We start from the raw sequence: 42,138 nt of genomic DNA, 5'->3' as shown, positions 1-42,138 counted from the left end.
CTCGGGTGAGCCGGCGGCGGGAACGGGCTGATCAGGAACGGGCTGATCAGAAGCGGGCCGCCGTCAGGGGCCTTCCGGCCGCAACGGCTTCGGCGTCACAGCGGCATCGGCGCGATGTCGCACTCGATCCGCTGGTACAGCCGGGCCGCCGTCGGACGGGGGTGGTCGTCGCCGAGCAGGCGGGTGAGCCCTTCGACCGCCTTGGCGTTCAGCTCGTCCGCCTCCGCCACCCGGCCCAGTCCGCGCAGGTCCAGCGCGAGATTGGCCGTGCAGGACAGGGTCAGCGGATGGTCGGGCCCCGCGCTGCGCGTCAGCGGGCCCAGCGTCGCCTCGTCCACCTCCAGGGCGCGGGCGAAGTCCAGCCGGGCGTAGTGGTCGTTGGCGAGACCCATGGCCGCGGTGAGTGTGGACACGTGCCGTTCGCCGAGGGTGGCCCGGAACCGCTCGGTCGCTTCCCTGTCGAGCGCCTCGGCCTTGTCGAGCTCGCCCAGGGCGCGCAGGGTGGCGGCGAAGTTCACCATCGTGCCGAGCGTGTACGCGTGGGTGTCGCCGAGCGTCGCCCGGTAGCGCGCCAGGGTCTTCTCCCCCACGTCGCGCGACGCGGCGAGATCACCGCCGAGCCTGCGGTCGACGATCGCGTTCATGGCGGTGGCGAGGGTGTCGGGATAGTCGGTGCCGTAGCGGGTGGTGAACCGGAGCAGGGTCGCCTCGGTCAGCTCCCCCGCCTGGCTGAGCACCCCGGCCCTGCGCCGGCAGACGGCCAGGTTCCGCGCCGCGCGGATGGTGGCCGCGTTGTCCTCGCCGAAGTGGGTCACATACGTCTGGTAGGTGGACTCCTGGAGGATGTGCGCCGCCCGGTAGTCGCCCGCCTCACGCACGTCGATGGCCAGCGCGTTCAGGGTGTTGAGCGTGAGGCCGTTGGTCGGGCCGAGCAGCAGCTCCCACTGGTGCGCCGTCTCCTCGTCCAGCCGCCTGGCCTCGGCGAACTCACCGCACATCCGCATCGAGATGCCGTAGTCGTGGGCGGCCCGCAGCGTCTCCGGGTCCTCGGGGCCGAACAGGTCGCGGGCCCGCTCGTCCGCTTCCTCGTCCAGCGCGCGCGCCTCGTAGAACTTGCCCTCGTAACGCAGCGCGCTCGCCATCTGGCACATGGAGTCGATGAGTTCCTCGTCGGGAACCTGCGCGGTGCGGGAGATGGCCAGCGCCGACTCGTTGAGGGTGAGCGCCTCCGCACCCCGGCCGAGGACCCGCAGATAGAAGCCGAGGAGCTTGGTCATCCGGACGACCTGGAGCTCCTCGGCGCCCGACTGGGCGCTCCAGGCCAGCCACGCCTGCCTCGCCAGGCTCTCGCCGGCGTCGTGCGCCCCCCAGTAGTAGAGGAAGAGCACGACGTCGGAGACCAGACCACGGACCCAGGGGTCGGAACTCTCCACCGCTTCGGAGGCGATGACATGGGGCAGCAACGCCTGGTAGGCGGGCCAGTGTTCGGGGGACTCGGGCGATCCCGGCTTCGCCGTCGACAGCAGCAGGTGCGCCGCGCGGCGCATCCGTTCCTGCTCGTCGGAGGCGATCCCTGAGGCGAGGACGTTCTGCATCAGTCGGTGCATCTGCAGGGTGCCCGACTTGTGGTCGAGTTTGATGAGCGACAGTTTGCTGAGGTCACGGGTGGCCCGCGCCAGCAGCAGCGGGTCGCGCAGGACCGGGTCCAGTTCGGGGGTGATCTCGACCTTGTGGCCGCCCCTGAGCATGCTCAGCGGAATGGGCTCGGGCGCCATGCCGGCGCAGATCTCCAGCAGTTGCCGGGCGGCCGGGTTGTTCTGCGCCAGCCGTTCCAGCGAGATGTTCCAGGCGGCGGCGACCGTCACGGGGTAGTCGGGTGACGGGTCGAGTTCCAGGATCTCCGGGCGGCGCGCGGCGAGCAGTTCGAGGTATTCGGCCACCGGCATGCCGGTTGCGGCGTGCCAGGCGCCCGCCTGCTCGATCGCGAGCGGGAGGTCGCCGAGGGCCTCCGCCAGCCGGTCGGCGTCCTCGGCGCCCAGCCCGCGGGCGCGGCGCTGGAGCAGGGTGATGCTCTCGTCCCGTTCGAACACATTGACGCTGAGCGGGGTGGCGACCCGCTCCCATTCGCGGTTGCGTGAAGTCACGATGATCTTTCCGGAGCCGCCGCTGGGGAAGTACGCGCGCACGGCGTCGATGTTCTCCGCGTTGTCGAAGACCAGCAGCCAGTTCTCGTACGGCTTGCCGGTGCGCAGCGCCTCCCGTACGGCGGGGACCGCCGTGTTGGCCTGCGGGCCCACGTCGAGGCCGAGGCTGCGGGCCAGTTCGGCGAGCGCGGCGAGGATCAGGCTGTCGTGCTCGGCGGGGATCCACCAGATGACGCTGTACTCGTGGCTGTGCCGGTAGATGTACTCGATGGCGATCTGCGACTTGCCGACGCCGCCCATCCCGTGCAGGGCGTGCGGCAGGACCGCTGCCGTCTTGTCCTCGCGCAACTGCTGTTCCACCGCTGCCAGCAGACTCTCCCGCCCGGTGAAGTTCGGGTTCTTGGGAGGGACGTTGCCCATGACCTTCGGCTGGCCCGTACGGACGAAGCTGTGCTCTTGCGCTCTGAGGTCCATCGTGTGGTCAGCCTTCCCGGCATTCTCGTCAACAACTGTCTCGGGCGGTGTGGGCGGCACTGTGCCTCCTGGCGGGTCGGTGGTCTGTTCCGCCCCCAGCCCTTCCCGCAAAGATCCACTTTTATCGGGGGATGCGCCCGCACCACCCCTGGTCACGCCGGATGCGCCCGGCACGCCCGCCAGCTCAGCCGCCACCCGCGACGCCCGGCGCGCGTACGGGCCCGACAGCGCCTTGAGCACCGCGAGTTCGATCCGCAGCCAGGGCCGGTTGGCCGGCGCCGGGTCGGGCAGCGGGGCGTGCTCGGGGTCGCGCAGCACGGCGCGCAGCAGCGCGCCGGCGCCCCGTCCCGACCGCAGCTCGGAGAGCAGGGTGACCAGCTGCGCCAGCTGGGTGCGGGTTCCGGTGGCGAGCAGGGCCTCCCGGACCCCGTCCGCGAAGTCGACAGCGCGCTCGCCTTCGCCGTCCTGGCCGTTCCAGTTGATGAGCCCGCCCATCAGCACCTCGGCGAGATGGTCGGGGCCCGCCTCGGGCACGGCCCGGTCGCGCAGTTCCTCTATGAGGTCGAAGTCCAGCGGGACGACGGCCAGCAGCAGCGCCAGCTGCCGGGCGAGCGGGCTCGCGAGGCCCAGGAAGCGGCGTACGGCGGCCGAGGCGGCGCGCGGCCCGTCGATGCGCGGGGCGCGCAGTCCGGGGGCCGAAGCGCCCTTCGCCAGCGCGCCGGCCAGCACCACGGGCAGCGTCGCGGACACCCCGCGCTCGCCGGTGACGAGGTCGGCCCAGGCCCGGAAGGACTCGGGGCGCAGGCTCAGCACGGGCACCGGGACCGTCCCGTCGTCGGGCTCGGGCAGCGGCCGTACCGGGTCGGGCAGGCTGTGCGGCGGCCGACAGCCCAGGTACCGGTTGAGTGCGCCGAATCCGGCGGCTTCGAGGGAGGCGCGGAAAGGGTAGAGCGAGGACCGGTGCCGCAGGTACGGCGGCAGCAGGTGCACCAGCGCGGTCGGCCCGCCGGCGGCGAGCCGTGCGAGTAACGTGTCGGCCGCTCCGCCGGCCCAGCCCGCCCCGAGTCCGTCGGTGACCACCAGGAAGAGCCGGGAGCCGCGGCCGTCGAGCAGTTCGGCCGGGTCGGCCTGCTGGCCGCCCGGCCTGCGCAGGACCGGAGGTCCTGCGGCCGGGACGGAGACGGACACGGACCGGACGTCGCGGAAGGAGCCGCTGCGGGCGGCCTCGACGGCGAGCTGACGCGCCGTACGCTCCCAGCCGCGCATGGTGGGCGCGTCGTCGACGAGCAGCACCAGATCGAAGGCGTTCTCCCGGGTCGGCAGCAGATAGGGGATCCATAACCCGTCGTTGATGCCGTGCTCGGCGGTACGCGTCTCGTCGAGCTCCGTCAGGGTCCGCGAGTCCACCCGGCGGCCGAGCCGGCGCATGGCCTTGGCCAGCGGCAGGGGCCGCGCGGCCGGCCGCGTCCGACCCGCGGATACGGCGGTGTACGTACCGGGCGCCTCGCCGCCCGTCCCGGCGGTCGCGGTGAGGTGGGTCGGCGCGCCGGGCACCGCGCCGTTGGACCCCGGTACGGAGAAGTCCCAGGGCTCGCTGTCCGGCACGGCGGGAGGCACGGCAGGGGGCAGGTCCGCATCCGCTTCGGGGACGGCGGGTGCGGGTGCGGCGGTCCGTCCGGCTGCCAGCCGGCGGGACGCCAGCCACAGGGAGTCGGCGATGTCCTGCCAGCTCGGCCCGTCGCCTGCGGCACCGGGGACCGCGGAACTCCCGGTGTCGTCGGGGCCGGGTGCGCGCTCCCTGGGCAAGCCGTTCATCAGCGGCCTTTCGAGAGGTCGCGGAGGAGCATCTCGATGAGTTTACGCCCGTCGCTGTCGCCCTGGAAACCGTATGTCGCCGTCAACTGCACCGCGTTGAGGAGCTGGTCGACCGACTGGGTACCGCCGTCCTGCAGCCTCCTCTCGAACTCGTCGACCAGCGCCGACACACCCTCCGGCTGGCGCCGCAGATGACCGGCCACGATGGAGAGCAGCTGCTCACGGCTGGGCGGGCGCATTTCGAGCGGCAGGCAGCGCCGCCGGAAAGCGGCGGGGAACTCCCGCTCGCCGTTGCTGGTGATGACCACGATCGGGAACTCGGCGCACTCCACCCGGCCGCCCTCGATGGTGGCGCGGCTGTGCGGGTCGTCCGAGAAGACCTTCACCGAGTCCAGGTCGCTGCGGACCAGCTCGGGGATCTCGAAGCTGCCGTTCTCCAGGACGTGCAGCAGGTCGTTGGGCAGGTCGATGTCGCTCTTGTCGAGTTCGTCCACGAGCAGGACGCGCGGCCTGCGGTACGGCAGCAGGGCGGTGCCGAGCGGACCGAGCGTCATGAAGTCGCCGAGGTACGGCGGTTCGGCGACGGCCGGCTGCTCCGGCGCCGCGTCGCGCGCGGGGCCCGGCTCGCCGCCGGCCCGCCAGGCGGCGATGGCCTGGGCGCGGCCGATCGAGTCGTACTCGTACAGACCGCCGCGCAGGGTCGTGCGGCTGACGATGCTCCACTGGAGCACCCGGCCGAGGCCGAGTTCGCGCGCGATGAGGTAGGCGAGCGTCGACTTGCCGACCCCGGGCGGCCCGGTCACGAGGACGGGGCGGCGCAGCAGCACGGCCGCGTTGACGGTGTCGATCTCCTCGTCGCGCAGCTGAGGGTCCGTCCGGGTCGCGCCGAGTCTGCGCAGCGCCGCCCGGTCGTCGTCGGGGGGATCGTCCTGCACGGGGCTGCCGTTGAACTCGCGCCAGGGCGGCGCCGCGGGCAGTTCGGGCGGCTCGGACCGCGGGCTCTGTCCGGTCGCGTGGAACACCCGCCAGGAGGGCGGGACGGCGGTCTCCGCCGCAGAACTCTGCTCCGTCACGCAGACAACTCCTCACAGTCGACCAGTCGGTTCGGATCATCCCAGAAGAACGCGATATGTCTGCCCATCATCCGGGGTCCCTCATCCTCTGCCTCCGCATCGAGACGCAGCTGGCTCACCTTCGCCGGGATTTGCCCGGGTGGGTGGCCGAAAAGCACCCGGATGAGCTCCCGCGACTGGGGGGAGTCCTCTTCCCTGCGGTCCCAGCCGGCCACGCCGATGCCCTCGCTGATGGCCGCCGCCAGTGGCTCAAGACCGCGCCCGGGTACGGCGGGGCCGTGCAGGATGACCGCTGTCACGGCGCGCTCCCGGGTGAGGCCGGCCCGCCAGAGCTTGAGGTCCGTCCCGCTCCAGTGGGGCGTCTGCGCCGCCGCCGCCGCACGGAACACGCCCCAGCGGTCCCGCCATCTGCGCAGCTGTCCCGGGTCCCCGGCGCGCATCCGGTCGAGGCTGCGCAGGTGGACGAGGTAGCGCTGGCTGATCGGCACCTCGCCGATGGCCCGGTCCCCCAGCGGCAGCCTGGCGACGTCGTGGTTGAGCATGGCGTACGGCAGGACGAACTCGACGTGGACCGGGTCGCCGCCGCGCCCCTCGGCCTCGGCGGTGTGTTCCCCCCAGTACCGCTCGGCGCGGGCCACGGCGCGTTCGACCGCGCCGGCGAAGGATGCGGGGGTGGCCCGTTCGGTCTCCCCCGCCAGGGGTTCCCAGTGGCCTGCGGCGACGTTCACCCAGTGGCGTACGTAGAGGTCGGGCGACCCGTCGTCGGCAGGGGCGACCATCACGACGAGGCAGCGCGGCACATCGGGGTCGGGGGGCGGTTCCTCGGCGATCCGGCGCCGGCGTGCTTCCAGCGCCTCCGAGGTGCCGGGCGCCGACCGCGCGGCCCAGCCGGCCGACCACGCGCGCAGCGCATCGGCGCGCGGCGGGGAGTGCAGGGCGGCCACCTCCATCAGCACCACGGCGGGCGGCAGTCCGTCGGACGCCTGGGCGTTGGCGTCCAGCAGCCGTTCGAAGAGCTGGGCGCGGGTGAGGCCGACCGGCAGGTCGATCTGCAGTTCGTGGGCGAGGGCCGCGTGCAGCCGTCGGGGATCGGTGTCCCGGTCGGGGACGAGCAGGTCGTGGCCTTTGCGTATCTCGTCCTCGGTGAAGACGGGCAGCAGCGCGGGCGCGGGACGGCTGCGCACCCGCTCCTCGACGGACTTGGCCGGCTGCGGACCCGCCAGCATCTCGATCGCGTAGACGAGGGCGTCCCGCCCGTCGGCGAGCCCGAGCACCTTGCCGACCAGGGCCGCCATGTCCAGCCGGGGGGTCTGCCCGGGTACGTTGATCTCGACGTTCAGGTATTCGGCGACGAGATGCACGAACAGCGGACGCTGCGCGGCGTCGGTCACGCATTCCAGCGCGCTCAGTTCGTGCACCCACGCCATCTTCAGACGTCGGTAGGCGGCGCTTGGCGCCCCTAACGCGTCCGGTGAGTCCCTCTCCACCGACCATCCCCCGCTGAGCCGGTCACCCGCAGAATCGTGGGTGAAACTATCACGCCGCCCGGACCCCAACCAGGACTTGTCCGATCTTCCTGGCACCGGCCGGGGCCCACTGTTCCGCTACGGAGGACGATGAACGACGACGCGCGGTTCTGCCAGCTCATTCCCGGCGCCGACGACTCTCCCGTACTGCTGCACGTCCCGCACTCGGCGCGCACCGTGCCCGGTCCGGTGCGGGCGGACATCGTGCTCGACGACGCGGCGCTGGAGCGGGAACTCGACCATCTCACCGACGCGCACACCGCCCGCATCGCGGAGCTGGCCGCAGCCGCGGCTCCCCTGCGGCCGTGGCGGTTCGTCAACGGGCTGTCCCGGCTGGTCGTGGACCCCGAGCGGTTCCCCGACGAGCGGGAGGAGATGCGGGCGGTCGGCATGGGCGCCGTCTACACGCACACCGCGCACCGCGAGCGGCTGCGCGGGCCCGAGGTGCCGCACGGGCCGCTGATCGAGCGCTACTTCCGGCCGTACGCCGCAGCGATGGAGGCGGCCGTGGCCGGCCGGCTGGCGGCCACCGGACGGGCCGTCGTCATCGACGTCCACTCGTACCCGACCGCGCCGCTCCCCTACGAGCTGCACGGCGCGGGACCCCGGCCCCCGGTCTGTCTGGGGACGGACGGCTTCCACACCCCGGCCACGCTGCTGGGCCACGCCGAGCGGGTGTTCGCCCGGTTCGGCGGGACGGGCATCGACCGTCCCTTCGCCGGCACATATGTGCCGCTGGCGTACTACGGCGTGAGCCCGGAGGTCAGCGCGCTGATGATCGAGATCCGGCGGGATCTGTACATGACCGAGCCGGGCGGCCCTGCGGGGCCAGGACTGGACGCGCTCGCGGCAGCGCTGGCCGAACTCGTCGCGGCCGTCGGGTGATTCGCGGGCGGCTCCCTGACGCGCGGTGGCAGGGGGCCGGTTGACAGGCCGGGCGGCGCCGCGCCAGAGTCCCGGCCAATGGAGATCCCCCATCTGACGCCGGCCGAGCGGCGTGTGTGGCGCGCCTTCCCGAGCGGCGCGGCCGTCGACTTCCGTACCTCACCGGACGACGACCCGGCGTCCGGGGGCAGTTGGGGCCCCGAGCGGTCGTTGCGGGGCGACGTCCTGCGGGCCCTGCTGCTGGACGACCGCCGGGCGGACGGCGAGGTCGCCGCGCTGCGGATCACCGGCGCGCGGATCACCGGGACCTGGGCGCCGCGCTACGCGGCGGCCACCTGCGCGATCCGGCTCATGGAGTGCTTCTTCGACGCCGCGCCCCAGCTGTACGGCGCCGAGGTCCGCCAGCTCAATCTCAGCGGTTCGGTGCTCCCCGGGCTCACCGCCGCCACCCTGCGCGTGGACGGTGTGCTGCGGCTGACGGGCTGCCGGATCAGCGGCCCGGTCCGGCTCGGCGGGGCGCGTGTGTCGGGTGCGATCTTCCTCGACGGCGCCGTACTGACCCGGCCCGCGCCGCCGGAGGGCGACAGCAGCGGGCCGGACAGCGGGGCGAGCGGGCAGGACGAGCCGCTGCTGGCGCTCAACCAGGCGAGCTGCGGGGACGATCTGTGGGCGCCGGGGCTCAAGGCGTCCGGCGAGGTGCGGCTGGACGGCGCGGTCGTGGCCGGTTCGGTGCGGCTCGACGACGCGGAGCTGGCGGAGCCGTCCGGTACCGCGCTGAGCGCCGAGACGCTCCAGGTGGGGGCCGATGTGCGCGCCATGCGGATACGGGTGCGGGGCCGGGTGAATCTGCGCGGGGCCAGGATCCCCGGCCAGCTCAACCTGGCCCACGCCCACCTGGCCAACCCGGGCGCGGTGGCGCTGCGGGCGAGCAGTTGCGTCATCGGCGAGCTGTGGCTGCGCGCGGCGGCCCCCGTCGAGGGCCTGGTCAATCTGCGCCGCTCCCAGCTCGACCTGCTGCACATCGCGCCGGACGTCTGGCCGGAGCGGGTCAGTCTGGACGGCCTCAGCTACGGCACCCTCGCCCCGCACGAGCCGGCGGCCCGCAGGCTGCCGGTGCTCGAACGCGATCTCGACGGCTATGTCCCCTACGCGTACGAGCAGTTGACCGCCTCGTACCGCAAGGTCGGCGACGACGCGGGGGCCCGTACGGTCCAGCTCGCCAAGCAGCGCAGACAGCGCGCCGGGCTCGCCTGGTACGCCGCGCTCTGGGGGCGGCTGCAGGACGTCACCGTCGGCTACGGCTTCCGTCCGATGCGCGCGGCGGCCTGGCTCGCCTCGCTGCTGCTCGTCGGGTCCGTGGTCTACGCGGTGCACCGTCCGCCGGCCCTGAAGCCGGCGGAGGCCCCGCACTTCAACCCGGTCTTCTACACGCTGGACCTGCTCCTGCCCGTCGTCGACTTCGGTCAGGAGCAGGCCTACGCGCCGGCCGGCTGGTACCAGGGCCTGTCGTACCTGCTCATCATCACCGGCTGGATCCTGGCCACCACGATCGCGGCCGGTGTGACGCGCTCGATCAGCCGGCCTTCTTGACGAATTCCGTGGTGAAGGTCTTCGAGACGTCCACGTCGAAGTTCTGCAGGTTCGGGTCGAACGCCTTCAGTACCCGCTTGACCGTCTCGGGGCCCTCGGCCGGCATCACGCCGTCCTTGGTGAACATCGGCAGGCTGTTCTTGATCGACTGCGCGTAGAGTGCCTTGCCGCCGCCCTGCGCGTAGTCGGCCGGCATCTTGGCCGCGATCTCCTCCGGGCTGTGGGAGGACATCCACGTGAGGGTCTTGACGAAGGCGTTGGCGAGCTTCTGCACCGTCTCCTTGTGGCCCTCGACCCAGTCGGTGTTCATGTAGAGGCTGGACGAGGGGTAGAGACCGCCGAGCGCGGCCTTGGAGCCCTCGGGGGTGCGCATGTCGATCAGCACCTTGCCGAGCTTCTTGTCGAGGATCGTCGAGACGGTGGGCTCCGTCGTCATCCCGCCCTGGATCGAGCCCTGTTGGAGCGCCGATATGAAGGTCTGTCCCGCGCCGACGGCGACGGGGGTGAACTCACTGACCTTCACGTCGCTGTTGACGGCCAGATACTTCGTCAGGAAGTCGGTCGAGGAGCCGAGTCCGGTCACCCCGAGCTTCTTGCCCTTGAAGTCCTTGGCCGAAGTGAGGTCGCCCGCCGCTTGGTTGGAGACGATCTCGACCTCGCCCGGGGCCTGGGAGAGCTGGACGACCGACTCCACCGCCTTGCCCTTGGCCTGGAGGTCCAGGGTGTGGTCGTAGAAGCCGACGGTGCCCTGTACGTCACCGGAGATCAGCGCGGTCTCGGCCTGCACACCGGCCGGTTCGGTCAGCAGCTCGACGTTGACGCCTTCGGACTTGAAGTACCCCAGCTGCTGGGTGAGCATCGCGGGCAGATAGATGACCTTGTCGAGACCGCCGACCATGATCTTGACCTTGCCGCCGTCGCCGCCGGAGCCCGAGTCACCGCCGCACGCGGTGAGGGTGGACAGGGCGAGTACGCCGGAGACGGCGAGCGCCGCGATCTTCGTTGTTCGCATGTGGTTCACGTCCTTGTGAGAGTGCGATGTGCGCGGGGAGGGGTCAGCGTTCGGCGCCGGCTTCGACCGGCTTCCAGCGGAAGAGGCGCTTCTCCAGGAAGGTCAGCAGGCCTTCGGCGAGCAGCGCGACGATCGCGAGGATCACCATGGCGGCGTACACACCGGCCGCGTTGAAGGTGCCCTGGGAGGCGGAGACCAGCAGGCCGAGGCCCTTGGTCGCGCCGATGTACTCCCCGACGATGGCGCCGATGAGGGCGAAGCCGAAGCTGACGTGGAGGCTGGTGAAGATCCATGAGGTGGCCGAGGGGATGACCACCTGGAGGGTGACCTGGCGGTTGCTCGCGCCGAGGATGCGGGAGTTGGCGACGAGGTTGCGGTCGACCTCCCTGGCGCCCTGGAAGGCGTTGAAGAAGACCGGGAAGAAGACGAGGACGACCGCCGACGCGACCTTCGACGCGGGGCCGAGGCCGAACCAGATCAGGAAGATCGGCGCGAGCACGATGCGCGGCAGCGCGTTGAGCACCTTGATGTAGGGGCCCATCACATCGGCGAGGAACCGGACCCGGCCGAGCGCGATGCCGAGCAGCACACCGGCGATCACACCGATGACCCAGCCGAGCAGCGCCTCGTAGAGCGTGTACCAGATCTGCTCCCACAGCGATCCCTGGGCGGTACCGTCGGTGGCCCAGGTGCTCATCTGCTGCCAGATCTTCGACGGCATCGAGAAGTTGAACGGGTCGATGACGGCGGTCCTGGCGAACCACTCCCACAGGCCGAGTACGGCGACGAGGAGCAGCACCCGGCTGCCCAGCACCAGATAGGAGCGGCGGCGGGCCGCCTGCGCCCTGGCCCGGGCGCGTTCGTTCTTCGGCGCCTGTTCGGCCGGCTGCGCGAGGGTGGTGGTCTCAGGCGACATCGGCGGCGCCCCTTTCCCTGGTGATGCGTACCTCTTCGCCGAGCGAGGACCAGATCTCCCGGTAGATCTCCAGGAACCTGGGCTCCATCCGGACCTCTTCGACCTTGCGCGGGCGCGGCAGGTCGATCTCGAAGACCTCCTTGACGGTCGCGGGGCCCGCCGTCATGATCACGACCTTGTCGGCGAGCGCGATGGACTCCTCCAGGTCGTGGGTGACGAAGACGACGGAGGCGCCGGTGCCGGCCCACAGCTCCAGCAGTTCGTCCGACATCAGGGCGCGGGTCTGCACGTCGAGGGCCGAGAACGGCTCGTCCATCAGCAGGATCTCGGGGTCGTTGACGAAGGTCGCGGCGAGTGCGACGCGTTTGCGCTGGCCGCCGGAGAGCTGGTGGGGGTAGCGGTCCTCAAAGGTGCTGAGCCCGACCCGGTCGAGCCAGGCGCGGGCCCGTTCCTTCGCCTCCGCCTTGGGCACGCCGCGGAAGCGCGGTCCCGCCATCACGTTGGACAGGACGGTGCGCCAGGGGAAGACGGCGTCCTGCTGAAAGACGAAGCCGACCTTGTCGCCGATGCCGGTGACGGACTCGCCGCCGACCAGCACTTCGCCCTCCGTGGGCTCGTCGAGGCCGCTGACCAGGGTCAGGGTCGTCGACTTGCCGCATCCGGTGGGGCCGACGACGGCGACGAACTCACCGCGGCCGACCGTCAGGTCCAGATCCCGTACGGCGGTGTGGAGCGCACCTGACGGGGTCCGGAACGCTTTGCTCGCCCCCCGCAGCTCGATGGCGGGGCTCGTTTGGCTGTTCATGGGCCGGGACGCTAGGTGTGGTCCCCGCCACAGCGGCAGCCTTGTGGTCACAACTCCGGTTTCTGCTCACAAGCCGCTGTTCTGCTCGTTGCGCTCCTGTTCTGCTCGTTCTGCTCGCGTTGTCACAACGAAACCGCTACGAGGGGTGGGCAGTGGGGCCGTGGGCGCTTACGGTGCGTTCGCGACGTAGTTAACCGGATGAATCTGTTCCGCAAAGGCGCGGAAGACCGGCGGAAGGCGGGAGAGCCGTATGCGCATCCGTTGGCCCCGCCGGGTCTTCGCCCAGGTGCTCCTGGTGCAGCTGGCCATCACCACCGGTGTGATCATGCTCGCCATCGGTCTGTTCTTCGCCCCGCTCTCCTCCCAGCTGGACGACCAGTCGATGCGCCAGGCGCTGTCCATCGCCCAGACCACGGCGGCCGAGCCGGGTCTCGCCCGGCTGCTGACCACCACACCGCCCAGTGCGAGCGGACCCGTCCAGGCGGAGGCCGACCGGATCAGACGGGCCACCGGCGCCCTCTACATCGTGGTGATGGACAACCGCGGTGTCCGCTGGTCGCACACCGAGACCGGGCGGATCGGCGAACATGTGTCGACCGACCCGGGTGGCGCCCTGGCGGGCGACGAGGTGATGGGCATCGACCGCGGCACCCTCGGCCGCTCGGCCCGTGGCAAGGTGCCGCTGCGCGACGACCACGGCAGGATCGTGGGCGCCGTGTCGGTCGGCATCGCCTACGACAGTGTGCGCGACCGGCTGATGAGCGCCGTGCGGGGGCTGCTGCTGTACGCGGGCGCCGCGCTCGCGGTCGGCGCGCTCGCCGCTTACGGGGTGTCGCGCCGGCTCCAACGGCGCACCCACGGGCTGGCCTTCGCCGACATCTCCGCGCTGCTGGACGAGCGTGAGGCGATGCTGCACGGGATCAGGGAGGGGGTGGTCGCCCTCGACCGGCACGGCAGGATCCGGCTGGTAAACGACGAGGCGCAGCGGCTGCTCGGGCTCGGTCCGGACGCTGCGGGGCGCGGTGTGGACGAGGTGCTGCTGCCGGGCCGTACCACCGACGTACTGGCGGGCCGGGTCGACGGCGCCGATCTGCTGACGGTGAGCGGCGGGCGCGTCCTGGTGGCCAACCGGATGCCGACCGGCGACGGGGGCGCGGTGGCGACGCTGCGGGACCGTACCGAACTGGAGCAGCTGGGCCGCGAGCTGGACAGTACGCACGGGCTCCTCGACGCGCTGCGGGCGCAGGACCACGAGCACGCGAACCGGCTGCACACCCTGCTGGGCCTGCTGGAGCTGGGGATGCACGACGAGGCGGCCGAGTTCGTCGCCGAGGTCGCCGAGGCGCACCGCTCGTCGGCCGAGCAGTTCTCGGAGCGGGTCCACGACCCGCTGCTGGCGGCGCTGTTGGTGGGCAAGGCCGCCATCGCCGCCGAGCGCGGGGTCTCGCTGCGGATCTCCGCCGCCACGCTCCTGCCCGACGAGGTGGTCGACCCGCGCGATGTGGTGACGGTGCTGGGCAATCTCGTCGACAACGCGCTGGACGCGGCGACCTCCGTCGAGGTGGAGCTGCGGGCCGAGGGCACCACGGTGGTGCTGCGGGTCAGCGACAACGGGCCCGGCGTGCCGCCCGCGATGCGGGAGCAGATCTTCACCGAGGGCTGGTCGACCAAACAGTCCCCCGCCCACCGCGGCCGCGGTCTGGGGCTGGCGCTGGTGCGCAGGCTCGCCGAGCGGTACGGCGGGATGGCCCGGGTCACCGCGCGGGCCGGCGGCGGCGCGGTGTTCACCGTCGTACTGCCGGAGGCGCTGGCAGCGCCGCTCACCGCATCAGCCGCCGGCCTGGGGGCCGGCGCCGGCTCAGGAGTGTCACGATGATCGACGTACTGGTCGTGGACGACGACTTCCGGGTGGCGGAGATCAACGCCGCCTATGTGGCGAAGATCCCCGGCTTCCGGGTCGCGGCCCGCGCGCACACGGCGGCCCAGGCGCTGGCGACGCTGGAGCGCCACCACATCGATCTCGTCCTGCTCGACCACTATCTGCCCGACGAGACGGGGCTGACCGTGGTGCGCAGGATGCGCCAGCTCGGCCATCACGCGGACGTGATCATGGTGACGGCGGCGCGCGACGTCGCGACCGTACAGGCGGCGATGCGCTACGGGGCCGTGCAGTACCTGGTCAAGCCGTTCAGCTTCGGCGGTCTGCGGGCGAAGCTCGACGGCTACGCGGCGCTGCGCCGCACCCTGGAGGCGGTGGGGGGCCGCGGTGAGGCCGGGCAGGAGCAGGTCGACCGGATTTTTGGGGCGCTGAGACCCGCCGACGCGTCACCCGCCGGGCTGCCCAAGGGGCATTCGGCGCCGACCAGTGAACTCGTCCGCAAGGTGCTGACCGAGGCGGCGGCGCCGCTCTCCGCCCACGAGGTCGCCGAGCGGGCCGGCATCAGCCGCTCAACGGCACAGCGCTATCTGAAGTATCTGGAGCAGGCGGGACGGATCCGCCTCACCCTCAAGTACGGGGACACGGGCCGGCCCGAGCACCGCTACGCGTGGGCGGCCGCGCACTGAGCGCACGGCCCAACGGACCTGCGGGCGAGCCGTGTTGAGGCCGTCGCCTGCTGTGGCAGACTGCCGTGACGCCGACCGATCGGAGCCGCCATGACCACCGGTACGCCCAAGCCCCAGGTCGACACGAGCAGGCCGCACCCGGCCCGTGTCTACGACTACCTGCTGGGCGGCAAGGACAACTACCAGGTCGACAGGGTCGTGGGCGAGCAGCTTCCCGAACTCGGCAAGGACAGTGCCCGGCAGAACCGCGCGTTCATGCACCGGGCCGTGGGCTGGCTCGCCGCCAACGGCGTCGACCAGTTCCTGGACATCGGTACCGGCATCCCGACCGAGCCCAATCTCCATCAGGTGGTGCAGCGGACGGTCCCGCGGGCCCGGGTCGTCTACACGGACAACGACCCGATCGTGCTGCGGCACGCGGAGGCGCTGCTCGTCGGTACGGCCGAGGGCGCGACCGACTACATCGAGGCCGATGTGCGCGACCCGGCGAAGATCCTCGACCACGCCCGCAAACTGCTGGACTTCGACCGGCCGATCGCGCTGTCCCTGATCGCGCTGATGCACTTCATCCCCGACGAGGACGACCCGTACGGCCTGGCAGGGACGCTGCTCGAGGCGCTGCCCTCGGGCAGCTATCTCGCCCTCTCGCACGGGACGTTCGACTTCAGCCCGGAGCTGAAGGAGAGCATCACGGGGACGTACGGCAAGGGCGGCATCGCGCTGCGGTTCCGCGCCCGCGACGAGGTGGCGCGGTTCTTCGACGGCCTCGACCTCGTCGAGCCGGGTCTGGTGACCGCCCACCGCTGGTACCGCGACACCCCGGAGCCGCCGGTCAGTGTGGACACCGTCTACGGCGGGGTGGCCAGGGTCCGTTGAGGTCGCGCGGGGCCTGATCGCAGACCGTGATCGCGGGTCCTGGTCGTGGGTCCTGGTCGCGGGGGCCCGATTGCCACCGTTCGTGCGCCATTGGACGGTCGTTTTACGGCCGACCCTGTCCCTTCCATTTCGCCGGATGTCGTCCGGTGGTAATTAATGCGGGGCCGCCAGTCCCCCCACTCCCCCCACCCGATGGCGGCCCGACGGAAGGGAACTGCCTTGCGCAGAACCGGATCTCGCCGTGTCACGTCCCTGTTCAGCGCCCTGGTGCTCGCCATGACCCTCGCGATCGTGGCACTGACCCAGGGCACGGCCACCGCCGCCGACTCCAACGGCGGCGTCAGAATCATGCCGCTCGGTGACTCGATAACCGACGGCTACACCCCCCTGCCCGGCGGCTACCGCATCGGCCTGTGGAACCGGCTGGCCGCCGGCGGCTACCAGGTCGACTTCGTCGGCTCACTCGCCAACGGCCCCGCCCAGCTGGGCGATCACGACCACGAGGGCCACTCGGGCTGGCGCATCGACCAGCTCGACGCGAACATCGTGAACTGGCTGAGCGCGAGCGACCCGCGCACGATCATGCTGCAGATCGGCACCAACGACATCAACCAGAACTACGACGTGGCGGGCGCCCCCGCACGGCTGTCGACGCTCATCGACCACATCCTCACCCAGAAGCCGCAGGTGCAGCTGTTCGTCGCCAAGATCACGCCGGAGAGCGGCGCGGCCCAGGAGGCGATGGTCCAGACGTACAACAACGCGCTGGCCGGCGTCGTCGCGACCAAGGGACCGCAGGTCCATGTCGTCGACCTGCACAGCGCGCTGACGACGGCCGACCTGGCCGACGGCGTCCATCCCAACCCGGGCGGCTACGAGAAGATGGCGGCCGTCTGGTACGACGCACTGCGCTCGGTCCCGTCGAGTCTGACCCCGCTCAACTCGGCGGCGGACAAGGGCCTGGTGAGCAAGCGAGCGCCGGAACTCGCGCTGCACGGCTGACATCTGGCGCCTGGCACCTGGCACCTGGCACCTGGCAGCACGGTCCGGCGGGGAGGCGCCGCGCCCCGCCGGACCGCACCAAATCCGTTGCGCGCGCGCCACGCCCGAACCTAGTGTTGATCGTCATCGGCGTGTAGCTCAGCAGGAGAGCACCGGGCTGTGGTCCCGGAGGGCGCGGGGGCGGAACCCGCCACGCCGGATATGAACGAGCAGCAGGAACCGCAGCCCACACCTGTCATCCACGGCGGATGGCCGACAGCCCAACTGGCCGGCGCCTTCACCACGGCGCTGACCGACGGCGACCCGGAAACCCGCCGGCGCGCCGAGCGGCGCGTCGAGCGCTGGCGCGCCGTGCTGAGCGGCATGGCCGACGGCACACTGACCGTCGGCTCCCGCACCCCGGTCGCCGGTCTGCCCGCCTGGGTCACCCCCGAGGTCGTACGGGGCGGCTTCGCCACCGGCGCCGCCGTCGCGGGCGGCCCGCTGCTCCCGTACGAGACCGAAGCGGCCCGGCGGGCCGGTGTCCCCGCCGACCGTGGAGCGCTGTTCACCCACCACCTCTCCGACCGGGGCCTGGCGGAGCTGACCGCGCTGCTCGACAGCGGCCGGTACGCGGTGGGTGTGCCGGAGGAGGCGGCGCTGCTCACCGTCGCCTGGCTGGTGCGGCACGGCGAAGTGGCCGAGGCACTGCGGCTGTTGGACGTCCTGGAACCCTTCGCCGGCCGGCTGCGCTTCACCCCCCGGCCCGCCGACGAGCCGGTCGACGTGGACGGGACGACGGCGTACCGCACCACGGTCGGGCAGGCCACGGCCACCCTCGCGCGGCGCACGCCCAACCGCGCCGTCGAGACGATGAACGAGGCGCTGACGGTGTGGAATCCGCTGGCGGACGAGTTCCTGGCGCTGTGGCTGCGGACCGCCGTCGCCGGCGAGGTGCTGGCGCACACCCCCGACGACGAGTGGCGCAGGCACGCGGAGGGCCTGCTCCAGCGCTACCGCGTGCTGGCCGCGACACACACCCTGTGCCGTAAGCACCTGCGGCCCAAGGAGAATCCGGCGATCCTGCGTGACGCGCTGGAGCGGACGGTCGCGGGCCAGGAGCTGGACCCGCGCCGACTCGGCCTGCTGCGCGCCGCCGTGACGAAGATGGTGGCCCGGCGCGGAGCGCCCGGTTCGGCGCACCACGGCGAACTGCGCGCCCGGCAGTCGGCCGACGCCGCGCTGCCCACCCATCACGCCCTGGCCCAGCTCGTCGTGCGCCGGATGTCCGGGCTTCCGCAGGACACCGGGACACCGCGGGCCGACCTGCTCGTCGGGCCGGTCGGCGACGAGGAGCAGGAGCTGACGGGAATCCCGGCCGGCACGGCGATCCCGGCCGCCCTCGCCCGTACCGTCACCTCGACGCTCAGCGCGCCCGTCGGCACGCTCATCGAGCGGGGCGTCGTGCCCTCCGCCGAGGTGCTGGCCGAGCTGGTGCCCCATCTGGTCGCCGCCGCGACGTCGCTCGCCTATCCGGACCCGGCGCTGCGCCGGCTGATGGCGGCGACGTACCGCGCCTTCCGCGACCGGCGTTCGCTGCTGCTGGTCGACCTGGCGCACCAGGTGCGGATCGAGGAGCTGCCCTGGGTACGGGCCGTAGCTGAGCAGCGCCGGGGCACGGGCCGGGCCGCGGACTCGGCCCGTACGGCGCTGGTGGAGCTGGCCGAGCTGACGCTGCAGGGCTTCCCGGCGACGATCCTGCCCAATCCGCTGATCAGTGAGTTCTCCGCGCTGGCCCGTGGTGCCGGGATGACCGAGCCGTTCGTGGAGGAGCTGGCCGCGGACATCTTCATGGGGACCTTCTCGCCGAAGTTCCTCGCGGCGGCGTGCGTCGCGGGCGAACTGCTCGCCGGCTCGGTCTACGAGCGCTACTACGGCATCGACTACCGGCGCCTCGCGGCGGACGACGTGCCCGGGTTCGCGAAGCTGTGTCACGAACGCGCGCGGATCCGTACGGGCCGGTCGGTCGCCGCCAACGGGATGGTGATCGAGCAGGCGCAGATCCTCACCACGCACAATCTGGCCACCCTCGCGGGTCCCGTCGGCGCTGTGCCCAGCCCCGGCTGGGACGATCTCGCGCGCCGGTCCTTCCGCTCCGTGATCCGGCTGGTCGCCCTGGCACATCAGCAGGCGCGGCCACTGGCGACGATCAAGGACGCGGCGTACGCCTGGCGGCAGACGGTGTTCCAGCTGTCGCAGTGCACGAGTGAGGGGCAGGCGGCGCTCGTCGACCACATCCTGGCGGAGACGGCGCAGCAGCCCGGACAGGTCCGGACGTCGCTCGACCCCGTCGCGCACGGGCTGTGGCTGGTGGTGATGGAGGGGGTCGCCTTCGGCCCTGACGGCACGGCGGACGGCGGCCGGGCCCGGCAGTTCCTGGGCTGGAGCGAGGAGCGGCACTGGATGCGGAGGGGGCTGCTCACGTACTGATCACGCGCGAACGCGGATGTCCTGTCCTTCTCCGGGCATGCCTGGCAGTGGGACAGCGCCGTCCCGGGGAAGATGAGCGCACGAGCAAACGATCTGGAGGAGTGGGCAGATGCCGCATGAGCGAGCGGGCCGGCCGGCCGAGCCGGGGGATCTCACCGATATCGCACGGCTGGTGACCGCGTACTACGCGCTGCACCCCGATCTGGACGACCCGGGGCAGCGGGTGGCGTTCGGCACGTCGGGCCACCGCGGGTCGTCGCTGAACACCGCGTTCAACGAGGACCACATCGCCGCCACCAGCCAGGCGATCTGTGAGTACCGGGCCGGCCAGGGCACCGACGGGCCGCTCTTCCTCGGCGCCGACACCCACGCGCTGTCCGAGCCGGCCAAGGTCACGGCCGTCGAGGTGTTCGCGGCGAACGAGGTGACGGTGCTGATCGACGCCGCCGACGGGTACACCCCCACCCCCGCGGTGTCGCTCGCGATCCTCACCCACAACCGGGGCCGTACGTCGGGGTTCGCTGACGGTGTGGTGGTGACGCCGTCGCACAACCCGCCGGGCGACGGGGGGTTCAAGTACAACCCGCCGAGCGGCGGCCCCGCCGGGTCGGAGGCGACCGGCTGGATCCAGGACCGGGCCAACGAGATCATCGCGGGCGGTCTGAAGGACGTACGGCGGGTGCCGTACACCAGGGCCCTGGCTGCGCCCACCACCGGGCGCCACGACTTCCTCGGCGCCTATGTGGCCGATCTGCCGAACGTGCTGGACCTGGAGGCGGTACGCGCCGCCGGCATCCGGATCGGCGCCGACCCGCTGGGCGGCGCGTCCGTCGGGTACTGGGGACGGATCGCCGAGGAGCACCGGCTCGATCTGACGGTGGTCAATCCGCTGGCCGATCCGACCTGGCGGTTCATGACGCTGGACTGGGACGGCAAGATCCGGATGGACTGCTCGTCGCCGTACGCGATGGCCTCGCTGATCGACAAGCGGGACCAGTACCAGATCGCCACCGGCAACGACGCGGACGCCGACCGGCACGGCATCGTCACGCCGGACGGCGGGCTGATGAACCCCAACCACTATCTGGCCACCGCCATCGGCTATCTCTACGCGCACCGCGAGCAGTGGCCGGCCGGCGCCGGGATCGGCAAGACGCTGGTGTCGTCGGGGATGATCGACCGGGTCGCGGGCGATCTGGGCCGACGGCTGGTCGAAGTGCCCGTCGGCTTCAAGTGGTTCGTGGACGGACTGGTGGACGGCTCGCTCGGCTTCGGCGGCGAGGAGTCGGCGGGGGCGTCGTTCCTGCGCAGGGACGGGTCGGTGTGGACCACCGACAAGGACGGCATCATCCTGGCGCTGCTCGCCTCGGAGATCCTGGCCGTCACCGGCAAGACGCCGTCCGAGCACTACGCGGAGCTGACCGGCCGGTTCGGCGAGCCCGCGTACGCCAGGATCGACGCGCCCGCCACCCGCGAGGAGAAGGCCGTCCTGGCCAAGCTCTCGCCCGAGCAGGTCACGGCCGACACCCTCGCGGGTGAGCCGGTCACGGCTGTGCTGACGGAGGCGCCGGGCAACGGCGCGGCGATCGGCGGGATCAAGGTGACGACGGACAGCGCGTGGTTCGCCGCCCGCCCCTCGGGCACCGAGGACGTCTACAAGGTCTACGCCGAGTCCTTCCAGGGCCCGGACCATCTGGCCAGGGTCCAGGAGGAGGCGAAGGCGGTCGTCGCTGCGGCGCTCGGCGGCTGACGTACAGGACGGCACGAAGGCCGGCCGGCTGCCCGTGATCGTACGGGCAGCCGGCCGGCCTGTTGTCACCAGGCGGTGGGCGCCGGTGGCGCGACGACCGGCGGGCGGTCGTCGCAGGTGATGGTGTTCGGCAGTTCCCACGCGGCGAACCAGGGGCCTGTGGTGCCGCCCCCGTCGTTGCCGCCGAGGTCGGTGAGCCCGAACTCCGAGCCCGCCGGCGTGAAGTGGAACGATCCGCAGTTGTTGACGCCGACGGCGCCGACGTTGCGGGCGTCCACGTTCTCGAAGGACGCGCCGCCCGCGACCCGGGCGCTGACCACGGAGGTGCCGGTGCCGTCGACCTTGATGTCCTTGAAGTGGACGTTGGTGATCGAGTACAGATCCTTCACCGGGAAGTCGCTGACCAGCATGATCGCGTTGTAGGTGTTGTCGAGGAAGTGGTCACCGACGACCTGGATGTCGGCGTCGATGTTCTTCTCCAGCGCGTAGAACCAGATGGCGCCGAGCCCGATGTTCCAGTTCAGCTCGAACGTGCCTGCCCGCACCGTGGTGTTGTCCGTGATCCACAGGTGGCCGGTGAACGCCTCGGCGCCGAACCGGGAGCCGACCTGGATCGCGCTGCCCTCCCGGATCGGGTCGGCGATCAGGTTGCCGGAGACGGTGTTGTCGGTGCCGCCGTAGATCGCGATGCCGTTGGCGAGCACCGGAGTCTGGACGGTGTTGTGGCTGAACGTGTTGCGCGCGTTCGCCGTCTTCTCCGACCACATCGCGAGGCCGTCGTCGCCGGAGTTACGGACGAAGTTGTCGGACACCACCGAATCGGTCACGCCGGTGTGGAAGTTGAGGCCGTCGGCGATCTGGTCGGTGATCACGTTGTTGGTGATCCTCAGATTCTTCATCGGGCCGTCGAACCACATGCCGACCTTGGTGTGGTGGATGTAGAGCCCGTCGATCGTCGAGTCGCTCAGCGCGCCGCCGATGCCGTTCACCTGGTCGGTGTCGATGCGCTCGCGTACGTCGCCCTCGATGGCGAAGCCGGACAGGTGGACATTCCTGCTGCCGCCCGCCGCCGCGTCCTTGCCGTAGAAACCGACCCCGGTGTGGGTCGAGCCGTCGGGGGCCGGGGTGGCGAGGGTGACCTGGCGGCCCTTGATGACGGTGTACCAGCTGCCCGCGCCCTCGATCGTCACGTCGTCCACGACGATGTGCCGGTTCACCTGATAGACGCCCGGCGGGATGTAGACCTTGAGGTGGCTGCGCCTGGCGAAGGCGACGGCCTTGTCGATCGCGTCGGCCGAGTCGCGCCTGCCGAGCGGATCGGCGCCGAACGCGAGCACGTTGGCCGCCAGGAGCCGCACGTGCGGGGCCCCGACGAGCTGCGAGTCGAGCAGGTCGACGACGGTCGAGGACGCCTTGCTCCCGGCGGGCACGGCGAGCCGCACCTTGTCCCCCGCGCGGTAGGTCCTGCCGAGCAGCAGACGCTGCTCGTCGTAGAAGTGGTTCGGCCGGAACGGCTTCTCGACCGTCGGGGTGGGTGTCGTCTCGGCGGGCACGCAGGCGCACTCGGTGATCCACTGATCGGGGTGCAGCAGCCCGGCGTTGGGGTCGTTGGAGAACGAGTACTGGTTGTACAGCCACGCGTACTGCGAGGTGAGCGTCATGGTGGACTTGTTCTTGCCGTTCACCGTGACATCGAGCGGCGCCGTGATGCCGCCGCCGTTCGGAGCGTCCGGGATGCTGTAGCGCACGGTGATCGCGTTGGCCGTGCTCGGCAGCGTGAACTCGACGTACTGACCGGGCGTCAGCTTGACCGCCTTACGCCCGGACGCCTCGGCGGGCAGGGTGTAGGCGGTGCGGCCGGGTCCGACGAGCGAGCCGTTCGTCACCGCGTTCTCCGCCTCCTGCTCGGCGAAGGGCACATCGGCGCCGCGCCCCGCGACGAGCGAGGGATCGAGCGCCGCGCGGGTCACCACCGGCCCGGCGGCGGCGCTGCCCGCGACGGCGGAACCGCCGGACAGCACCCCGAGACCGAGGGTGGCCGTGGTCAGCGCGGCGGCCACCGCCACCGCTCTTCGCAGCGGTCTGCCGGGCCGCTCGGCGGCTCTTCTGATGCTCCGTGACATCGGATGCTCTCGTTTCTGTCGGAACGGTGAACGACTGCGACACTCGCGGCGAAACGGGCGCCGGAGGGTGAGGTGACATTAGGACCCCCCACCTCGTTCCACAAGGTTCCGAACAGATATTTTCGTCGCCCTGGCGTATTGCTGCGACGGCCCATCAATTTCTTGCGGAAACTGCCTGCTTCGATGGCAAACTTTCCGCAACTGGGGGTCCCGGCACCGGAGTCAGGCGGCGGTCTTGCGCTCTTCGCGTCCGGCCACCGGCACGTCGAGGGTGCGGGCGACGGCGACCACGCCTTCGTCGAGGCGTTGCAGGTGGCGCAGCACCCGGTAGGTGACGGTGCCCGAGCGCAGGGCGGGAGCGGCGCCGTCCTCCAGCATCGCGGCGATGCTGGGCCCGGACTCGACCTTGCCGACGGCGGCCTCGGCGTCGTCGTCCCGTACGTACGCGATCGTCACGTCGATGTTGTGCGCGATACGGCGGCCGGCCCGCTCCAGCCGCGGGTCGGCGGCGACGCTCTTGCTGTACGGCACCAGCTCGGCGGTGGCCGCCAGCGAACGGGCGTGGTACGCGCAGGTCTCCAGCAGCGCCACCAGATAGCGCGCCGTCTGCCGGCGCACCCGCAGCGGGGTGATCGGATGCGTCAACGGCTGGGTGGAGCGGCGCAGATCGTCCAGCGCGGTGTCCAACTCGCGTGCCATGTCCAGCAGATCGACCGCGGGACCGCCGCTGAGCTGCGCCACGGCCGCGGCGGCGACGTCCCGCAACCGGCCCAGCACCTCGCGCAGTTGCTCGTCGGTGCGCAGGTCGGTGCGGACCGGGAGCACCAGTACGGCCGCGATGATCCCGCAGGCGGCGCCGAGCGCCGTCTCCTCGATCCGCAGCACGAGCACGGAGAGGCTGTAGGTGTTGAGGAGGGTGTAGAGCAGCCCGAGCATCGCCGTGACGAAGAAGGACATCAGCGCGTACGACAGCGGCGCGGTGAAGAACATCCCGAAGATGAAGAGCAGCACCAGGAAGAACGCCAGCCAGGTGTTGTTGCCGACGAGACCCGCGAGTCCGACACCCGCGACGACACCGAAGACGGTGCCGAGCACCCTGCGGTAGCCCTTGACCAGGATCTCACCGGTGGACGCGGTGTTGAGGAAGACCACCCAGCAGGTCAGCACCGCCCAGTACCAGCGCTGGCTGGACAGGAACTCACCGCCCACGATGGCCAGCATGGAGCCGACCGAGACCTGGAAAGCGGCCCGGGTGGTGCGCCGTTGCAGCCCGGTGCGCTGCTCCTCGGTCTCCTCGGGTTCGACGATCGCCAGGTCCTCCGCCTCGAACTCCTCGCGTGAGCGGACGGTCTCGGGCGAGTCGTCGGACTCGTCCTGCGGGCCGTCGAGGGCGAGGCGCAGTCCGAGTACGGCGCGCGCCGCCTCGCCCAGCGCGCGGAAGACGTCCTGCACGGCGGCCGGGGCCTGCGGCAGGTTCTCGCTCTCCCGGTAGCCGAGCAGCCGGTTGCGCACATGGACCAGGGCAGTGCCCCGGTCGGCCGGGGCCAGTCTGCTGACCAGCAGGTGCAGCGCGTTGAGGTCCCTGCGCAGCAGGACGGTGGCCTCGTCGTCCTGCGTGTGGTCGTCCTTGTCCCTGCCGATCCGCGCCCAGGGGGCCTGGAGCGGCAGAGGCGCGTGCGGCAGGTGCATGGTGAGGGTGTCGGCGCCGTTGGTGCTGCGGGAGTTGAGCAGCAGCATGCCGAGCCGTTCGGCGGCGATCTCGGCGTCGGCGACGCGGCGCTGCACCAGTGCGGCGGTCGTGGCGTCGCGGGTCCCGTCGTCGAGCCTGCCCTGGATCATCAGGGCCGCGTCGTGCAGCCGGGCCGTGCGCCGCCGCAGCTCGTCGAGGACCTTGTCCAGCTGGTCGGGTGCGGCGTCCAGCAGTTCGACCTGGGTCGCGGTCAGCTGGGCGAGCCGCGCCCGGAACGCCTGGCGCAGCCGGCGCAGGGTGCGTTCGGGGGTCTCGGGCACGACGGCGAACCGGACGATCGCGCTGCACACGAAGGCGATGAGCAGCGTCAGGGCGAGCTGGGCCAGGCTGCCGACGGTGGCCTGCACGAACAGCGAGACGAAGTAGATCTGGAAGCCGATCAGACCGAGCGCGGTGCCCCGGTCGCCGAACCGCCGGGAGTAGACGGCGCCGAAGATCAGCAGGATGAAGAACGCGTCCCCCGCGACGACCCGGGTGTTGAGCAGCGCGCCCAGGGACATCGCGGCGACGGCGACGGGCAGGGCGCAGGCGAGGGTGACGGCCTGGCCCCTGACCGTCTTCTCCCGGATGGCGAAGGTGGAGACCATGGCGGCCATGGCGCCGGCCACCAGATGCGGGACCGGGGTGTGCATCAGCGCGAGGATCAGCAGCGTGAGTGCGATCGCGCCGACCGTGCGCAGCCCGGCCATCAGCCGCAGGAGTCCGGGGTCCGATGCCACGAAGCGGTCCCAGGTGCCGGTCCTCTTCCGCCGTTTCGCTGCCATCGCGCTGCCGTACGCTCCTCACTCCTGCCATGATCCGGACAGCCCCAGCATGGCACGGGTGGTTACGGCGCTTCCGGCCCACCGGGTGAAATACTGACATTCCCCCCACCCGCTTCTCCGACTGCGAGGCGCCACCCGATGAATCTGAGCATCCGTAACCAGCTCGCCGGCACCGTCAGCTCCGTCACCCCCGGCGAGGTCATGGCGGCCGTCAAGATCCGGCTGACCGGCGGACAGGAGATCACGGCGGCGATCACCCTGGAGGCGGTACGGGAGTTGGGCATCGCCGCGGGCACGGCCGTCAACGCCCTGGTCAAGTCGACGGAGGTGGCACTGGCGACCGGGGTGGTGGAGGGCGTCAGCATCCGCAACCAGCTGCCCGGCACGGTCACCGGCATCAAGGCGGGCGACGCCATGGCCAGTGTGAAGATCACCGTGCCCGGCGGCGAACTCACCTCGGCCGTCACGGAGGAGGCCGTGACCGATCTGGGGCTCGTCACCGGATCGACGGTGGTGGCGCTCATCAAGTCCACCGAGGTCTCGCTGGCGACCGTCTGAGCCGGGGCCGGTCCGAGCCGGGGCCGGTCCGAGCCGCCGGTTCCCCGCCGGCGCCGCCGGGATGTCCTACTGGGCGTAGAGGAAACGCTGTCCGTCGTCGGTCTGCCGCACGACGACGATGCTGCCGTGCATGTGCCCGCCCTTGAGGGTCAGCCGGTTGTCCTCAAGGGTGAAGTTCCCGTTGTCCGGGTCGAGCGGCAGGGCGTAGTAGTCCTTGTCCTTCACCCGCGTCTCGGCGACGGTCACCTTGTCGAGGCGTACGGCGCCGCTGCCCGGGTTGAAGGTCGCGCCCGCCCCGGTGGTGATGGTCACGGGGAGTTGCCTGGTCGTATAGAAGCCCGTGCCGCTCATGCTGCCGGTCACCGAATCGGCGGGGAGCAGCAACACCAGCTTCTTCTTGTCCTGGAGCCCGGCCACGAACGGCTCGATGACCGGGGCGAGTTGCCGGTTGGTCCGGGCGATGGACCGGGTGATGCCGTCGGTCACGTCCTTGGGGGCCTCCTGCGGGCCGGCCGGGGTGACGCCGCGCAGCAGTTCGGCCAGCGGTGTGGTCGCCTTCGTGGTGAGGGTCTTCTTCACGTCGCGGCCCGCCGCGTCGGCGTTGAGCAGGGCCGCCGTGCCGATGGCGTACGGCTCGACCCCCTTGGCCGCGACCTTCATCGGCTTGAGTGTCCGGGCGAGCCGGGCCCGTATCTGCGCGGGGTCGTCAGGATCCCGGACGGCCGCCATGGCGAGCGCCGACTGCTGGACGTACTCGGCCGTGCCCTCCAGCAGGTCGACGGACGCCTGGCCCTTGGCCTCAGCGGGGAAGCCGTCCGTCCACCGCTGGTTCCAGTACGCGGCCCGCGCCAGATGCGCGGCCCGCCGGGCCGGGTCCCGCAGCCCCAGCAGCAGGCTGTTGTAGACCATCGCCCGGTCGATACGGGGATCGGCGCGCAGGGGGTACTCCTCGGCCCTGCCCGCGCCGCCGGACGCGTTGTCCAGCTGGATCAGCGAGTGCCAGGGCGCCGCGCTGTCGTACTGGACGTCGGGGTGGAACTGCTCGTGGGTCGCGAGCCCGAACGTGTAGCCGGCCGCGTCGGGGCTGGTCATGCCGAGGGGGTCCTTCGCCGGCGCTGCGGCGCCCGCGCCCTCCGGCGGCCGTACCACGATCGATTTCCTGCCCTTCCAGGTGATCGCCTCGAAGCCGCCGGGCCGGGGGACGCCGATGTTGTGCTTCTTCAGCTCGTCCAGGGAGATCGAGCCGCCCGAGCGGGCGTCCAGCAGATAGGCGCACCGCCCGTCCGTCACGATCACACTGTGTTTGCTGAAATCCGCCCCCGGCCAGATGCGGCCCAGCCGCGGCCACACGATCGCGACGTCCCTGCGCACCGACGACGAGAGCTGCCAGGTCGATCCGCCGGCCGAGGGCCTGGCGGCGGCCGAGGCCACGTCGACGACCGGCCTCGGCAGCGCGTTCGTACACGCCGAGAGCCCCAGCACCCCGACGAGGACGCCGCCGACACTGCCGCATATAACAGCTCCTGACCTGCGGGGCATGGATAACCAGCTCCTCGGGGTGCGGGGCGGACGGCGTAAGCCCACCGTCCCCTCGCGCGGCGCCCGCCGCCGCTCCGCGCCGACCATTCGGGTGACGTCCGGCGCCGTCCCCGCCTGGCTGACGTCAGCGTTTCGTCACGAGTCGCAGCGGCTCCGCGGGGGGTCGCCGACCCTACGGTCTCAGTCATGAACGTCCGCTCCCGCCTCCCGTCCCCCGGTTCCGTCCGGCCCGACACCTTCTGGCGCAGCCCGCTGCGCGGCCCATGGCTGACGTCCGTGTTCGGCGCCGTGCTGCTCGTGGGCATCCCCGTGCTGTTCCTGACCGGGCTCGTGTCGTACGCGGCGTACAACCCCGATCTGTCTGCCGTCAACGACAAGACGCCGGACAAGGGGCTGCTCGGGTTCTACCTCTTCAGCTGGCCGACCGACCCGTACTGGCTGTACCGCGTCACCCAGGGCGTGCATGTGACGCTCGGGATCGTGCTGGTGCCGGTGCTGCTCGCCAAGCTCTGGTCGGTCGTGCCGAAGCTGTTCACCCTGCCGCCGGTACGCTCCGTCGGGCACGCGCTTGACCGGCTCTCCCTGCTGCTGCTCGTCGGCGGCGGGCTGTTCGAGTTCGTCACCGGTGTGCTCAACATCCAGCTGGACTATCTCTTCCCCGGCTCGTTCTACCCGCTGCACTTCTACGGCGCCTGGGTGTTCTTCGGCGCGGTCGTCGCGCATGTGGTGATCCGGCTGCCGCGTACCGTACGGGCGCTGCGCAGCCGCGACTTCCGGGCCGAGCTGCGCACGCCGGTGGCCAGGACCAGGCCCGAGCCGGCCGACGACAGCGGTCTGGTGGCCCCCGACCCCGCACCGCCGACCATGTCGCGGCGCGGCGCGCTCGGGCTGGTGGGGCTCGGCTCCGTGGTGCTGTTCGTGGTGACGGCCGGGCAGTCCATCGGCGGGAGCCTGCGCGGGACGGCGCTGCTCGCACCGCACGGCCGGCAGCCGGGCAGCGGCCCGAACGGGTTCCCCGTCAACAAGACGGCGGCCCTCGCGCACATCAGGGAACGGGACGTGGGCCCCGACTGGCGGCTGGTCGTACGGGGCGGCGGCCGGCGGGTCTCGCTCACACTGGCGCAGGTGCGGGAGCTGCCGCAGCACCGCTCGTCGCTGCCCATCGCGTGTGTCGAGGGCTGGTCGACGGAGAACCAGCACTGGGAGGGGGTCAGGCTCGTCGATCTCGCGGGACTGGTGGGGCTCGGCGACGACCCGCCCGGGGTGTTCGTCGAGTCGGCGCAACTGCACGGTTCCTTCCGTGCCGTGGCCCTGCGCGACAACCAAGTACGCGACACGCGCTCGCTGCTGGCGCTGCGGGTCAACGGCGCCGCGCTCTCCGCCGACCACGGCAGTCCGGCGCGGATCATCGTGCCGGGCGCTCCCGGTGTGATGAACACCAAGTGGGTCAGGCAGTTGAGCTTCGGGGAGACGACATGGCCGGTGTGACACGACGCGACAGCTCGTCCGCCGGGCGCTTCCGGCGGCTGTACGGCGAGTCGCCGCTGCATCTGCTCATCCTGCTCGCCTCGTTCGCGCTGTGCGGTTACGCGGCGGTCCGGCTGCTGGCCGACCGATGGCTCGCCGTCGCGATCTGGTTCGTGGCCTGCGCCGTCCTGCACGATCTGGTGCTGGTGCCGCTGTACGGCGTCCTCGACCGGCTCGGCCGGCGCCCCTTCGCGGGACGTGGTGGTGTCCACCGCGACGGTGTCAACTATGTGCGTGTGCCGGGCTTTCTGTCCCTGCTGCTGTTGCTGGTGTACTGGCCGTTGGTGCTGCGGAACTCGGCCGGCTACACCCCCGCGACCGGTCTGTCGGCCGACGTGTACCTCGGCCGCTGGCTGCTCGTCACCGCCGCGCTGTTCGTGCTGTCGGCGCTGTGGTTCGTCGGACGGGGACTGTTCGGAGGCGGGCCGGTCGAACGGGCGTCCCACCGGCCGCCGGACGATCTTACGGACCGGTGACGCTCCGGCGCGGGACACCGACCGGTACGCCGTGGGCCTCTACCGTCGGCTGGATGCGCGTACTTGTCACCGGTGGCGCGGGCTTCATCGGCTCGCACGTGGTCACCGCACTCACCGCCGCCGGTCATGAGCCGGTGGTCCTCGACGCCCTGCTGCCCTCGGCCCATCCGGTGGCGCCACCAGATCCGCCCGCAGGGTGGCTCCACGCCGACGTACGGGACCGGGCCGCCGTCGTACGGGCGCTGGCCGGTGTCGACGCCGTCTGCCACCAGGCGGCGATGGTCGGTCTCGGCACCGGCTTCGCCGACGCGCCGGACTATGTGAGCTGCAACGATCTGGGCACCGCGACGCTGTTGGCCGCCATGGCCGAGACCGGGGTCACGGCGCTGGTGCTCGCCGGGTCGATGGTCGTCTACGGCGAGGGCCGTTACGACTGTCCCGCGCACGGCCGGGTCGCACCCGGACCGCGCCGGGAGGCCGATCTGGCGGCCGGACGGTTCGAACCGGGCTGCCCGCGCTGCGCGGCCCCGCTGGTCCCCGGGCTGATCGGGGAGGACGCGCCGGCCGATCCGCGCAACGTGTACGCGGTGACCAAGCTGACCCAGGAGCAGCTGGCCGCGTCCTGGGCGCGGGCCACCGGCGGCCGGGCCCTCGCCCTGCGCTACCACAACGTCTACGGGCCCGGGATGCCGCGCGACACACCGTACGCGGGTGTGGCGTCGTTCTTCCGCTCGGCGCTGGCGCGCGGCGAGGCACCGCAGGTCTTCGAGGACGGCGGGCAGCGGCGGGACTTCGTACATGTACGGGACGTGGCGCGCGCCAACGTGCTTGCCCTGGAGGCCCTTTCGGGGCGGGAGCCGGGTGGGTGCCGCGCGCTCAACACCGGCAGCGGCGAGCCGCACACCGTGGGCGAGATGGCGGAAGCACTCGCGACGGCGCACGGCGGACCCGGCCCGGTGGTGACGGGTGAGTACCGGCTGGGCGACGTCCGGCACATCACCGCGTCCTCCGAGCGGCTGCGCACCGAACTGGGCTGGCGGCCCGAGGTCACGTTCGACGCGGGCATGGCGGAGTTCGCCGGGGCCGGACTGCGGGCGGTCGCTTCATGACCGTCGATGTCGTACTCCCCTGTCTCGACGAGGCGTTGGCGCTGCCGTGGGTACTGAACCGGATCCCCGAAGGGTGGCGGGCGATCGTCGTCGACAACGGCTCGCGTGACGGCTCGGCCGAGATCGCCGCCGGGCTCGGCGCGACCGTCGTACGGGAGCAGCGGCGCGGCTTCGGGGCCGCGTGCCATGCCGGACTGCTGGCCGCCGAGGCGGAGTTCGTGTGTTTCTGCGACTGTGACGCCTCGCTCGACCCGGGGCTGCTCACCTCCTTCGTACGGGAGGTGGCGGCCGGTGAGGCGGATCTGGTGCTGGGCCGCAGACGGCCCGAGGGGCCTGGTGCGTGGCCGCCGCACGCCAGGGCCGGCAATCTGGCGCTGGCCAGGATGATCCGCCGCAGGACCGGGCTGCCCCTGCGTGACCTGGGGCCTTTGCGGGCGGCGCGGCGCGAGGCGCTGCTGGCGCTGGAGCTGACCGACCGGCGCAGCGGCTATCCGCTGGAGATGGTCGTGCGGGCCGCCGACAACGGCTGGCGGGTGGTGGAGCGCGATGTGCCGTACCGGCCGCGCACGGGCAGGTCGAAGGTCACCGGCACCTGGCGCGGCACCTGGCACGCCGTGCGCGACATGCGCGGTGTGCTCACGGCCGCCCCGGTCGCACCGGCCGCAGACGTCCACGTTCGGTAAGAATCCGCTGCCCGAAATGCCGGGCTCCGCTCCGTAGGGTGAAATCCGTGACCCATTCAGAAGGATCAGCCACGCTGCTGGTCATTGCCAAGGAACCGGTGCCCGGCCGGGTGAAGACACGGCTCACCCCGCACTTCACCCACACCGAGGCGGCCGAACTGGCCGAGGCCGCGCTCGGTGACACACTGCGGACCATGCTCCAACTGCCCGCCCGGCGGCGTGTGGTGGTGCTCGAAGGGCGCCCAGGGCGGTGGCTGCCGCCGGGCTTCGAGGTGGTGCCGCAGGGAACGGGCGGCCTCGACGAACGGCTCGCTGCCGCGTTCGGCGGCTGCCAGGGGCCCACCGTACTCATCGGGATGGACACCCCGCAGATCACTCCTGACCTGCTGGCCCCCGCACTCACCGCGGCCGGGCGGCAGGGCGCCGAAGCGTGGTTCGGGCCCGCCGACGACGGCGGGTTCTGGGCGCTGGGTCTCGCCGTGCCCGACCCGGCCCTGCTGCGCGGTGTGCCGATGTCGGTCCCGCACACCGGCGCCGTGCAGCGCGGCCGGCTGGTGGCGGCGGGGCTCACCGTCCAGGATCTGCCGAGGCTGCGCGACGTCGACACGCCGGACGACGCGGCGTACGTCAGCGCGCTCGCACCGCACACCGCCTTCGCCGCGACCTACGCGCGTCTGACCGCCGGCCGCAGGGCGGTGGCCCGATGAGTACGGCGGTGGCGTGGGGCGCCGATCCGTACACCGAGGCGGTACGCAGCGGCCGGGGCCCGCTGTTCCTGCGCCGCAGCGACGGCTGGCTGCTGCCGCTCGACGTGGAGCGGTGGTGCGCGGTCGCGGACGCGGCCGATCTGTCGGCGCTCGCCCGCTGCGAGGGCGCGGTGCTGGACATCGGGTGCGGCCCCGGCCGGCTGGTCGCCGCGCTCGCCGGGCGCGGTCATCGCGCGCTCGGCATCGACGTCAGCCACGCGGCGGTCGACCGGACCACGCTCCTCGGCGGTGTCGCGCTGCGCAGATCGGTCTTCGATCCGCTGCCGGGCGAGGGCCGTTGGGACACGGCGCTGCTCGTCGACGGCAATGTCGGCATCGGCGGCGACCCGCGCGCGCTGCTGGTGCGGGCGGCCGAACTGCTGGCGCCGCAGGGACTGCTCATCGCCGAGACGGCGCCACTCGACATCGACGAGCGGGTGCGGGTCCGGGTGGACGACGGGCGCGGCACCGGCGGTGGCACCGCGGAGGGCTCCGAGGACGCGCTCTTCCCGTGGGCCAGGATCGGTGTCCGCGCCCTGCTGCGGCACGCGCGCCCGCTCGGCTGGCGGCCGGTGGACCAATGGGAGGCGGCCGGACGGCCGTTCGTGGCGCTGCGCAGAGCCGGTGTGCCGCGCGTACGGGAAGGGAACACCGGATGAGGGCCGAGGAAACACCGACGGCGGACCACCGCCCTTCGCCGCCTGAGGAGTGCCCGCCCGTCCAGGAACCGGCCGGGAAGAAGACCGGGAAGACCGGGGAAACGGGGAGGACCGGGCGTAGCGCCGACCTGGCCGCCGCCGGCGCCGGCGTGCTGCTCGTGGTGGTGGCGGTGCTCGTCGGCCGGGCGATCGAGCGGGCCGACGGCGCACTGCACGTCAACTGGCCGCCGCTGTTCGCCTCGTGGGACCCGCACATCGGCCCCGGCACACCGGCCGCGGTCCTCGTCGCACTCGCCGTGGTCGTCCAAGGGCCCGCGGTGGCAGCCCGGTTGTCCTGGCGCGCGCTCACCCTGGCCACCTGGGCGACCAGCATGGCCTGGGTCTTCTCGCTCGCGCTCGTGGACGGCTGGCACAACGGCATCGCCCAACGCCTCACCACCCGCGAGGAATACCTCCAGGGCATCGGCCGCTTCGGCGACATCGGGGCGGCCGTGCGCGGCTACACCAGCCATATCCTGCTCTACTCCCCCGGGCACTGGCCCGCGCACCTCGCGGGCCATCCGCCGGGCGCCGTGCTCACCTTCGTGGGTCTTGACCGGTTGGGTCTCGGCGGCGGCGGCTGGTCCGGCGTGTGGTGTGTCGTCACCGGCGCGTCGGCCGCGGTCGCCGTGCTGGTCACCGTACGCGCCCTGGCCGGTGAGGCGCTTGCGCGCAGGGCTGCGCCGTTCCTCGTCGTCGCGCCGACAGCGGTGTGGATCGGCGCCTCCGCCGACGGGTACTTCGCGGCCGTCGCCGCCTGGGCCGTCGCGCTGTTCACACTGGCGGCGACCCGCACCGTCCGGTCGCCCGCGACGGCCGCCGTCGCTTCGGGGCTGCTGTTCGGTGCGCTCTGCTACCTCTCGTACGGGCTGGCGCTGATCGCGGTGATCGGCGTCGCCGTCCTGCTGATCAGCCGCAGCGCCCGCCCGCTGCCGCTGTTCCTGGCCGGGGCACTGGTCGCGCCCGCCGTCTTCACCCTGGCCGGCTTCAACTGGTGGGAGGCGTACCAGCTGCTGGTCGAGCGCTACTACCAGGGGGTCGCCAGGATCCGTCCGTACGGGTACTGGGTGTGGGCCAACCTCGCCTGCACCGTGCTCATGACGGGTCTCGCCACGGTGGCCGGAATGCGCAGGGCATGCACCGCGAAAATCCTGCGCGGGATGCGTACCGGAACGCTCCAGGACACCGGGCGGCTGGCGCTGCTCGTGCTGGCCGCGCTGCTGGCGCTGCTGCTCGCCGACCTGTCCGGCATGAGCAAGGCGGAGACGGAACGCATCTGGCTGCCCTTCGCCTGCTGGCTGTTGCCGGCGGCCGCGCTGCTGCCGGACCGTGGGCGCCGGGGATGGCTGACGGCGCAGACCGTACTGGCCTTGTTGATCAACCACCTGCTGTTCACGGGCTGGTGACGGGAGAGAGCCAAGCTCCGCAAGTGGCTGAGATGCAACTCACACGTGACTCTTGACATGGCCGAGTGGGCGCGCGCATTGTTCCACCATTCGGTAGCGACTTACCGAGTGGTGGAATCGGCAACGACGCCAACACCTTGGGAGCACCGCATGAGCAAGAGCATGAGATCCCGCCTCGCACTGATGACGACCGCACTCGTACTGGTCGGCGGCAGCGTCGCCGCAGCACCGGTGTTCGCACAGGGGCAGGGGCACTCACAGGCCTCGCACCGCGACTTCGCCGCGGAGATACTCGCGGCCCAGACGGCCGCCAAGAACGCGGCGGGACTCGAACACCTCGGCACCCTGAACCGGCTCTGCTTCCTGCCGCCGGTCAACGGAGCACCCAGCACCACCGACACCACACCCGCCTACATCGACGACCCTTCGAAGGCGCCCGCCAAGTCGACCTGGTACGCGGACTCGGCCCGCGCCTTCGACGACCTCTACTTCGTCGGCGGTTCGGTGCACAGCGCGTGGATCCTCAAGACCAGCGCGGGTCTCATCCTGATCGACTCGGGTTACCAGTACAGCGCGCAGACCCTGATCATCGACGGGATGAAGAAGTTCGGGCTCGACCCGAAGGACATCAAGTACATCATCATCTCCCACGCCCACGCCGACCACGTCGGTGGTGTGGAGGTGGTCCAGAAGGCGACCAAGAACGCCCGGGTGGTGATGGGTTCACCGGACTGGGACGCCATCAAGGCACACCCCAAGACGTTCAAGGGCCAGACCCCGGACTTCAAGACCGGTATCCGGGTCTCCAAGAACACCGATCTGAAGCTGGGCGGTACGACCGTCCACATCATCCCGACCCCGGGACACACCCCCGGCACCCTCTCCATGACCTTCACGGTCCATGACTACGGTGACCCGGTGACCGTCGCCTACTCGGGCGGCACGGCGCTCGGCTTCCAGAACGACAAGCCGGACCCCGGTATCGCCAACCTCCAGCAGTACATCGACTCGGCGAAGAAGATGCAGGCGGCCGCGGTGAAGGCCGGGGCGACCGTCATCATGTCCAACCACTCCGAGTTCGACAACGCCGCCACCAAGACGAAGGAACTCGCCGGCCGCGGCGCGGGGCCCAACCCGTTTGTGAACGGGGCCGCTTCGGTCAAGAACTACTTCGACGTGTCGATCCAGTGCGCGAAGGCCGATCAGCTCGGACTCGAAGCGGACGCCGCCGGGAAGTAGCCCGGGTAGCGCCGCGGCACAGCGCCTCGGCCGGGGCGGAGACGTCCCTCCGGGCGGCGGCCGGCCGCCGCCCGGAGTCTTCGTCAGCGGCTACGAGTTCGAGTTCGAGGAGACAGCATGGCGAACCCAGGGCAGACCTCGCAGACCGTCCCGGCGACCCGGGACTCCCCGGCATCCCCCAGGTCGCGGGCGCTCGCCGAGCGGCTGCGCGCCGTCATCGGGGACGGCAAAGTACTCACGGACCCGGCCCAGTTGCGCACCTACGAGTGCGACGGGCTCGCGGCCTTCCGGGTCCGTCCCGGCATCGTCGTCCTCGCGGCGCACCGCGACGACGTGGTGCACACCGTACGGCTGTGCGCCGAGGCGGGTGTGCCGTTCGTGGCCCGGGGCTCCGGCACCGGGCTCTCCGGCGGGGCCGTGCCCGTGGCGGACGGTGTGCTCATCGTGCTGTCCCGGCTGCGGGCCATCGTCTCGGTCGACCCGGACAACGCCCGGGTCGTCGTGGAGCCGGGTGTCATCAATCTGTGGGTCACCCGGGAGGCGGCCCCCTACAACCAGGCGTACGCGCCCGACCCCTCGTCCCAGCAGGTGTGTTCCATCGGCGGCAACGTCGCGGAGAACGCGGGCGGCGCGCACTGCCTCAAGTACGGCTTCACCGTCAACCACGTGATGGGCGCCGAGATCGTCCTGCCGGACGGTGACGTCGTCCATCTCGGCGGTACGGCCCCCGAGCACCCGGGGCTCGACCTGCTCGGTGCCTTCGTCGGCAGCGAGGGCACCCTCGGGGTGGCCACGCAGATCACCGTCCGGACCATCCGGGCACCGGAGTCGGTGCAGACGATGCTGGTCGGCTTCCACACCGTCGAGGACGCGGCGGGCACGGTCAGCGACATCATCGCCGCCGGGATCCTGCCCGCCGCCATCGAGATGATGGACGCGCTGGCCATCGAGGCGGCGGAGGCGGCCGTACGCTGCGGCTACCCCGAAGGCGCCGTCGCCGTCCTCGTCATCGAACTCGACGGGCCCCAGGTCGAGGTGGACGAACAGTTCCGCCAGGTCGCACAGGCCGCCGAGGCGCGCCACGCCTTCGAGACCCGGATCGCGCGGGACGCGGCCGAACGGGCGCTGATGTGGAAGGGCCGCAAGTCCGCCTTCGCCGCCGTCGGCCGGATCAGCCCCGCCTACTACGTGCAGGACGGTGTCATCCCGCGCACCCAACTGCCGGAGGTGCTGGCGGAGATCGGCCGGCTCGCCGAGGCGGCCGACGTGCGGGTCGCCAACGTCTTCCACGCGGGTGACGGCAATCTGCACCCGCTCATCCTGTTCGACGACACCGTCCCCGGCGCCGCGCACGACGCCGAACAGCTCGGCTTCGCGATCCTCGACCTGTGCGTCGACGCCGGCGGGTCCATCACCGGCGAACACGGCGTCGGTGTGGAGAAGAAGTCCAAGATGAGCAGGCAGTTCACCGAGGACGACCTGGACACGATGCAACTCGTCCGCTGCGCCTTCGACCCGGCCGGTCTCGCCAATCCCGGAAAACTCTTTCCGACACCACGGTTGTGCGGCGAGCGGCCTGGCGTGCACACTGCCGCCGACACGCACGACCCGGCGCTGGGCGAGGTGTTCTGAATGGCGGCAGGAAAAGACGCCCGGACGGGCGCCGTTGTCGCGGGTGCGGGCCCCGCGCGGACGGTCCGGCCGACGACGGCGGCCGAGGTCGCCGACGTCCTGCGCGACACGTCGGGCACGGTCGTGCCCGTCGGTTCGGGTACGAAGACCGGCTGGGCGGCCCCGGCCACCTCCTGCGACCTGCTGCTGCGCACCACAGGCCTGGACCGGGTGGTCGAGCACGCGCCGGGCGATCTCGTCGTCGTCGCCGAGGCGGGCGTACGTCTCGACACGCTCCAGCGGCAGCTCGCCGGACACGGCCAGATGCTGGCCCTCGACCCGCCGGAGCCCGGGGCCACGCTGGGCGGTGTCGTCGGCGCCAACGCCTCGGGCCCGCGCCGGCTGCGCTACGGCACGGTCCGGGACCTGCTCATCGGGGTGACGGTCGTGCTGGCCGACGGCAGGACGGCCAAGTCCGGCGGCAAGGTCGTCAAGAACGTCGCGGGCTACGACCTCGGCAAGCTCTACACCGGGGCGCACGGCGGCCTCGGCGTGGTCGTCTCGACGACCTGGCGGCTGCACCCGCTGCCCCCCGCGGCGCGCGCGGTCGTCGTACCGGTACCCGACGCGGCGGAGGCGGGCCGGCTCGCCGCGCTCGTGGCGCGCTCGACGCTCACCCCCACCGCGGTCGAACTGCGCTGGGAGGCGGGCCGGGCAGCCGGCACCGACAGTGAACTCGTCGTGCTCTTCGAGAGCATCGAGGAGTCCGTACACGCACAGTCGCGGGCGGCGGTCGCGCTGCTCGGCGGCGGCGCCGAGGCCGACGCACCCCCGTCCTGGTTCGGCGCGCGTCCCTCCGGCGGTCTCGTACTGCGGCTCGCCTTCGAGCCGTTCGCGCTGCCCCGGGTGTTGGCGGCGCTGCCCGAAGGCTCGTCGGGCACCGCCTCCGCCTGTACCGGAGTGGCGTACGCGGCCGTGCCGCACACCACCGACCTGGCGGCGCTGCGGGCCGCGATCGCACCGTACGACGGCTCGGCCGTCGTGCTGGAAGCACCGGACGACGTACGGCAGGGGCTCGACCACTGGGGCCCGGTCGCCGACTCGTTCGGCCTGATGACACGTGTCAAGGACCAGTTCGACCCGGGCCGGCGGCTCTCGCCCGGCCGGCTGATCGGAGGGCTCTAGATGACCGGGCACACTCCCGCCGGGGACACCCCCGCCGACCAGGAACCCGTCGACGTACCGGCGGCCGAGCACCCCACCGGCGCGGCGGGACATCTCACCGCGCCCCGCCCCATCGGTACGGGCCAGGGCGGCCCGATCGCGCCCAGCGCGGCCTCCGCCACCGTCGCACTCGGCATGCCGGGTCAAGGGCCCCCGCCCGACGGCGCGTTCGACGCGCACCACCCGCCGGACGCCGCGCTGATCGGGGACTGTGTGCACTGCGGTTTCTGTCTGCCGGCCTGCCCCACCTATGTGTTGTGGGGCGAGGAGATGGACAGTCCGCGTGGCCGCATCGACATCATGAAGGGCGGCCTCGAAGGCGATGTGTTCGACGAGAGCAGTGTGCGCCATCTCGACCAGTGTCTCGGCTGTATGTCGTGTGTGACGGCCTGCCCGTCCGGGGTTCAGTACGACAAACTCATCGAGGCCACCCGGGCGCAGGTGGAGCGCAGGGTCGAACGCCCGCGCGCCGAGCGGCTGTTGCGCACCGCGATCTACGGTCTCTTCCCCTACCCCCGGCGGCTGCGGGCGCTGCGCGGTCCGCTGCGCGCCTATCAGGCCAGCGGTCTCGGGCGGTTGCTCGCACGCTCGGGGCTGCTCGGCCGACTGCCGCTGCCCCTGCGGGCGATGGAGTCGCTGGCCCCCAAGCTCGGCCGGGTGGAACGCATTCCGGAGCGGGTGCCGGCCGTCGGGACCCGGCGGCGCACCGTCGGCCTGCTCACCGGCTGTGTGCAGGGCACGTTCTTCCCCGACGTGAACGCGGCGACGGTACGGGTGCTGGCCGCCGAGGGCTGTGAGGTGGTCGTCCCGGCGCGGCAGAGCTGCTGCGGCGCGCTGTCGGCGCACGCGGGCCGGGAGCCGGAGGCGCTGCGCTTCGCCAAGCGGGTGATCGAGACGTTCGAGGCCGCTGGGGTCGACACGGTCGTCGTGAACGCGGCGGGCTGCGGCTCCAACCTGAAGGAGTACGGCCACCAGTTGCGCGACGAACCGGGGTGGGCGGCGCGGGCCGACGCGCTGGCCGCCAAGGCCAGGGACATCACCGAACTGCTCGACGAGCTGGGCCCGGTGGCCGAGCGCCATCCGCTGCCCATGACCGTCGCCTACCAGGACGCCTGCCATCTCGCGCACGCGCAGAGTGTGCGCGACCAGCCGCGCCGGCTGCTGGGGTCGATCCCCGGTGTGGAGCTGCGTGAGCTGGCCGAGGCCGACATCTGCTGCGGCAGCGCCGGCACGTACAACCTGCTGCATCCGGAGCCGGCCGGTGAGCTGGGCGAGCGCAAGGCCAAGGCCGTGCTGGCCACCGGCGCCGAGGTCATGGTGACGGCGAACCCCGGCTGCTGGATGCAGGTCGCCACCACGCTCGCCCGGATGGGCGAGCGGCTGCCCGTCGCCCACACCGTGCAGGTGCTGGACGCCTCGATCCGTGGTGTTCCCGTGGAGCGGCTGCTCGCGCAGGCCCTCGACGGGCCGGGGACCGTGGTGTCCGGCGCCGCCCCCAAGCACACCGGGAACCCCCACACCGGTGCCGTGCAACCCGCCTCCCCGTCCTAGAAGAGGTGTTCCATGCTGTTGGCCGATTATCAACAGGACTACAGTCCGCTCAACAATTCGCTGGGGCTGTCGTCGCTCGTCGCGATCCTGCCGCTGCTCGTACTGTTCGTACTGCTCGGTGTGCTGCGTATGAAGGCGTGGCTGGCCTCGCTGATCTCGCTCGTCGTCTCCGTCGTCATCGCGATCTGGGCGTACTCGATGCCGCTCGGGGACGCGCTCAACAGCGGGCTCCTCGGGGCCGCCTTCGGGTTCTTCCCGATCATGTGGATCGTGATCAACGCGATCTGGGTCTACAACCTCACGGTGGAGACAGGCCACTTCGACGTGCTCCGCAGGTCGTTCGCCTCCATCAGCGACGACCAGCGGGTGCAGGCCATCATCATCGCCTTCTGCTTCGGCGCGCTGATGGAGGCCCTGGCCGGCTTCGGGACGCCGGTGGCGATCAGCTCGGTCATGCTGATAGCCCTGGGCTTCCGGCCCATCAAGGCGGCGACGGTCGCGCTGGTCGCCAACACGGCGCCGGTGGCGTTCGGCGCGATCGCCGTCCCCATCACCACGCTCTCCGGTGTCACCGGGCTGCCCGTGGACGACCTGGGTGCGATGGTGGGCCGGCAGACCCCGGTGCTCGCCCTGTTCGTGCCGCTCGCGCTGGTGTTCATCGTGGACGGCAAGCGGGGGCTGCGGCAGACCTGGCCGCCGGCCCTGGTGTGCGGTGCGGTCTTCGCCGTCTTCCAGTACCTGTCGTCGAACTTCTGGTCCGTACAGCTCGCGGACATCATCGCCGCGCTGGCCTCGGCGCTGGCCGTGCTCGTCTTCACCCGGGTGTGGCACGCCAAGGGCAGTTACACGGAGAGTGAGGCGGCGGAAGAGGGGTCGGACGGTACCGGCACCGAGCCCGGCACCGGCGGCGTCGCCGCCCCGGCCGGCGGCGGTGGCGCCGGGGTCGTGACCCGGACCAGGGCCGAGGCCGACCGGCAGACGCACGACTCACCGCTGGAGGTCTTCAAGGCGTACGCGCCCTATCTCATCGTCATCGTCGTGTTCGTCCTGGCGACGCGAGTACCTGCGATCACCGGTACGCCGCCGGCCAAGGCGGGCGAGACGGGCAGCGGGATCGAGGCCGTGACCCATATCGTCAACTGGCCGGGGCTGCACATACTCAACGAGGCCGGCAAGCCGGTCGCGACGACGTTCAAGCTCAACTACCTGTCGGCGGCGGGCACGTTGCTGCTGATCTCGGGGCTGCTCAGCATGGCCGTCCTGCAGATGGGGCCCAGGCGCGGCCTCAAGGCCTACGGACACACCCTGGACCAGCTGAAGTTCGCGATCCTCACCGTGATGCTGGTGCTGGGCCTCGGCTACATCATGAACGAGTCGGGCGCCACGACGACGCTCGGTCTGTGGGTGGCGGGCGCCGGCGGTCTGTTCGCCTTCCTCTCGCCCATCCTCGGCTGGCTGGGCGTCGCGGTGACCGGCTCGGACACCTCGTCCAACTCCCTGTTCGGGGCACTGCAGATCACCGCTGCCGGGCAGGCGCACCTGTCGCCGACACTGATGGCGGCGGCGAACTCGTCGGGCGGTGTGCTGGGCAAGATGATCTCCCCGCAGAACCTGGCCATCGCGGCGGCGGCCGTCGGACTCGAAGGCAAGGAAGGGGTCCTGTTCCGCAAGGTCATCGGCTGGAGCCTGGTGTTCCTGCTGTTCATGTGTGTGCTCGTCTATCTGCAGAGCACCGCGGTACTGGACTGGATGGTGGTCTGAGCCGCCCGCCGTCGGACCACGCCCGTCAGGACCTCATCCGTCACCCCGCACGGCCGCGCCACCACGGGCGGCCGTGCGGGCCTGGTCGAGCAGGCCCGCGGCGCGGGGGAAGTCCTTGAGCTGCTCCCCCAGCAGCTCCAGCACGGGAAGCTGCGAAGGGACGGGCACACCGCGCGCGTTCAGGATGTCGGTGGTCCAGCTGAGGTAACCGGTGAACAGCTCCGCGTCGTCGGTGTAGAGCGCGGCGGCGAGGAACCGCACGATGTGCGAGAGGTCCTCGGCGATGGTCTCCCGGCGCGCCGCGTCGTACGCGCGCATCTCGGGGAAGCGCTGCTCCAGGCGGGCCAGGACCGTCCTGACCAGTTGTGGCGCCGATCGGGCGACCAGGGTGTACTCGTGGTCCACCAGATGCGGCAGGTCCGCCCCCGTGCCGCGCGGCGGGTGCGGTTCCGCCAACGGCGCCGCAGCGAG

At 71.7% G+C, this 42,138-nt stretch carries 30 protein-coding genes, 1 tRNA gene and 1 pseudogene; 22 read left to right on the top strand and 10 right to left on the bottom strand.

Translation table 11 applies throughout. From position 1 onward, the window contains the following. Positions 1-95: 95 nt before the first annotated feature. Genes fxsT through HY68_RS25795 form a run of 3 tightly spaced genes read right to left on the bottom strand, consistent with a single transcriptional unit; the run spans position 96 to position 6,933 of the window. Complete coding sequence (fxsT, locus tag HY68_RS25805) at positions 96-4,433, bottom strand: FxSxx-COOH system tetratricopeptide repeat protein (RefSeq protein WP_041992912.1); 4,338 nt, start codon at positions 4,431-4,433, stop codon at positions 96-98. Continuing rightward, entirely contained in the window at positions 4,433-5,506 is a 1,074-nt protein-coding gene (locus HY68_RS25800) for a MoxR family ATPase (RefSeq protein WP_041992909.1), read from the bottom strand. Before HY68_RS25800 ends, fxsT begins: the two co-directional genes overlap by 1 nt. Continuing rightward, positions 5,503-6,933 carry a hypothetical protein gene (locus tag HY68_RS25795; protein WP_041992906.1) on the bottom strand — a complete coding sequence of 477 codons (1,431 nt, stop codon included), beginning with the start codon at positions 6,931-6,933 and terminating at the stop codon, positions 5,503-5,505. Before HY68_RS25795 ends, HY68_RS25800 begins: the two co-directional genes overlap by 4 nt. A gap of 189 nt (positions 6,934-7,122) precedes the next feature. Here HY68_RS25795 and HY68_RS25790 point away from each other — a divergent pair, with 189 nt between their 5' ends. Continuing rightward, positions 7,123-7,917, top strand: a complete 795-nt coding sequence (locus HY68_RS25790; RefSeq protein ID WP_041992903.1) for an N-formylglutamate amidohydrolase — start codon at positions 7,123-7,125, stop codon at positions 7,915-7,917. Between the two features lie 78 nt (positions 7,918-7,995). Further along, on the top strand, positions 7,996-9,507 hold the full coding sequence (locus HY68_RS25785) for a hypothetical protein (protein WP_041992901.1): 1,512 nt from the start codon (positions 7,996-7,998) through the stop codon (positions 9,505-9,507). Here the strand turns inward: HY68_RS25785 and HY68_RS25780 are convergent. From HY68_RS25780 to HY68_RS25770, 3 genes are read right to left on the bottom strand one after another with little or no spacing between them, the layout of a single operon-like run. After that, positions 9,491-10,519, bottom strand: coding sequence for an ABC transporter substrate-binding protein (locus tag HY68_RS25780; protein WP_041992899.1), 1,029 nt, complete (start codon positions 10,517-10,519; stop codon positions 9,491-9,493). The two genes, HY68_RS25785 and HY68_RS25780, sit on opposite strands and share 17 nt — an antisense overlap. Before the next feature lie 43 nt (positions 10,520-10,562). Further along, on the bottom strand, positions 10,563-11,435 hold the full coding sequence (locus HY68_RS25775; protein ID WP_041992897.1) for an ABC transporter permease: 873 nt from the start codon (positions 11,433-11,435) through the stop codon (positions 10,563-10,565). After that, the gene (locus HY68_RS25770) at positions 11,425-12,240 is read right to left on the bottom strand and encodes an ABC transporter ATP-binding protein (protein WP_041992894.1); all 816 of its coding nucleotides are present in this window, start codon (positions 12,238-12,240) and stop codon (positions 11,425-11,427) included. Before HY68_RS25770 ends, HY68_RS25775 begins: the two co-directional genes overlap by 11 nt. A gap of 250 nt (positions 12,241-12,490) precedes the next feature. Here HY68_RS25770 and HY68_RS25765 point away from each other — a divergent pair, with 250 nt between their 5' ends. The 7 genes from HY68_RS25765 to pgm all read left to right on the top strand — a co-directional run bounded on the left by HY68_RS25765 (position 12,491) and on the right by pgm (position 20,902). Then, on the top strand, positions 12,491-14,116 hold the full coding sequence (locus tag HY68_RS25765) for a sensor histidine kinase (RefSeq protein WP_041992891.1): 1,626 nt from the start codon (positions 12,491-12,493) through the stop codon (positions 14,114-14,116). Then, entirely contained in the window at positions 14,113-14,805 is a 693-nt protein-coding gene (locus HY68_RS25760) for a response regulator (protein ID WP_041992888.1), read from the top strand. The genes HY68_RS25765 and HY68_RS25760 overlap by 4 nt, the downstream gene beginning before the upstream one ends. A gap of 90 nt (positions 14,806-14,895) precedes the next feature. Continuing rightward, complete coding sequence (locus HY68_RS25755) at positions 14,896-15,681, top strand: SAM-dependent methyltransferase (RefSeq protein ID WP_041992885.1); 786 nt, start codon at positions 14,896-14,898, stop codon at positions 15,679-15,681. Between the two features lie 219 nt (positions 15,682-15,900). After that, positions 15,901-16,683 (top strand): SGNH/GDSL hydrolase family protein, encoded by a 783-nt coding sequence (locus HY68_RS25750; protein ID WP_328584089.1) that lies wholly within the window; start codon positions 15,901-15,903, stop codon positions 16,681-16,683. 127 nt (positions 16,684-16,810) lie between these two features. Beyond that, positions 16,811-16,882: transfer RNA gene (locus tag HY68_RS25745), tRNA-His, on the top strand. A 2-nt stretch (positions 16,883-16,884) separates the two neighbouring features. Next, positions 16,885-19,152: a hypothetical protein gene (locus HY68_RS25740; RefSeq protein ID WP_041992882.1), complete on the top strand. Its 2,268-nt coding sequence runs from the start codon at positions 16,885-16,887 to the stop codon at positions 19,150-19,152. Positions 19,153-19,261: 109 nt separating this feature from the next. Beyond that, positions 19,262-20,902 carry a phosphoglucomutase (alpha-D-glucose-1,6-bisphosphate-dependent) gene (gene pgm, locus HY68_RS25735; protein ID WP_041992880.1) on the top strand — a complete coding sequence of 547 codons (1,641 nt, stop codon included), beginning with the start codon at positions 19,262-19,264 and terminating at the stop codon, positions 20,900-20,902. Between the two features lie 65 nt (positions 20,903-20,967). Here the strand turns inward: pgm and HY68_RS25730 are convergent, their stop codons facing one another. Both HY68_RS25730 and HY68_RS25725 read right to left on the bottom strand, forming a co-directional pair. Beyond that, positions 20,968-23,025: a glycosyl hydrolase family 28-related protein gene (locus HY68_RS25730; protein WP_041992877.1), complete on the bottom strand. Its 2,058-nt coding sequence runs from the start codon at positions 23,023-23,025 to the stop codon at positions 20,968-20,970. A 222-nt stretch (positions 23,026-23,247) separates the two neighbouring features. Continuing rightward, the gene (locus tag HY68_RS25725; RefSeq protein ID WP_041992874.1) at positions 23,248-25,539 is read right to left on the bottom strand and encodes an FUSC family protein; all 2,292 of its coding nucleotides are present in this window, start codon (positions 25,537-25,539) and stop codon (positions 23,248-23,250) included. Positions 25,540-25,677: 138 nt separating this feature from the next. Here HY68_RS25725 and HY68_RS25720 point away from each other — a divergent pair, with 138 nt between their 5' ends. After that, positions 25,678-26,097 (top strand): TOBE domain-containing protein, encoded by a 420-nt coding sequence (locus HY68_RS25720; RefSeq protein ID WP_041992871.1) that lies wholly within the window; start codon positions 25,678-25,680, stop codon positions 26,095-26,097. 66 nt (positions 26,098-26,163) lie between these two features. Here the strand turns inward: HY68_RS25720 and HY68_RS25715 are convergent, their stop codons facing one another. Further along, positions 26,164-27,636, bottom strand: coding sequence for a hypothetical protein (locus HY68_RS25715; protein WP_157874392.1), 1,473 nt, complete (start codon positions 27,634-27,636; stop codon positions 26,164-26,166). A gap of 186 nt (positions 27,637-27,822) precedes the next feature. Between HY68_RS25715 and HY68_RS25710 the strand changes: the two genes are divergently transcribed. The 12 genes from HY68_RS25710 (at position 27,823) to HY68_RS25655 (ending at position 41,667) form a co-directional block, all read left to right on the top strand. After that, complete coding sequence (locus tag HY68_RS25710; protein ID WP_041992864.1) at positions 27,823-29,124, top strand: molybdopterin-dependent oxidoreductase; 1,302 nt, start codon at positions 27,823-27,825, stop codon at positions 29,122-29,124. After that, complete coding sequence (locus HY68_RS25705; protein ID WP_041992861.1) at positions 29,112-29,639, top strand: hypothetical protein; 528 nt, start codon at positions 29,112-29,114, stop codon at positions 29,637-29,639. Before HY68_RS25710 ends, HY68_RS25705 begins: the two co-directional genes overlap by 13 nt. A 53-nt stretch (positions 29,640-29,692) precedes the next feature. Continuing rightward, positions 29,693-30,748: an NAD-dependent epimerase/dehydratase family protein gene (locus HY68_RS25700; RefSeq protein WP_041992858.1), complete on the top strand. Its 1,056-nt coding sequence runs from the start codon at positions 29,693-29,695 to the stop codon at positions 30,746-30,748. After that, positions 30,745-31,431, top strand: coding sequence for a glycosyltransferase family 2 protein (locus HY68_RS25695; RefSeq protein ID WP_041992856.1), 687 nt, complete (start codon positions 30,745-30,747; stop codon positions 31,429-31,431). The genes HY68_RS25700 and HY68_RS25695 overlap by 4 nt, the downstream gene beginning before the upstream one ends. A gap of 47 nt (positions 31,432-31,478) precedes the next feature. Further along, positions 31,479-32,138, top strand: a complete 660-nt coding sequence (locus tag HY68_RS25690) for a DUF2064 domain-containing protein (RefSeq protein WP_241778681.1) — start codon at positions 31,479-31,481, stop codon at positions 32,136-32,138. After that, complete coding sequence (locus HY68_RS25685) at positions 32,135-32,836, top strand: methyltransferase domain-containing protein (protein WP_041992854.1); 702 nt, start codon at positions 32,135-32,137, stop codon at positions 32,834-32,836. Before HY68_RS25690 ends, HY68_RS25685 begins: the two co-directional genes overlap by 4 nt. After that, positions 32,833-34,281 (top strand): hypothetical protein, encoded by a 1,449-nt coding sequence (locus tag HY68_RS25680; protein ID WP_241778680.1) that lies wholly within the window; start codon positions 32,833-32,835, stop codon positions 34,279-34,281. Before HY68_RS25685 ends, HY68_RS25680 begins: the two co-directional genes overlap by 4 nt. A 150-nt stretch (positions 34,282-34,431) precedes the next feature. Then, positions 34,432-35,520 carry an MBL fold metallo-hydrolase gene (locus tag HY68_RS25675; RefSeq protein WP_157874391.1) on the top strand — a complete coding sequence of 363 codons (1,089 nt, stop codon included), beginning with the start codon at positions 34,432-34,434 and terminating at the stop codon, positions 35,518-35,520. A 117-nt stretch (positions 35,521-35,637) separates the two neighbouring features. Continuing rightward, entirely contained in the window at positions 35,638-37,152 is a 1,515-nt protein-coding gene (locus tag HY68_RS25670; protein WP_078863783.1) for an FAD-linked oxidase C-terminal domain-containing protein, read from the top strand. Further along, the gene (locus HY68_RS25665; protein WP_041992851.1) at positions 37,153-38,316 is read left to right on the top strand and encodes an FAD-binding oxidoreductase; all 1,164 of its coding nucleotides are present in this window, start codon (positions 37,153-37,155) and stop codon (positions 38,314-38,316) included. Continuing rightward, on the top strand, positions 38,317-39,906 hold the full coding sequence (locus tag HY68_RS25660; RefSeq protein WP_052457181.1) for a heterodisulfide reductase-related iron-sulfur binding cluster: 1,590 nt from the start codon (positions 38,317-38,319) through the stop codon (positions 39,904-39,906). It begins immediately after the preceding gene. 12 nt (positions 39,907-39,918) lie between these two features. Next, positions 39,919-41,667 carry an L-lactate permease gene (locus HY68_RS25655; protein WP_041992848.1) on the top strand — a complete coding sequence of 583 codons (1,749 nt, stop codon included), beginning with the start codon at positions 39,919-39,921 and terminating at the stop codon, positions 41,665-41,667. 33 nt (positions 41,668-41,700) lie between these two features. Here HY68_RS25655 and HY68_RS25650 read toward each other — a convergent pair. Continuing rightward, positions 41,701-42,138 (bottom strand): annotated as a pseudogene (locus HY68_RS25650) (cobalamin-binding protein); the annotation flags it as partial.

It is taken from the genome of Streptomyces sp. AcH 505 (assembly GCF_000818175.1).
Classification (GTDB): Bacteria; Actinomycetota; Actinomycetes; order Streptomycetales; family Streptomycetaceae; genus Streptomyces.
This window is presented reverse-complemented; position numbering and strand designations above follow the sequence as displayed.

Excerpts from the sequence above, each read along its gene's own strand:
- HY68_RS25765 (WP_041992891.1), top strand. The coding sequence starts at position 12,491 with ATGCGCATCCGTTGGCCCCGCCGGGTCTTCGCCCAGGTGCTCCTGGTG.
- HY68_RS25790 (WP_041992903.1), top strand. The coding sequence starts at position 7,123 with ATGAACGACGACGCGCGGTTCTGCCAGCTCATTCCCGGCGCCGACGAC.
- HY68_RS25675 (WP_157874391.1), top strand. The coding sequence starts at position 34,432 with ATGAGCAAGAGCATGAGATCCCGCCTCGCACTGATGACGACCGCACTC.
- HY68_RS25785 (WP_041992901.1), top strand. The coding sequence starts at position 7,996 with ATGGAGATCCCCCATCTGACGCCGGCCGAGCGGCGTGTGTGGCGCGCC.
- HY68_RS25770 (WP_041992894.1), bottom strand. The coding sequence starts at position 12,240 with ATGAACAGCCAAACGAGCCCCGCCATCGAGCTGCGGGGGGCGAGCAAA.
- HY68_RS25710 (WP_041992864.1), top strand. The coding sequence starts at position 27,823 with ATGAACGTCCGCTCCCGCCTCCCGTCCCCCGGTTCCGTCCGGCCCGAC.
- HY68_RS25755 (WP_041992885.1), top strand. The coding sequence starts at position 14,896 with ATGACCACCGGTACGCCCAAGCCCCAGGTCGACACGAGCAGGCCGCAC.
- HY68_RS25775 (WP_041992897.1), bottom strand. The coding sequence starts at position 11,435 with ATGTCGCCTGAGACCACCACCCTCGCGCAGCCGGCCGAACAGGCGCCG.
- pgm (WP_041992880.1), top strand. The coding sequence starts at position 19,262 with ATGCCGCATGAGCGAGCGGGCCGGCCGGCCGAGCCGGGGGATCTCACC.
- HY68_RS25740 (WP_041992882.1), top strand. The coding sequence starts at position 16,885 with ATGAACGAGCAGCAGGAACCGCAGCCCACACCTGTCATCCACGGCGGA.
- HY68_RS25760 (WP_041992888.1), top strand. The coding sequence starts at position 14,113 with ATGATCGACGTACTGGTCGTGGACGACGACTTCCGGGTGGCGGAGATC.
- HY68_RS25670 (WP_078863783.1), top strand. The coding sequence starts at position 35,638 with ATGGCGAACCCAGGGCAGACCTCGCAGACCGTCCCGGCGACCCGGGAC.
- HY68_RS25795 (WP_041992906.1), bottom strand. The coding sequence starts at position 6,933 with ATGGCGTGGGTGCACGAACTGAGCGCGCTGGAATGCGTGACCGACGCC.
- HY68_RS25725 (WP_041992874.1), bottom strand. The coding sequence starts at position 25,539 with ATGGCAGCGAAACGGCGGAAGAGGACCGGCACCTGGGACCGCTTCGTG.
- HY68_RS25720 (WP_041992871.1), top strand. The coding sequence starts at position 25,678 with ATGAATCTGAGCATCCGTAACCAGCTCGCCGGCACCGTCAGCTCCGTC.
- HY68_RS25730 (WP_041992877.1), bottom strand. The coding sequence starts at position 23,025 with ATGTCACGGAGCATCAGAAGAGCCGCCGAGCGGCCCGGCAGACCGCTG.
- fxsT (WP_041992912.1), bottom strand. The coding sequence starts at position 4,433 with ATGAACGGCTTGCCCAGGGAGCGCGCACCCGGCCCCGACGACACCGGG.
- HY68_RS25780 (WP_041992899.1), bottom strand. The coding sequence starts at position 10,519 with ATGCGAACAACGAAGATCGCGGCGCTCGCCGTCTCCGGCGTACTCGCC.
- HY68_RS25715 (WP_157874392.1), bottom strand. The coding sequence starts at position 27,636 with ATGCCCCGCAGGTCAGGAGCTGTTATATGCGGCAGTGTCGGCGGCGTC.
- HY68_RS25655 (WP_041992848.1), top strand. The coding sequence starts at position 39,919 with ATGCTGTTGGCCGATTATCAACAGGACTACAGTCCGCTCAACAATTCG.
- HY68_RS25685 (WP_041992854.1), top strand. The coding sequence starts at position 32,135 with ATGAGTACGGCGGTGGCGTGGGGCGCCGATCCGTACACCGAGGCGGTA.
- HY68_RS25680 (WP_241778680.1), top strand. The coding sequence starts at position 32,833 with ATGAGGGCCGAGGAAACACCGACGGCGGACCACCGCCCTTCGCCGCCT.
- HY68_RS25660 (WP_052457181.1), top strand. The coding sequence starts at position 38,317 with ATGACCGGGCACACTCCCGCCGGGGACACCCCCGCCGACCAGGAACCC.
- HY68_RS25705 (WP_041992861.1), top strand. The coding sequence starts at position 29,112 with ATGGCCGGTGTGACACGACGCGACAGCTCGTCCGCCGGGCGCTTCCGG.
- HY68_RS25695 (WP_041992856.1), top strand. The coding sequence starts at position 30,745 with ATGACCGTCGATGTCGTACTCCCCTGTCTCGACGAGGCGTTGGCGCTG.
- HY68_RS25665 (WP_041992851.1), top strand. The coding sequence starts at position 37,153 with ATGGCGGCAGGAAAAGACGCCCGGACGGGCGCCGTTGTCGCGGGTGCG.
- HY68_RS25700 (WP_041992858.1), top strand. The coding sequence starts at position 29,693 with ATGCGCGTACTTGTCACCGGTGGCGCGGGCTTCATCGGCTCGCACGTG.